The 46,483-nt window shown below is 62.5% G+C and carries 38 protein-coding genes and 5 pseudogenes; 17 read left to right on the forward strand and 26 right to left on the reverse strand.

The window, feature by feature from the left end:
* Positions 1-532: 532 nt before the first annotated feature.
* The 3 genes from WKW82_RS36750 to WKW82_RS36760 form a co-directional block, all read right to left on the reverse strand.
* Positions 533-871, reverse strand: a complete 339-nt coding sequence (locus WKW82_RS36750) for a phage protein NinX family protein (RefSeq protein WP_340348138.1) — start codon at positions 869-871, stop codon at positions 533-535.
* 77 nt (positions 872-948) lie between these two features.
* Complete coding sequence (locus tag WKW82_RS36755; protein WP_340348139.1) at positions 949-1,143, reverse strand: hypothetical protein; 195 nt, start codon at positions 1,141-1,143, stop codon at positions 949-951.
* Between the two features lie 508 nt (positions 1,144-1,651).
* The gene (locus WKW82_RS36760) at positions 1,652-2,473 is read right to left on the reverse strand and encodes a transglutaminase-like domain-containing protein (RefSeq protein WP_340348140.1); all 822 of its coding nucleotides are present in this window, start codon (positions 2,471-2,473) and stop codon (positions 1,652-1,654) included.
* A 1,009-nt stretch (positions 2,474-3,482) separates the two neighbouring features.
* Between WKW82_RS36760 and WKW82_RS36765 the strand changes: the two genes are divergently transcribed.
* The 3 genes from WKW82_RS36765 (at position 3,483) to WKW82_RS36775 (ending at position 8,238) form a co-directional block, all read left to right on the forward strand.
* Positions 3,483-4,229: a patatin-like phospholipase family protein gene (locus tag WKW82_RS36765; protein WP_340348141.1), complete on the forward strand. Its 747-nt coding sequence runs from the start codon at positions 3,483-3,485 to the stop codon at positions 4,227-4,229.
* Positions 4,230-4,922, forward strand: coding sequence for a hypothetical protein (locus WKW82_RS36770; protein WP_340348142.1), 693 nt, complete (start codon positions 4,230-4,232; stop codon positions 4,920-4,922).
* A 376-nt stretch (positions 4,923-5,298) separates the two neighbouring features.
* Positions 5,299-8,238: a Tn3 family transposase gene (locus tag WKW82_RS36775; RefSeq protein ID WP_340348143.1), complete on the forward strand. Its 2,940-nt coding sequence runs from the start codon at positions 5,299-5,301 to the stop codon at positions 8,236-8,238.
* Between the two features lie 435 nt (positions 8,239-8,673).
* On the opposite strand, the gene WKW82_RS36780 is transcribed toward WKW82_RS36775, so the two are convergent.
* Positions 8,674-9,795: an ATP-binding protein gene (locus WKW82_RS36780; RefSeq protein ID WP_340348144.1), complete on the reverse strand. Its 1,122-nt coding sequence runs from the start codon at positions 9,793-9,795 to the stop codon at positions 8,674-8,676.
* Positions 9,796-10,110: 315 nt separating this feature from the next.
* Here WKW82_RS36780 and WKW82_RS36785 point away from each other — a divergent pair, with 315 nt between their 5' ends.
* Positions 10,111-10,491: a response regulator transcription factor gene (locus WKW82_RS36785; protein WP_340348145.1), complete on the forward strand. Its 381-nt coding sequence runs from the start codon at positions 10,111-10,113 to the stop codon at positions 10,489-10,491.
* A 144-nt stretch (positions 10,492-10,635) separates the two neighbouring features.
* Entirely contained in the window at positions 10,636-11,070 is a 435-nt protein-coding gene (locus WKW82_RS36790) for a hypothetical protein (protein ID WP_340348146.1), read from the forward strand.
* 160 nt (positions 11,071-11,230) lie between these two features.
* Here the strand turns inward: WKW82_RS36790 and WKW82_RS36795 are convergent, their stop codons facing one another.
* Together WKW82_RS36795 and WKW82_RS36800 are read right to left on the reverse strand one after the other, a co-directional pair.
* On the reverse strand, positions 11,231-11,497 hold the full coding sequence (locus WKW82_RS36795) for a hypothetical protein (RefSeq protein ID WP_340348147.1): 267 nt from the start codon (positions 11,495-11,497) through the stop codon (positions 11,231-11,233).
* Between the two features lie 35 nt (positions 11,498-11,532).
* Positions 11,533-12,042: a hypothetical protein gene (locus tag WKW82_RS36800; RefSeq protein WP_340348149.1), complete on the reverse strand. Its 510-nt coding sequence runs from the start codon at positions 12,040-12,042 to the stop codon at positions 11,533-11,535.
* 320 nt (positions 12,043-12,362) lie between these two features.
* Between WKW82_RS36800 and WKW82_RS36805 the strand changes: the two genes are divergently transcribed.
* Both WKW82_RS36805 and WKW82_RS36810 read left to right on the forward strand, forming a co-directional pair.
* The gene (locus tag WKW82_RS36805; RefSeq protein WP_340348150.1) at positions 12,363-13,340 is read left to right on the forward strand and encodes an ABC transporter substrate-binding protein; all 978 of its coding nucleotides are present in this window, start codon (positions 12,363-12,365) and stop codon (positions 13,338-13,340) included.
* A 346-nt stretch (positions 13,341-13,686) separates the two neighbouring features.
* Positions 13,687-14,244: an ABC transporter substrate binding protein gene (locus WKW82_RS36810; protein WP_340348151.1), complete on the forward strand. Its 558-nt coding sequence runs from the start codon at positions 13,687-13,689 to the stop codon at positions 14,242-14,244.
* Here the strand turns inward: WKW82_RS36810 and WKW82_RS36815 are convergent.
* The 3 genes from WKW82_RS36815 to WKW82_RS36825 all read right to left on the reverse strand — a co-directional run bounded on the left by WKW82_RS36815 (position 14,233) and on the right by WKW82_RS36825 (position 17,633).
* The gene (locus WKW82_RS36815; RefSeq protein ID WP_340348152.1) at positions 14,233-15,198 is read right to left on the reverse strand and encodes an IS30 family transposase; all 966 of its coding nucleotides are present in this window, start codon (positions 15,196-15,198) and stop codon (positions 14,233-14,235) included. The two genes, WKW82_RS36810 and WKW82_RS36815, sit on opposite strands and share 12 nt — an antisense overlap.
* A 123-nt stretch (positions 15,199-15,321) precedes the next feature.
* Positions 15,322-16,386: a hypothetical protein gene (locus WKW82_RS36820; protein ID WP_340348153.1), complete on the reverse strand. Its 1,065-nt coding sequence runs from the start codon at positions 16,384-16,386 to the stop codon at positions 15,322-15,324.
* 560 nt (positions 16,387-16,946) lie between these two features.
* The gene (locus WKW82_RS36825) at positions 16,947-17,633 is read right to left on the reverse strand and encodes a hypothetical protein (protein WP_340348155.1); all 687 of its coding nucleotides are present in this window, start codon (positions 17,631-17,633) and stop codon (positions 16,947-16,949) included.
* Between the two features lie 171 nt (positions 17,634-17,804).
* Here WKW82_RS36825 and WKW82_RS36830 point away from each other — a divergent pair, with 171 nt between their 5' ends.
* Positions 17,805-18,326, forward strand: a complete 522-nt coding sequence (locus tag WKW82_RS36830; RefSeq protein WP_340348180.1) for an ABC transporter substrate binding protein — start codon at positions 17,805-17,807, stop codon at positions 18,324-18,326.
* Positions 18,327-18,962: 636 nt separating this feature from the next.
* Here the strand turns inward: WKW82_RS36830 and WKW82_RS36835 are convergent.
* Positions 18,963-19,403 (reverse strand): hypothetical protein, encoded by a 441-nt coding sequence (locus tag WKW82_RS36835; protein WP_340348156.1) that lies wholly within the window; start codon positions 19,401-19,403, stop codon positions 18,963-18,965.
* Positions 19,404-19,709: 306 nt separating this feature from the next.
* Here WKW82_RS36835 and WKW82_RS36840 point away from each other — a divergent pair, with 306 nt between their 5' ends.
* Complete coding sequence (locus WKW82_RS36840; RefSeq protein ID WP_340348157.1) at positions 19,710-22,676, forward strand: CHAT domain-containing protein; 2,967 nt, start codon at positions 19,710-19,712, stop codon at positions 22,674-22,676.
* A 315-nt stretch (positions 22,677-22,991) separates the two neighbouring features.
* On the opposite strand, the gene WKW82_RS36845 is transcribed toward WKW82_RS36840, so the two are convergent.
* Complete coding sequence (locus WKW82_RS36845; RefSeq protein ID WP_340348158.1) at positions 22,992-23,291, reverse strand: hypothetical protein; 300 nt, start codon at positions 23,289-23,291, stop codon at positions 22,992-22,994.
* A 366-nt stretch (positions 23,292-23,657) separates the two neighbouring features.
* Positions 23,658-24,236, reverse strand: a complete 579-nt coding sequence (locus WKW82_RS36850) for an NADPH-dependent FMN reductase (protein WP_340348160.1) — start codon at positions 24,234-24,236, stop codon at positions 23,658-23,660.
* A 267-nt stretch (positions 24,237-24,503) separates the two neighbouring features.
* On the opposite strand from WKW82_RS36850, the gene WKW82_RS36855 reads away from it, so the two are divergent.
* A complete protein-coding gene (locus WKW82_RS36855) occupies positions 24,504-25,058 on the forward strand; it encodes a thioredoxin family protein (protein ID WP_340348161.1) in 555 nt (184 codons plus the stop codon).
* Between the two features lie 139 nt (positions 25,059-25,197).
* Here the strand turns inward: WKW82_RS36855 and WKW82_RS36860 are convergent, their stop codons facing one another.
* The 5 genes and pseudogenes from WKW82_RS36860 to WKW82_RS36880 all read right to left on the reverse strand — a co-directional run bounded on the left by WKW82_RS36860 (position 25,198) and on the right by WKW82_RS36880 (position 28,739).
* On the reverse strand, positions 25,198-25,875 hold the full coding sequence (locus tag WKW82_RS36860; RefSeq protein ID WP_340348162.1) for a winged helix-turn-helix domain-containing protein: 678 nt from the start codon (positions 25,873-25,875) through the stop codon (positions 25,198-25,200).
* Between the two features lie 29 nt (positions 25,876-25,904).
* On the reverse strand, positions 25,905-26,339 hold the full coding sequence (locus WKW82_RS36865) for a hypothetical protein (protein WP_340348163.1): 435 nt from the start codon (positions 26,337-26,339) through the stop codon (positions 25,905-25,907).
* A gap of 20 nt (positions 26,340-26,359) precedes the next feature.
* A complete protein-coding gene (locus WKW82_RS36870; RefSeq protein WP_340348164.1) occupies positions 26,360-27,052 on the reverse strand; it encodes an IS6 family transposase in 693 nt (230 codons plus the stop codon).
* A gap of 496 nt (positions 27,053-27,548) precedes the next feature.
* Positions 27,549-27,785, reverse strand: a pseudogene (locus tag WKW82_RS36875) (IS21 family transposase); the annotation flags it as partial.
* 204 nt (positions 27,786-27,989) lie between these two features.
* Positions 27,990-28,739 carry a hypothetical protein gene (locus WKW82_RS36880; protein WP_340348165.1) on the reverse strand — a complete coding sequence of 250 codons (750 nt, stop codon included), beginning with the start codon at positions 28,737-28,739 and terminating at the stop codon, positions 27,990-27,992.
* A 363-nt stretch (positions 28,740-29,102) separates the two neighbouring features.
* Between WKW82_RS36880 and WKW82_RS36885 the strand changes: the two genes are divergently transcribed.
* On the forward strand, positions 29,103-30,071 hold the full coding sequence (locus WKW82_RS36885; protein WP_422823675.1) for a Bug family tripartite tricarboxylate transporter substrate binding protein: 969 nt from the start codon (positions 29,103-29,105) through the stop codon (positions 30,069-30,071).
* Positions 30,072-30,121: 50 nt separating this feature from the next.
* Here WKW82_RS36885 and WKW82_RS36890 read toward each other — a convergent pair whose 3' ends face one another.
* Together WKW82_RS36890 and WKW82_RS36895 are read right to left on the reverse strand one after the other, a co-directional pair.
* The gene (locus tag WKW82_RS36890; RefSeq protein ID WP_340348166.1) at positions 30,122-31,165 is read right to left on the reverse strand and encodes a Cj0069 family protein; all 1,044 of its coding nucleotides are present in this window, start codon (positions 31,163-31,165) and stop codon (positions 30,122-30,124) included.
* A gap of 12 nt (positions 31,166-31,177) precedes the next feature.
* Positions 31,178-31,444: a Fe-Mn family superoxide dismutase gene (locus tag WKW82_RS36895; RefSeq protein WP_340348183.1), complete on the reverse strand. Its 267-nt coding sequence runs from the start codon at positions 31,442-31,444 to the stop codon at positions 31,178-31,180.
* Positions 31,445-32,017: 573 nt separating this feature from the next.
* Between WKW82_RS36895 and WKW82_RS36900 the strand changes: the two genes are divergently transcribed.
* Complete coding sequence (locus tag WKW82_RS36900; RefSeq protein ID WP_340348167.1) at positions 32,018-33,046, forward strand: ABC transporter substrate-binding protein; 1,029 nt, start codon at positions 32,018-32,020, stop codon at positions 33,044-33,046.
* Between the two features lie 298 nt (positions 33,047-33,344).
* Here WKW82_RS36900 and istB read toward each other — a convergent pair whose 3' ends face one another.
* The 4 genes from istB to WKW82_RS36920 all read right to left on the reverse strand — a co-directional run bounded on the left by istB (position 33,345) and on the right by WKW82_RS36920 (position 37,800).
* Entirely contained in the window at positions 33,345-34,175 is an 831-nt protein-coding gene (gene istB, locus WKW82_RS36905; protein WP_340348168.1) for an IS21-like element helper ATPase IstB, read from the reverse strand.
* A complete protein-coding gene (locus WKW82_RS36910) occupies positions 34,165-35,247 on the reverse strand; it encodes a Mu transposase domain-containing protein (protein ID WP_340348169.1) in 1,083 nt (360 codons plus the stop codon). The genes istB and WKW82_RS36910 overlap by 11 nt, the downstream gene beginning before the upstream one ends.
* Before the next feature lie 54 nt (positions 35,248-35,301).
* Complete coding sequence (locus WKW82_RS36915; protein ID WP_340348170.1) at positions 35,302-35,670, reverse strand: transposase; 369 nt, start codon at positions 35,668-35,670, stop codon at positions 35,302-35,304.
* 1,281 nt (positions 35,671-36,951) lie between these two features.
* On the reverse strand, positions 36,952-37,800 hold the full coding sequence (locus tag WKW82_RS36920) for a reverse transcriptase domain-containing protein (RefSeq protein WP_479694187.1): 849 nt from the start codon (positions 37,798-37,800) through the stop codon (positions 36,952-36,954).
* A 321-nt stretch (positions 37,801-38,121) separates the two neighbouring features.
* Between WKW82_RS36920 and WKW82_RS36925 the strand changes: the two genes are divergently transcribed.
* Positions 38,122-38,283, forward strand: coding sequence for a hypothetical protein (locus tag WKW82_RS36925; RefSeq protein WP_340348172.1), 162 nt, complete (start codon positions 38,122-38,124; stop codon positions 38,281-38,283).
* Positions 38,276-39,379: pseudogene (locus WKW82_RS36930) on the forward strand (recombinase family protein); the annotation flags it as partial. The gene WKW82_RS36925 and the pseudogene WKW82_RS36930, both read left to right, overlap by 8 nt.
* A 1,119-nt stretch (positions 39,380-40,498) precedes the next feature.
* Here the strand turns inward: WKW82_RS36930 and WKW82_RS36935 are convergent.
* A complete protein-coding gene (locus WKW82_RS36935) occupies positions 40,499-41,506 on the reverse strand; it encodes a reverse transcriptase domain-containing protein (RefSeq protein WP_340348174.1) in 1,008 nt (335 codons plus the stop codon).
* A gap of 310 nt (positions 41,507-41,816) precedes the next feature.
* Positions 41,817-42,875, reverse strand: a complete 1,059-nt coding sequence (locus WKW82_RS36940) for an IS110 family RNA-guided transposase (protein ID WP_340348176.1) — start codon at positions 42,873-42,875, stop codon at positions 41,817-41,819.
* Positions 42,876-43,081: 206 nt separating this feature from the next.
* Here WKW82_RS36940 and WKW82_RS40870 point away from each other — a divergent pair.
* Together WKW82_RS40870 and WKW82_RS36945 are read left to right on the forward strand one after the other, a co-directional pair.
* Positions 43,082-43,573, forward strand: a pseudogene (locus WKW82_RS40870) (DUF4158 domain-containing protein); the annotation flags it as partial.
* Positions 43,574-43,705: 132 nt separating this feature from the next.
* Positions 43,706-45,175 (forward strand): annotated as a pseudogene (locus tag WKW82_RS36945) (Tn3 family transposase); the annotation flags it as partial.
* A 56-nt stretch (positions 45,176-45,231) separates the two neighbouring features.
* On the opposite strand, the gene WKW82_RS36950 reads toward WKW82_RS36945, so the two are convergent.
* Complete coding sequence (locus WKW82_RS36950) at positions 45,232-45,924, reverse strand: IS6 family transposase (RefSeq protein WP_340348164.1); 693 nt, start codon at positions 45,922-45,924, stop codon at positions 45,232-45,234.
* Positions 45,925-45,985: 61 nt separating this feature from the next.
* Between WKW82_RS36950 and WKW82_RS36955 the strand changes: the two are divergent.
* Positions 45,986-46,318 (forward strand): annotated as a pseudogene (locus WKW82_RS36955) (CoA transferase subunit A); the annotation flags it as partial.
* Between the last annotated feature and the right edge of the window lie 165 nt (positions 46,319-46,483).

Raw genomic sequence — 46,483 nt, forward strand, 5'->3', positions numbered from 1 at the left:
GGCGCGCTGGTCCGGGACTACTCGCGACTGGACGCCCGTCGGCGCTGTGACCCTCAACCCCGAACGTGACTGCATCGCTCAGACACACGCGAGGGAGCCAAACATACAGCCGCTGGCTGCATGAACGAGGCGACAACTACATTGACGCGCACCGCAGGACAGTCCGACAGTCGCTCATCTGAGACCTTAGATGTCGCACTTGTAGGCCCTGGCCGAGGCACGGACGCTGCGACGGCCCTGCGCCGTGGGGAGCCATACGACGCGATTGGCCCCAAGTGAGCGAGCCTGTTGCAGAGCGTCGGCGCGCGAGTTGCTGTAACCCAGCCCGGCGTTGCCGCCGTACAGCCCCGAAGACCCCATCACGGTACCAAGGTACCGGCAGTCGACCACGCCTGCCGCATCGGTCGACTGCACAGCAGCTTCAATCGTCTCAACTTTTACGGGCGCGGCCGGTCTCGCACAACCCATGAGCGCAAGGGCTGCAAGGCACATAAGGCGAGTCGCTTGCATATCGACAGTGATGCGGCGAACTTCAGGAATAAACGTCTTTGCCAAATCGGGATTGAACCAGCGCCCGCATGGCTGCGACAAGCGGGGTGTCGCCGAAGGACACGAACAACTCCACTCCACCCGGCCGAGGAATGTGCACCAGTTTCGCGATCCAGCAACTTTTCAGATTGTCCCATTCAATGGCAACGTGGTGGCGCTCGACAATGGGTCCTCCTTGCGACCAAGCAGTGGAGGGTTCGAAAGGCATCCAGCTGACCAGGCACACAGCCTTCCCATCCACCTTGCGTATGACAGGAGAATTTCCAATGGAACGCGCAACCCAATAGTCCAGTGGCGCCGCGGTGAGTTCGGCAGTCTTCATGGCTGCCCCTTCTCCAGATGATTGCTCACGAGTCACAGAACGATCATCCCCTGCGTAGACGCCGATCGCGCGCACGATCACAGCTTCCCGCGCGGCATCATCCAACCGCCCATCCAGAACGACAGGATCTGCTTTTGGAATTCGGTCTGCATTGCGGAAATTTGGCGCTGCATCTCAGCCTCTGCGAAGCCGCGCCCCGCGTGAATCATTTGGTTAGCAGCGCTAAGCCAAATGCTCATGAAGGGATTGCGCGCCATCCATGGATTGCTCATTTGGTAGCCTCGCTTGATAGTTGGAAAATGTGGAATCTCGGCGCATCTACGAGCGATCGCCGTAGGACGAGCGCCGCACCCGATGTCGCTACCAAGCAGGGTATTCACTAAAGCCGTTACGAGGACGCGTCCCACTTGATAGCTTCTAGCCTCCAGGCCTGCTCAGTGAGCTTCCATAGCAACATACGTTTTTGTGCGCCCTTCTCCGGGATCACATGAACGGAGATCGTTTCTCAGCGACCGGCCTCATCTGCGCCCAATGGATGGCTGCACGAGGTCGACCGTGTACTTTTGCCAGCCAAGAAGAACGTCGTCCAGACCGCACGGGCCACGCCGAGACATCACATACTCATACGCGGCAGTGGTAACGGCGGGCTTGGTGGAAACGCTGAGGCCCCGGCACTTCACCGTCTTTTGCGCCGACCAAAGACTCAGGCCAAAAAACTCCAAGACATCAAGACGGAATCGAACTGCCCGCGAGAGCACCCGTCAGCAGGACAGATGCGCGTCAGCCGTTAATTTCCTCAGTGATGACTTTGAAATGCGATAGCCTGTTGGCACCGAACACCATGGTGATCGGCACGTCGGCCGCGTCACGCCCGCGCGCAATGACAATACGTCCGATGCGTGGCACGTTGTGACGCGCATCGAATGTATGCCATCGGTCGCCCAGGTACACCTCGAACCAGGCGCTGAAATCCATGGGATAGCGCACCGGCGGAATGCCGATGTCGCCCAGATAGCCGGTGACGTAGCGCGCCGGGATGTTCATGCATCGGCAGAGGGTGATCGCCAAGTGCGTGAAGTCCCGGCACACGCCGGTTCGCTCCCGGAATGCCTCCAGGGCGCTGCGTGTGGAGCGGGCGCGCCGGTAATCGAATGTCAGGTGCGAGTGGACGAAGTCGCAAATGGCCTGCACGCGGGACCAACCCAGCGGCGTATTGCCGAACATGTTCCATGCCACCTGCAACAGCTCGCCGTCTACTTCGCAGTAGCGGCTGGGCAGCAGAAAGCGCAGCGCCTCCACGGGCAGGTCGGCTGGCGCGTATTGAAAGGCGCCGAACGCCTGTGGGTCCGGGCTGCCGTTGTCGTACACCACGCTCTCATTTCGAAGTCGCACGGATGAAACGCCAGCATCCACATGGACGCGAGCGCAATGGTTGTCGAAGTCGTCCAGGTAGAAGTCGGTCAGCAGCGGCGGACTGAGCGTGATGTTCTCCATTCCACCCTGAACATCGCGCTCGCGGGAAGGATGGACCTGGAGCAGGTAGATCAGCGTCGTCGGTGCGCTGACCTCGAGTTCAATGTCGTAGCCGATCTTGATGAGCATCCATCAACTTTATCGAGCGAGCACTGCCGACGCTCGCGTCCGCAGCGCTTCGTCGCGTAGGCCATGGCTGACTGGACCAGTGCCCCTCATCAGCGAGCTTCCAGTAGAGCGCCGCCGGAGTTCCTCCACGCTCGAAACAAGCACGGACGCGGGCACCCAGCATGCGCAAGCACCGCTTCGTCTATGGCAATGACTACCGGTGGGCCACAAGCGCAACCTGCGAGACGGCTGACGCGTGCCATGTATGGCTCGAGCGTGACGCAGACAGTTGATGGAGTTGCGTTCTGCTCGCACAATGCCGGGGCCGGCGACGTGGCTGTCTTCGAGGGCGACAGGCACTGGCAACTGCACTTCATAAGCGAAAAGCGAACTGTCCTGCGATAGCGCGGGGCAACCTTCGTTGATGCACCCGTTGCTGGCACTTCCAAGAGGTCCTGCGCAGAGTTGGCATTGCGCAAGGCCAAGGCCCGATGCCCCCTTTCAATGTTGCAGTTCGCCAGCGACCCGCTGCTCGCCAAAATCGACTCATTCACCAGTCCCTGCGCCGGGGCCAGTGCCTGCCAGCTACTGCAAGAGTGACCGCGTTACCCCTGATCGCTGCAGCCGACCAGGCAGCGCATCGCGGTACAACCCCTCGCATGTTCCCGCGCTCGGCGCACGAACCTCGGTAACGGTGGAGACGATGAAAATGCCGTTCGCGCTGCATTCGCTCGCGACATGTTGAACTCGCCACGCGGGAAGCCCGAGGCGGATGCTTGGGCAATTTGGCCGAAATGTACTGCGAGGCGGTTCGCAGCTGAAAAAGCGGGATGAGTTGGCTTGAAGTACGCTCCAAGCCGGTGCGTCCTACGATTTCGGTATGAGCGGGCGCATCCGCAGCCGCACTGTGCCTTCAGCAATCAGCGTCTCGGTTGCTCGTCGGCCACCGGGCTGAGAGCCGGCTTGATCCTTGCGACACGCCGAAGCGCGAATTGCTTGGGCCGGTGTCAGTTCTGACGAAAGAGTTTCAATGATCCAACTGTCAATTTCACGATGGTGTCTTGTGGCGTGTGCGCTGCTACTTGGCGGATGTGCAACCCGACCGGTCAACCCGCCGATCACACAGGCCGATCCGGGCAAGGGCTATCGGTTCGAGACGCGCCAAGCCCGGGTCAAGGACAAGGACACGCTCGTCATCCTGGCATTCTCTGGTGGCGGCACGCGAGCCGCGGCGTTCTCATATGGCGTGCTGGAATATCTTCGTCGCACCGAGATTGTCAACGCCAAGGGAAAAGGTCGCCTGATAGACCAGGTGGACATCATCACGGGAGTCTCGGGTGGCAGCTTCACCGCGCTGGCATACGGCCTGTATGGCGACAAGCTGTTCGACGACTATGAGCAGCGCTTTCTCAAGCGCGACATCCAGGGCGAGATCGTTTCCCGGTCTTTCAACCCACTCAACTGGGCCAAGCTGTCCTCCACCGGCTGGGGGCGTTCGGAACTCGCGTCGCAGATGTACGACGAGCACCTTTTCAATGGCGCTACCTTTGGCGACCTCGACCGTGGGACGGGGCCTCTGATCCTGGCCTCGGCGACCGACATCTCCAGTGGGGCACGTGTCGTCTTCCATCAGGGCGTCTTCGACATTCTTTGCTCGAACCTGAACGTAGTGCCGTTGTCGCGCGCCGCGGCCGCCTCTTCTGCGGTGCCGGTGGTGCTCTCGCCCGTCACGCTCAACAACTACGGTGGTACCTGCAACCTTACGCCTCCCCCATAAGTGAATCAATTCATCGACACGGACAATCCGCCGCGACCGGCCGCGCGTGCGATTCGCTCGCTCAGGTCGCTGAGCGACTTCGGCGACGGCGCCAAGCGTCCCTACCTGCACCTGGTGGATGGCGGCGTGTCGGACAACGTGGGCATGCGCGGCGTGCTCGATTCGCTGGAGGTCCTTGAAGCGATGCAGGAAGCCGGGATGCCGACGCAGCTCGATCAAGCCAAGCGCATTGTCGTGGTCATCGTCAATTCGCTTTCTTCGCCTCCCACGAATTGGGATGAATCGGAGTCGCCGCCCGGCAGCGCGGCAATACTGCTGAAGTCGAGCGGCGTTCCGATCGACCGCTACTCGTTCGAATCCGTGGAACTGCTGCGCGACATGGCTGCGCGATGGAACACCATGCGTCGCATTCGCAACTCACCAACGTTGGCCGCCAACAGGGATCCTGCGCTTGCGAAGGCCATACGCGGGCCGGACGCAGAAATCTATGCCATCGACGTGTCGTTTGCAGCGCTGAAAGACAGGGCGGAACTGGAATACCTGAACCAGCAGCCCACCTCGTTCGTGCTGCCCGACGAGGCCGTCGACCGCCTGCGCGCCGCAGCCGGCAAGATCATGGCGGATTCACCCGAGTTCAAGCGCTTGCTCAAGGATGTGGGCGGCACATTGGCTGAGCCGGCGGACACGCGATGAAGCGTCAGTCCGTGAACGGACGAAGCTGAAGGTGCGTCGCGAGCAACACCGGCTCAACCCAAGAAATGTCTATCCTGGCGTGCCGGTCGCTCTCAAAGATTGATCGGGCATCGTGGGGTACTCGGCCAAGGGGTCCACCCGTGGCCTGATTTCAGGTCTTCCGCAGGGCGGGCCCAGCGCCCGCAGTGGCGCGCTGTCCAGCCTGTGGTGAGCCCGGGCTGTCCGAGAACAGGGTAATGGTCCTTTTCGTGCAGATTGATACGGTTTGCGCCGAGGGCATTTTTTGGCGCGGATTCCACGTCGATAGCGGCCTGCTCGACGGGGCGCGCCGGCCGGCGTTGTACAGTCTCCAGCCCGCTGAATCTGCCCGCCGGTCATGTCCACCTACATGTATCGCTTCGTCGGCCTGGAAGCCCTGCCCTCCCGCCTGACGGACTTCGATCTTCAGTACTTTTTCCGGCTCGGAGATGGCGACGTCGAAGCGATCCGTCAGCGATTCCGATCCGACCGTCGAGTTGCAGGCGCACTTCAACTGCTTTTCCTGCATGCGTGCGGCCGCCCCATGGACCGCTTCTCAGTGCTGCCGCGCAATCTGCTGCAGTATGTGGCCGAAACGCTCGCGGTCCCTCCTCTCACAATCGCCAGCCTTCGGAGTCTTTACCAGCGCCGTCCTACCCTCTACGAACATCAGCAGTGGGCCAGGGACTACTTGGGCCTGCGCGAACTTGACTCGGACGCAGAAGCTGCCCTCGTGGCCATGCCCGCCCTTCATGCCGCCGACGCTCCGCACCCGGACGACTTGGCCACGTCGGCACGCCACTGGCTCTACGACCACCGCGTCCTGATCCCTGGCGAGCGCCGCGTGCAGGACTGGGCGCGCAACGCGTTTGCCGCGACGGAATCTGTCATTCGCAAGGCGATGGCGAGCGAGGTCTCGCCTGCCGTCGTGCGCCGCTGCCTCAAATCGGCCCATAGCCAGCGTGCTGACGCCGGCTGCTCCCACCTCGAGTGGCTCAAGACGCCTTCCGGCCGCCACGGCTCCTCGACGCTCGCGGTCATCTTGGAGAAGATCGCCTACCTCAAATCGCTCGGCGTTCACGAGTGGCTGCTGGCCGGCATCAGCCTGCCCAAGCAGCACGCTTATGCGCAGCAGGTGCAGGCGCGCCGGCCTGCCAAGAATCGCGAACTCAAGGAGTCCCGCCAGGCAATCGAACTGGTGTGCTTCCTGCGCTTGAGCCTGCTCGAACTCACCGACATCGCCGTGCAGCAGAGCCTGCGCCGCAGCCAGCAACTGTTTCGAGAGGCCACGCAGAAGGTAAGGACGACGCGCGAGTTTTCAGACAGCGCTGCACGCACGCAGGTGGGGCTCGCTCGGGACGTTCTGCGAGATGGCGCCATTTCGGTTCAGGCTCGGTGCATCGAAGCCGATCGGCTGCTCACCGAGATACTGGACGTGCCTCACAAGAGCTTTGCCTCGGAAGTGAGGAAGGTGCTGTCTACCGATCACCAGCGTGTCAAGGCGTTCCTGGGAGGCTTGCAGTCGCTGGACTTTGGCGGTCGCGCCAAGGATCCAGCGTTCGATCAGCTCGTCGCGTGGCGTGAATTGCAAGGGATGAAGGCGTCCGAACTTCCCGGCGACTTTGTCGTGCCCGATGTGGGCGCCACTTGGCACGACCTTGTGCGCGATGCCGATCCCCGCTCCGGCCTTCGCGCGTTTGCGGCGTGCACCATGATGTCGTTGCGCAAGAGCCTGCGAAACGGCCGCGTCTGGATCGACCATTCCCTGAGCTACCGCTCGCGCGAGCAGATGCTCATCTCCCCTATCGAATGGGCGCGTGACCGGAATGCATACCTGTCCTTGCTGGGAATGCCGGCATGCGCCGATCCATTGGTTGCTCCCCTCCTCGACAATCTCACAGCCGGCGTCGCGGCGGTAGCCGAGGTGTGTGAGCAAGGTTTGCTCAACATCGATGCCCGCGGCATGCTCCATCTGCCCGCCGTCACCGCGCTGCCCCACGAAGGCGAGCCACGCCGACTGCGTGATCTCATCTATCTCAAGATCGGCCGCGTACAGTTCCCCGATCTCCTGCTGGAGATCGATGCTCAGTGCAACTACAGCGAAGCGCTCCTGGGCCATCGTGCGGAAACCGTTGACGAGCTTCTCGCGCTGTATGCCGCCCTGCTCGCGCACGGAACCGACATCGACGCCAAGAACGTGGCGGCAATGATCCCGGGCTTGGACACGGCACGGGTGTCCGTTGCGATGCGGGCGCTGGAGACGCCCGGGCGCCTGCGCCGCGCGAACGAGCGCGTGGTCGAGTTCCAGGGCCGCGTGCCGATTGCTGCACACTGGGGCGACGGCGCCAAGGGTTCGGCCGACATGATGTCGCTGGAAGCGTCGCGCCACCTCTGGAGCGCGCGCACCGATCCGCGGCGGCGCACCTACGCAGCCGGCATCTATACCCACGTGCTCGACCGCTGGGGCATCGTCTATGACCAGCCCATCGTGCTCAATGAGCGCCAGGCCGGCGTGGCCATCGAAGGCGTTGAGCGACACAACCGCAGTGACGATCGCATCCGGCTATCTTTGCTCGCCGTCGATACCCATGGGTATTCGAGCAGTGCCATGTCAGTCGCCAAGCTGCTCGGCTTCGACCTGTGCCCTCGCCTTCAGGATCTTTCGGAGCGCAAGCTCTTCCTGCCCGCGGGCTTCGCCGTGCCGGAAGGTATTGAGCGCGCGACGGTCAAGCGGGTGTCGCGCAGGGCGATTCACGAGGGCTGGGACGATTTGATGCGCGTTGTCGCATCGATCCGGATCGGCAAGATCGGAGCCGACGTTGCGCTGCGTCTGCTTGGCACCGCCGCGCAAGGTGACCCGGCCTATCGGGCGGCAGACCATCTGGGTCGCCTGCTGCGCAGCATCTTCCTGTGCGACTACATCGCGATCCCCGACTTCCGGCGCGAGATCCACACATTGTTGAGCCGCGGCGAATCGGTGCATCAGTTGCAGCGCGCGGTCTACACCGGCAAGGTCGCGCCAGAGCGGGGGCGAAGGCGCGACGAGATGAGGGCGATCTCTGGAGCACACGCCTTGCTGACGAACATCGTGCTCGCGTGGAACACCAGCCGGATGGACGATGCGGTTCAGCGCCTGCGCAAGGACGGAATCGACATTGACGATGCATGGCTGCGCCGTATCGCGCCAGTGCACTTTGCGCACATCAACTTCCGGGGCACCTTCAGATTCCGGATCGAGATTTACGCCTCGGCGCTACTCCAACCGGGCGCCGCGCCAAGGGTCAGCGCTGACGCTTGAGGTCCCCGGCGTGAGCCAGTCGATCTGATCCGCTCGCACGCAAGGTCGAAGCGTATCAATTGGCACGGAAAGGACGTTGCCGCGCAGAAACAGAGATCACTAAGTTGTTGTCAGGGTTACGCTTTTCAAAGCTAACCGTATCAATCTGCATGAAAAGGACGATTACCCCAAATACCGGGGTCATCCGACCGCAGAACGCTCACCGCCTTCAGGCGTAGGGCAGGCATGCTCCCCCGGTCCAGCGATCAAACTTCTTGAGGCACTGCGGTCGATGACAGCAAAGTAGATACCCCTTGCGGGGGCCGAAGTTGCTGCGCCGTTCGGCCCCCGTCTAAATGTTTATGACAGGTCCTGAGCGCATTGCAGTCGCTAGTCGACTTATGCCGCAAGACGGCTGAGGGCCCGTTGCTGTCCTCTGAGCTGGCTGAGTGAACTTCAGCTAATGCAAGGCAGGCGGACAATAATAGCGGTGCCTTCGTCAGCTGAGGAAGCGACACTGATCTTGCCATTGTGGCCCTGAACGATCTCCCGCGCGATGAACAAGCCGAGCCCCAGACTGGTCGCGGGGCGCTCATGCGGCGCCGAATCCGTGAAAGGGATCTGAACCAGAGGGTTAAAGATGACCTGCATGGAGTCTTCGGGTATCGGCTCACCACGGTTCTTGACGACCACGACATCATTCTCAAATCGACTTTCCAGCACCACGGGGAATTCTGGATCGCCGTGCTGCACGGCGTTGACCAGGAGATTGGTGAGCACTTGCCGCATTCGGGGCACATCGAAGTCGAAGGCAAGGTTCGGGGCAATGTGCGCCTCGAACTTAAGGCGCGGATTAGAGGCAACGCATTCCTCAACTGCCTGCTCACATAGAGCACTGAAGTCGCCCGGTCGCGGTGTCACCTTGATGCCACGGCCTAGCCGAGTGCGGGTGTATTCCAGCAGGTCGGTGATCATTTCGCTGATGGACGCGATGCTCTGCTTGGCAACGCGCACTGCGCGATCGTTGGGTGCACCATTTGCAGGACGGGCAAGCAGCTCGACGCACGAGCTGAGGGCACCCAGGGGGCTGCGCAGGTCATGGCCCAGGACGGCCAGGAAAGTGTCCCTCGATTTCGCCATCTGCTCCGAATACGAGAAGAGTGCTTCGGCGAGCCCTTGGTCGATGCCCTCGTTGAATCGAACGATCTCTTCGAGGACCGTTGCGTCAACAGTGCCCATAGTTCGCATCCACAGCCGCAAGACTGATGCGCGGAGCGCCCGGTATTCCGCGCCCACTTGGCTGACATCGAAGCCGACGCTGTGGCGCAGCTTGCCGTGAACCGATGAAAAGGACGCCTTCGTGCTCTGCGCTGCCAGCCCCTTGCCCTTCGCCTCGCGCTGGTCCTCCGACTGGTCCGACTCCATCTCGATGGCAATGTCGAGCAGGATGTCATGGGCGTGGTCACGAAGCTCGATGACAGACATTGTCTCCGCAGGCGGAATCATCGTTCGCGCAAATGCCTCCCAGTCCTCCATGATCTTCTCGAGGTTGGCTTGGATGAACTGGCTCAGGCGCATGGCGTGAGTATGCCGCCTCAACTTGGAGCTTTGGCAAATGGTGCTCGTTGCGAATCGTTCTCGTAGGAGCGCTGGGCAGCAGCGCTCAAGCACCGCCGGCCAAGATGGCGAGTTTTCGCCTTGGCTTCGTGCCTCGTCTTGCGGACACTCTGCGGTTCGTGCTGCTCACCTCACGTAGCCGATCACTAGCTCAGCCCTCCACTGCTAGCGAAAGCCACGCCACCGCCATGGATTTCACTTCGTCGGCGAGCAAACAGCCGAAGACTGAACCAAAGCACAGTGTGCACGGGCACTGCGGCGCCGTAGAGTCTGCTGATGGTCGAGCCCGGACTTCTCATTGCAGTTGTGGACGATGATTCGCCAGTGCGAACCATGCTTGCGAGGGTGCTCCGGCTTGCGAACTTCCGGGTGGCAGACTTTTCCTCCGGAGAGCACTTCCTGGCGGCTCTTGAACTTCAAGCCGCAGCCTGCGCCATCGTAGATGTGCAAATGCCCGGACTGTCAGGGTTCGAGGTACTGGCGCGGATGCGCGCTGCCAACATTCATGTACCGGTCATCTTGATCACTGCCAGCGATGATGAAGCGCTTGACCGCGTGGCGATGGCGGCTACGGCAATGCGACTTTTGAGAAAGCCTTTCTCAAGCACTGAATTGTTGGCGGCCATCGCCGTCGCGACCTGCGTGCAGACACCATGAGTCTTAGACCAAGCCTTGTGGTCACAATCTGGGCCGCCACCACTATGCCTTCCGTCGGTAAACTGCAGCGAAGATGTGCGCCCGCCAAACAGAATGCCGTGCTCCATCGTTCGTACCAGAGCATAAGAAGCCCAGGAGCACGCTATGGATCAACGCTTCACATGCCGCTTTTTGATTGCGCTGCTTCTAGTTTGCTGCTTCAGTCCGTTTGCTCTGGCCCAAAAGGAGGCCGAGGACCTGGAGCGCGCGTTTGCCGCGACCTTTGCCTTGGTCCCGGAAGTTGCGCGGCTTCATGCCGGGCTCGCATGCAATAAACACGGGCAGCAGGCCGTCCAGGTCGTGCGCGCTCGCGACTCAGGTATGGGGCAGGCAGCGGCGCTTGCACTTCTGGCGCCGCCTCAAAGACCCGGATCGGGCGAACAGGACACGAGGGTGGATGCCGCGGTCCTCACTGCCAACACCGCAATCGTCACATTCGTCTTCGGTCCCGTGCGGCCCACGGCCGAACTAGCGGGCGCAATCGTGAACGCGTCTTGCCTGCTGGAGGCCGGCAAGACGTTTGGTCAAGTCAGGATTTAGTTCATTGCCGCCTCGCCGTGAGGCGCCACCCCTACGTGCCCGCGTGGACGTTTTCGGCTCGGTCCATGACGTCACATTGTTGCAGTCTGTCTGCGCGCCCCGACACGGTTATTTGGTGCGGATCCGGGGTGGTCGCCCCACCACGCCTCGACCCTTCAAGTCACTGGATTGCAAGCAGCCTGGCGACTTCTTCGTGATCACGCATAGCGTGGAATTCGGTGTCACTACGGCGTTCAAACGCAGCAATCGCCAACTGTTCCCCGTCGAGAAACACTACCAGGGTCCGCCCCTGCCGAACGCAGAAACGCGCCGAGTCCGGCTCTTCGCCGCTAGCCTCTCGGTACCAGCTCGCCAGCTCATGCGCAATCCGGTTGAATTGCTCCACGCTGAAAGACCACTGAGCTGGTTCTTCGACAGCAATCTTCATTTCACTCCATCCGCCACGGGTTCAAACACTTCACCTCAATCTTCGATCACCAATGACAGCTTCGCAGCCTTGGGCCTATCCGCCGGGGAGACGTCCGTGCACGTATGCAGGTCTCGAACGGCCCGAAACACCCCGTCGTCGCGGGACCGAAGTTCATGGCTCACGACCGCACAGATGAAGTCTTGAGGCAAGTCCGAGTGCCTCAAGATGCGCGAACTGATCGCAGCCGTTGCGCTTTCAACGTCTTCCTTTCCCACGCGGAGCATCTCTGACCGAACGCGCCGCAGCAGGTCCTCGGGTTCTGCGGGACCGACGTACCCTTGCTGGGCCAGGCGCTGCCGGACAATCGACATCGTGCCGCTCAACATCGAGGCGGCTATGGCGCGGCTCAAGCTCATAAATGGGTCACCCTCCAAGGAGCGCTCCGCAATGTAGGTCAGGCTGACCGCTCCAATGCGCTGTGCGATCAAAGCATCAATGCGCTGAATAAGCCGCGCTCGCGCCAAAGCCTGACGACTTGTCAACTTGATTCTTTGCTTGGACATTGCATCCACAGCCACAGCTTATCGATGACAGGAGAGGCTGCCAAGGCCGCGCCAGCCCTTCCCAAAGACTGGGGGCCTGGCTTGGCAGCAGAGCTATCTGTTGGCAAGTACCGCAATGGGGTCCGACCAATCGTCGCAGGCGACGCCACGACAGGCCGCTCGGCCACAACCTGACGTTCGTCTGCACGCGTCGAGGGGCTGGAATGGTTTCACCCTTCTTCAGAAAAATCGCTTCACGTCCATTTCGGCATTTGACTCTGGCGGGCGCCTGTTGATACTGTACGGTGCAACGTCGCGCACTACCCCGGAAAGCGGGCATCATGAATAGGCGAGACATCTCGGTGGGGCTGCTTGCACTTGCTGCGCTGCCGCAAGTGACGCGGGCACAGGCGCCGGGCAGGATCTACCGGATCGGCTGGCTGGGCGTCGACCCTCCGGAGACGACACCTCCTTATACCGCTGCATGGGCCCAAGGCATGGCCAGGCTCGGGTGGGTCATCGACAAGAACCTGGTTGTCATTTACAGGTACACGGATCGAATGGAGCGCCTGCCTGAACTGGCGGCCGAGCTTGTTCGCCTGAATGTGGATGTCATCGTGACTTTCGCGGGGCTACAGACGGAAGCGGCGAAACAGGCCACAGACACCATCCCGATCGTATTCATGGTAGATGGCGACCCCTTGGGACGGGGGCTCGTCGCGAGCTTGGCAAGACCCGGAGGGAACATCACCGGTGGCAGCCTGATGCTGCCCGAACTGTGTGTGAAGCGCGTGCAGTTGCTGAGGGAATTGCTGCCGGGTGCCTTGCGCGTCGCGGTGCTTTGGAACGTCGCCAATTCCGTAAAGCAGAGAGATTGGGAGGCAACCCGGCAAGCCGCCCGTGACCTCGCGATCAACCTCGAACCGTGCCATTTCACGGGCCCGCAAGACTTGCAAGCCGCCTTTCAAATGGCTCGAAAGGCCAAGGCAAATGCATTGATGACGCTCGAAGACCCACTCACCTGGCTGTCCCGAAGCACGATTGTCGACTTCGCGGCAAACGCGCGGCTGCCTGCGATCTACGCACACGGCGAGTACGCGCAGATCGGGGGATTGATGGGCTACTACGTCAACGGCGACGAGCTGCATCGGCTGAATGTGTACTACCTCGACAAGATCTTCAGGGGTGCGAAACCTGCCGATCTGCCGGTTGCCCAGCCGACGGTGTTCACGTTGGCGGTGAATTTGAAGACCGCAAAGGCGCTCGATTTGACGATACCGGAAACCATCCTGACGCGGGCCGAAGTCATCATCAGCTGACCAATGGCCAGATAGCTGGCGGAAAACAAGCCGGTGCTGGGCACTGCATTGCGGGCTTTCGATCCGACGCCTCGAATACCTTCTTCGGGCCCATCTGCGACGTGGAGTGAGCAACGCTGTCAGTCGGCGTCCGAATGGTGCTTGGAAAAAAGCAGCATTTTCAGGAGCGGTCGGCCGGAGGATCGGCGCTGGCGGGCGGGCGGTGGGCGGACGGATCCTTCCGGCACCTATATGAACCGAACGGTATACATCTCAGACCACGGTTGCGGCGTTACAGTGCGAGTTCGGACGACCTACCAGCGGCGCCCCGCTTGGCCCGTCTTTGGGCCAGTTGGAAGGAGTTGCGATGCTCAGAAGATTCGAAACCGTTTCTAGGTGGCCCGCGCTCTTGTTGACGCTCGCCTGGTTGCTTTGGTCGACCTCAGGACACGCCCAACAAGACGCGAAGGTCATACGTATCGGGATACTTTCAGTGTCCCCGTCGTGGGGCGAAGACGGGCCAACACGAACCATCGCAAAAAAGCTTCGGGCCCTCGGCTACGTGGAAGGAAAAAATGCGAGGTTCTACTTCGGCGACGGCAACTGGCATGACGATCGGCTGGCTGAACTGGCCGCTGAACTGGCCGCTGAACTGGTAAACCGGAAGGTTGATGTCATCATCGCACTGACCAACATCCCCGGTTTTGCGGCGAAGAAGGCGACCAACCGCATTCCCATCGTTGTGTGGGGCATCCATGGCGCCGTCGAAACGGGATTGGTCCGTAGCCTGTCGCATCCCGGAGGGAACGTAACCGGTGTCGAGAGCCTAGCCTCAGAGCTTGATGCCAAGCGCCTAGATTCCTTGACCAGATTGAATCTGGCGGTCTCAAGGCTGAAGCGCAACGGGGTTGAGTTATTGAATTGACGCGGGCGGTTGATGGGACAATGCCAGTGTCTGCGCGAACACCCCCAGCGGCGTGTGCCACGCGTGCGTGGCGCGAGGCCTGTTGTTCATGCTGTCGGCGATCCCGTCGAGTTCGTCCTGGCTGAACAGGCTCAGGTCTGTGCCCTTGGGCATGTACTGCCGCAGCAGGCCGTTCGTGTTCTCGCAAGTGCCGCGTTGCCAAGGGCTGTGCGGATCGCAGAAGTACACCTTGACGCCCGTCTGGGCAGCGAGATCCGCGTGACGCGACATCTCCTTGCCCTGGTCGTAGGTCAGGCTCTGGCGCATCGGCTCGGCAATCGAATTCAGCTTGGCAGAGAAGCCTGCAAGCGCCGAGGCAGCGGTCGCGTCGTCCATCTTGGCCAGCAGCACCAGGCGGCTCGTGCGCTCGACCAGCACGCCCACTGAGGATTTGTTGCCCGCCCCCTTGATGAAGTCGCCCTCCCAATGCCCCGGCATGACGCGGTCGTTCACCTCTGGCGGGCGCACATGGATGCTGACCATGTCGGGGATCTGGCCACGGCGATCATCGCCGCGGGTGCGCGGCATGCGCGTGTTGTGGCCGCGGCGCAGGCAGGCGACCAGTTGGCGTCGCAGCTCGCCTCGAGGCTGCGCGTAGATTGCGTTGTAGATGGTTTCGTGGGACACGTGGCGCTCGGGCTCGTTGGGGAAGACGCGCTTCAGGGTACCCGCGATCTGCTGGGGCGACCAGCGCCAGTCCAGCAGGGTGAGCACGACTTGCCAGCCCACGCCCTGCATGTCGAGCTTGCGCGGTGCACGCGCGGCCTGGCGACGCCCCTGGCTGCAGACCTGCGCCGAGTGCGAGGCGTAGGGCAACTCGCCCAGCGTGTTGCGCTCCAGCTCCCGGCTGATGGTGGAGGCGGAGCGCCCGAGCGTGCGGGCCATGGCCCGCACGCTCAAAGACTGCTGACGCATGCTCGCTATCGTGATCCGGCCTCGGGTTGAAGCTGCTGATACCTGGTTCGCTCATTCATGTGCACACCTTATGCGATGAGGTGTTGCAGTTCAGATTTGAGGCCGCCATCTGCATTGATTGAGTCAAGTTATGTAGGCGGCGATGTGGGCTTGGTCGCACCATGAATGGACGGCGTCTTCGGCAGCATGGAATTGGCGCAGGGCTTGCCGAGCGGCCGGGGCGAGGGGTACCGGCGGGGCCATGGCGGGGCGCAGGATGCGCGAGTACACGCGCGTGTAGAACAGCGCCGTTCGCAGTCCTTCATTGGTCAGTCGATAGCGGTGGGTCTTCGGTAGTCGCTCGATCAGGCCGTGCAGGCGCAGCCGTCGCAGTTCGTAGCTCATGCGCCCGGGCGAGATTTCGCCGGCACGTTTGCCGAGCAGGACTGCGAACTGCTGGCGCAGGTCCTTGTTGGTGAATCCGCGCGCGACGAACACGAACATCAGCACCGCATTGAGAACCGCTTGGGCATTGGCGTCGCCGAAGCGCAGCGCGGGCGCACGCTGGCCTTCGATCAGACGCGGTCGCTGCAGATGCTGGAAGGTATCGTCCCCCAGCGCACAGTCGTGGCTGATCTGCTCGATCTCGAGCAGCCGCCGATTGGCGGCAAATCCGATGCGGCGTAACTCAGGCAAGTTCTTCAACAGCCGCCCCACGCCGAAGTCGCGCGTGTCATTGATGGTGGTCTCGCTCCTCAAGGCCTGGCCTTCCTTGTGGTACTGCTTGATGCGTGAACGCTTGTAGTCCACATGCAGCGAGGGCGTGACACCCTCGGTGATCACCCGGGTGCGGAATCGGCCCGGGGTGCGCCGGTTGACCCGTCGATCGAAGATGAGTTGGACTTGGCCGGGGCGCCCGATGTCCAGGTTCTCGCGGATGACCTGCTCGAAGAAGATGCGCCCGGCCACCGGCCGATCAAGCACCTGGGTCAGCGCGAACTCGGCCTGCAAGATCGACAAGCCGTAGCGGTAACCGGCGCCACGGTCGCGCCGATCAAACGGATGGGGCAGCCGCGCCAGCCATTTGCGCAGTAGCCGGTCGATCTTCTTGTCGTCCAACCCATCGCAGATGCGCTGCAGCGCCCCGGGGTCGGCGCAGGACAGCACGCCGTTGTCCAGCGCCTCGAAGGCGATGCCGCGCTTGCGCAACTGGCACTTGGCATATTCGTTGCCGTTGATGCACAGCTTGGCGTTGTAGGGTGTTAGCGCTGGTGTAAATCCGCATCTATGCGCCGGTGAGGACGCGGTTTTGCGACTTTGATGGAATCGAGCGCAGAGACGATGCCTGCCTCTGTCGCGCCTTTTGAGGGCGAGCTCTGGCCGAGCGCAGGCTTGCCCTTGCGCGGCGCCGATTGACGAACCCTAGCCGCACCCACGGGTGCAGGGCGGCAGCACATTCAGGGCAGAACCAATGCGTTTGGGCTGCCTCAGTCGCGGCCGAAGGCTCAACCCGGGCCAGAAGACTGCTTGGCAGGACGGGCTCAGCGGTCGGCGCTTGTTGCGAACCCTGATGCGTCACCGAACCTGCATCCTGGGCGCCAGGCGCACGTCGCTCCTTCTGTCGCAAGCGCCACCTGCGCGTTCGCTCGACATGGTTGACTCGCCCGATGCCGCTGGACTGGTACCGCTGGCCAGCTGCCTGCTGAGCTTCAACTCGTGCCGCGCGGGAGCAAGCCTGGCCGCAGTAAATCTGGCCACGGTCACAACGGCTACAGAGCACGGTGCGTTCGCGACACCGGGCACACAAAAACATGCGACCAACCGATTCCATCACGCGCTGCTCCTTTGACTGAGGATTGTCCGCTTCGGCTCGTAGCACCTGGTACGCAGCCTCGCCCCGACAAAACCGCGTCCTCGCCGTCGCATAGACGCGGGTTCCGACCAGCATTCACATAGGGGAAGTAGGAACAGAACTTCAGGAAGAACGGGCCGAAGTCCCGGTCCACACAATAGAAATAGAAGTGGTTGACCATCGCCGAGCCGTCCACCACCCACGGGTAGCTCATGCCGGTGGCAGCATTGCGGCGACGCTCGGTGCGCACAACCCGGGCCTTCTCCTGTGCGCGACCGACGTAGAGCACGCCTTCCTCGGCGTCGAACTGCCGCAGGTATTGCTGCGTGAGGTCGTCCTTGCGTTGGTGCTTGGAGAAGCTGACCATCTCCACGCCCTGCTCAGCGACAAAGCGCTCGATACTGGCCACGAACGCGTCGGTCTTCGCTGCCACCCCAGCGGTCGATGCGAAGCGCTGTCCAAGGTGGCCGCGCAGATACCACACCACGCCACCGATGCGCTGCAACTGCGGCACGTAGACGTTGAGGTACATCCGGTCGATGCACTCGCTTTCGAGCACGACGTGCTCGCGCAAGACTTCGCAGACGCTGTGTGGTAATTTCATCGTCGGCTCCGGTCGTCCACGGGGTCTTCGGACCCCATTGAGCTTCGAGCTCCAAATACTTCTGGGCCTGGCCCAGACGGCTCGACCGGAGCCACCTTACCCCAATGCAACCGCCCGCGAGAAGGGCTCCCGTATCACTCGTCGGTCTGAGGCGGAGCCTCGTTAGAGCTTATTAGAGAGATCGTGCCCTCACTTGGTCGACTCGGCGTCGTCTACAACCCGAACGATCAAGGTGCACCAGCTCATCTGCGATCGCTTCGCCAATCGGCCAGAAGCTTGGGCATAAGCATTGAGAGCAATATCCCCGTTAAGTTGCCCGAGGACTTCGACAGGGTTCTGCCCATGACCGACTTCAGTTCGATGGATGGCGTGATGACGTTCACGAATGACTTGACGTCATCGTATTGGGGAAAAATCAGCGGATTCCCTCTTGGACATCGGTTGCCTACGGTATGCGAATTCCGATTTCTTGTTCAGATGGGGTGCTTGATTTCATACGGGCCATCGCTCGACGAGTTTACGGAGCGGGTGGTACTCCAGGTCGACAAAATTCTTAAGGGAAAGAGCCCGTCGGAAGTGCCCGTTGAGCAAGCAACTCGGTTTGAGCTTGCCGTGAACAATAGGACTGCGAAGGCGCTTGGAATCACGCTCCCGCGGGCGATTGTCATACGGGCTGACGAGGTAATCGAATGATCGGTGCGCGGCCGCCTTTGACCTTGGGCTGACGGATCACCTACGCGGCTTTATCATTTCAACTGAGCGTTTGGACGCTGTCGGATGCCGATGTGGAAACTCGGCGATAAGTAGGGGAATAGGAATGAATCTCGATAAGGCCAGCGCTAGCTCGACTTTGGAGCCTTTGGCGCCGCCAGAGTGGCGTATAGACGTGATCCGCGAAGGTAAGCAATTCACCGCTGAGGTGAAGCGGTCAGCGGTTGTCATGTGTCGCGTGTCATTCGTTAGTCCTGAGGATGACGATGAGGCCGCGGCCAGATCCATACTTGCCGACAAGGCTCGCCGTTGGATTGACGACTTTCTACATCGGACCGGCGCTCGATAGTCTGGTCAATGTTCAAGGTCTGCTTGTGGGCGCTTCGTACTGAGCTGCCCGACGGTCAGCTACTGGCCGACTGCCGAGTTCCATTCGCTACTTGCGACCGACCGCTCACGCTGCGGGTGCCAAAGTGTTCGATTCGCTATCATGAGATCGCGCCCTATCCTCCTCGTGCGGCAGTTGCGGCGTACCCGGCGGCGTTTTACATAAATCGGATTCTGTCCTCGCAGCTTGGTTGGTGGTGTGCGCGAGTCACTCCGCGGTCTGCGGCTTTGTTAGCTCCCCACTTTTTTCAGCGTCGCTTTCGACTCGAATCCTTTGGCATTGGTGTACTTGCCGCTGATAGTTCCGTTGGGATTTAGAACATAAATGACGCTGGATTGGCCCAATTTGGCTGAAAGCTTTCCATCGGCAACTGTCCCGTTGATGCGCCGCCAGCCGGCCTTCGCGTTGGCGTATTCCCCTTGCGAATCGCCCCAGGCATAGACTGCAGTGAATCCATCCGCAGCAATGCTTTCAACGACCAGTACATGGTTTAGCCGGTCGCCGCCCCCCACCCACATGCCTGACCACTTCCCGGTGTAGCCTGCCAGCGGGGCCGGCAGGTCGGCCGCTGGCGCGACCAAAGCGATGTCATCAGGCAATATTGGTTCCGGGCCGGCCACTGCCACGGATGCCATCAGTACGAGGGGACTGATCCAGAGGAGGTTTCGCATGTCTAATCTCCTTCAACTGAAATGCTGCCAGCTTATCTGTTGCGCCGCCCTTGCCATCCACCATTTGCGGGTTGACGCGAGACGCGGACAAGCTGCTCTAACCGCTAGCAAACTCGCTGGCACTGGCCGCCGGAAAACTCGCGCGGACGGCGCCTGCGAATGCTGACCCGAATCGAGGCCCTGAATTTCCACCTCCGGTTTGGTACCGGGCCTTCTCGTCGAAGGCGTAGGGCTGCGCTCGCCCTCCTACACGCTCAAGTCGCCCATTGTGGGGATGTGGCATGTCACGCGCGGCAATAAAGTCCGGTGGCACTGCGCCAATGGGCGCTCGCGAGGTTCCCGATGCTACTGCGTCCGCTTTGCTTACTGCTGGCAAGTCTCTGCCTACTGGCCGTCCCGCTCGTTGCCACAGCGCAAGCCGACGCAGCGCCACCCGACGACGCTGTGCAATCTGGCCCGCCCGAACCCTCAGCCAAGGAACGCAGTGCCGCAGCGCAGGCAGAATTCGATGCCCGCGTTCAGGACTTGCGCCAGAAGATTGCCGCCGCGAGCGATGGCGAAGAACGGTATCAACTGCTTGACCAATTGTCGGACGCCTACTTCAAGGCAAGCCGAGTTGGCGAGGCGATGAGGGTGAGCGATGAGATCGTCAACGATGCGAAGATCGGCGCCGGCCGACGGTCCTTGCGCGCCTCTCAATTGGCGCTTAGCTGGGCGATTTCAGGCGACTTCGCCAGATCGCAACGATATCTCGCTAGCGCCAAGTCGCTTGCACGCGATGCAACACCCGCAGAACTCGAATCTCTGCCACGGGAGCCCGGTTATGCCTTCCTGCGCGCCGAAGCCGAAATCGCGCGCCGCGCCCAAAACCGTCACGAGTATGCGCTGAGCAAGATACGTGAGCTGTCCAATCTGGCGCGGCGCAACCTCAACGACCCCGGCTTGAGCGGGAAGCGCCACCAGGCTGCCACCAATGAACTGCTCGACAACGTGCAAATGCAAGTGAGGCTCCTGGTCATGAACAATCGCCGCCAGGAAGCGATGAGCTATGTCTCGGAAATTCAACTGGTCATCAAGTCAGGCCGGGAACTCAAGGCGACGCCGGTGCAGGCTGCGTCAATCAACGTGGCTGAGGCGATCGCGCTGTCGTCACAGGATGACTACGATGCAGCGCTCGCAGCGATAAACACGGCGTTGGCGACTTTTCAAGGCCTGCAACTTCCGGAGTTCGACGGTCGTGTCAATGAAGCACGGCGCATGCGACTCATGGTGGCGCTGTCTCTGGGCAAGATCCGCGACTACGCCAACGACGCCGAAGCTTGGATGCGCGCGCGAGGCGTCAACCCGGTCATCGCAGGAAGCGTCTCGATGGGGGAATCGGACTCGCTGGCCTTGGCGACGCGGGGACAGTGGAGCGATGCGATCCTTCGTGTCGATGGATCGATTGCAAATCAGGTCCGACATCAGGGGACAGAAAGCCCGTTCACCAAATATCTGACGGCAATGCGGATGCTCTACAGGCTGAACGATTCGGCCAAGCCGGCGACGCAGTCAGACATAGAGCGCTATGTGGCCAACTTAGCCAACGATGACCCCGACTGGGCTGACGGCAGCTTCCGGGGCGCCTATGTCGAGGACGGTGCGCTTTCGACGTCACTGGGTACGCTGGTTCCAGCGGGTACGCCGGTCTCGGATAGTGCCGCGGCACTGGCGTTTCGCATCTCCGAACTCCTGCGCAGCAATTCGTCGCAAGGGGCGCTCGCTGACGGTGCCGCGCGCCTGGCCGCGGGCAATCCGGCGCTGCGCAGTCTCGTCGAGCAAGAGCAACTGCTTCGCTTCGAGCGCAACGCCAGCCGTCAGCAGTTCGCGCGGGAGGCCGATCGCGCCGACCGAATTGCAAAGAATCCGCCGGCCGACCCGATGGTGGCCGAGCGCAGCGCCAAAGCGCAGGCTATCGAGGTGGCAGAGAAGGCCAAGACGCTGGAGGCCAGCAACGAAAGGCTCAAGCAGTTGCGTCGCCAGATCTCCGCTCAATTCCCTGTCTACCGGGAGCTGGTCAGCCCGAACATTCCGAGCGCCGCGAAGCTGGGCTCGGTGCTGCGACCGGGCGAGGTCTATGTGAATCTGTATTCGGCGGCCAATGCAGGCTTTGCTTTCATCGTGCAGCCAGGGGGCAAGCTCGTGGCCATGCGCCTGGACATCACGCGCGAGCGCACCCGAAATCTGATCGCCGCGCTGCGCAAACCCTTCGACGCCGCTTCGCCGCCGGAGCAGGAAGGCGACGCGGGCGGCTTCGACCTTGCGGCAAGTCATGCGCTGTATGCCGCCTGGCTTGCGCCGCTGAAGGACCATTTGCAGGGCGCAAAGATCATCTACATCTCGGCGGGGGGACCCCTCAGCAGCTTGCCCTGGAACGCGCTCGTCACCGCGCCAGCCGCCTCGCTGGCCGACGCTTCTTGGTGGGTGGCCCAGGTAGCGCCGATGCAGATGCCGAGCGCATCGTCGCTCGTGCTCGCGCGCACGCTGCCACGCCGCGAGGCGACGCGACCGTTCGTGGCTTTCGCGGATCCGAGCTTCAATGGCCGTGAACGCTCTGCCGCCAAGGCCTCGAAGCGCAGTGTGCGCGAGTCGCCATTCGCCTCCGACGTCACGCCGCAGACCATCGACTACCGCAGGCTGCAACGGCTGCCCGAGACGCTGGACGAGGTCAATGCCATCGGTGCTGCGTTGAATGCGGGCGACGGCAGCATACTGACAGGCACTGCGGCATCTCGAACACGGGTGATGAAGGAAGACATATCGGATGTTCGTGTCGTCGCGTTCGCAACCCACGGGCTGCTACCAGGCGAGCTGCCGGGCATGCCGTATGCGGGGCTGGCGCTGGCCTACGAAGGGCAAGGCCTGAAGGACTCTGTGCTTACCATCGACGATGTCGTCGGCCTGCGCCTGAACGCCGATTGGGTGGTGCTCTCAGCCTGCAACACAGGCTTTGCCAATGGCTGGGGCGGCGACTCGATGTCCGCGCTGTCACGCGGCTTCTTCGCGGCCGGCACTCGCACCGTGCTGGCTACCCAATGGGCGGTCGAATCGCAATCGGCGAGCGAGCTAACCGTGGGCGTGTTCAAGGCGCTTGCCGCGGACACGAGCCTCTCGAAGGCCGATGCGTTGGTGCGAACGCAGCGCGACATGATTGAAGGCAAGTACGGCGCACTCTATCGACATCCGTATTTTTGGGCACCCTACTCCGCTGCCGGAGACGCTGCACGTCCTTGACCCTGCCAGCGAACTCACGTTGTAAGGCTGACTTCGGTCGTCCCAGTACGAACGAGTTAGGTATCAACGACCAGTCCACGGGTTCTGCAGATTGAAGACACGTGCATGTGCGCATCGCAGCGGAGCCGGTGCCGCTTTTCTAGGACCTGGTGAATCGGCTAGACGCTGCCGCTAGGCTGCGCAGTGCCGTCGTGCATTCGACTGGAATCACATCGACTCCGCAGTCAACACCTACTCCAGCCTGAACGTCAGACGCGGCGACCTGAAGCAGGAGTTTGTGCACTTGAATCTTGAGTCTTCGGATCAGGTCGCGCATCAGCGCCGCTGATCTACGCCTTCAGACGCTGCAAGATGGCCGGCCCGCCGCGGGCTTATGAGGGATAGCGAAGCCTTCAGCGCCTCGCGCAGAGGGTCGTAGACTATAACGTTAGGGCGATCGCTTGGAAAGCGGAAGCCCCATTGCGTGATTTGCCGCTGCACGATGAGAAGCTTGTCGCCCTGACGCTCCAGATGCCGCACGAGCGCCACCGCCGCGGCGCTGCTGGGTGCCTGGCGGATGAGTTTGTGGTGGCCGAATTCTCGAGACCGGTACGGCACGAGCTGCAGGACGGCCACACGCCGTGAGATGTCCGCGTAGGCCTCGTCGAGCGAAATGGCGCGATGTTTGGCTAGCGCGTTGGCAATTCCCGCCAGCTTGCCGCCGCCACGCCAATAACTGGCACCCGGGTGACTGCGTAGTGAAGGATTGATGTCGTAAAAGAAGCAATCCGCCGGCGCGTGCCGCTGCGAGATGTTGGCGCGCTGTGCCGCGTCGAGCTGCTTGGCCTCCTCGGGGTACTGCGCGGCCCACGCATCCTGTTGCGCCTGATCGTAGTTCGGCTTGAGCGCGAGGATGACGACCTCGGCTCTCTTCAGGTTGCCATTGACCGGAATGGGCAGTTCGCGCCTTGACGTCCGATGGCGCTATGGCGGCAGCCACCTTCACACCATCGCGCGTGTTCTTGAGCGCCTGTGCCGCCTGGACCAATGCGTCCAGCATGGCGGCGCCCGTCGAATCCAGATGCGGAAAGTCCTCGAAGGTCTTTCCTGCTGCCAGATGCCGACGACTTCACGCCTGCCGAGATGGACCGCCTGGGTCACGGGCGCCATCCGCAACGCGAGCGCCATTGACCGCAACGGATCGACGCCGCAAGTACCCGCGGGCTTGCCGTAGCCGACAAAGGCCACAGGCTTGCCGGCGAGATCGGCGTGCACGCAGCCTGCGTCGGTGATGGCACCCGCACCGCGCTTGGGGCCTTCCTCGGACGCCACGACGATGAAGCCGTCGAGACGGTCGAGCGCGGCCGCCCAGCACCGGCCGACAGGACTCTCATCTGGACACGACGCAGCAAGCACCGACGCACCGAAAAACGGCAACGGATAGCCGCCGAGGTCGATCAGCTCGATTCGCATGTCGGACCGCTGCTCGGCCATGCGGTAGATCCAGTGCGCCGGCACTTCGCCGAAGCGCCCACCCTGGCAAGAGGAGCTCACGATGACGCCGATCAGGGGATTGTTCATGAGGGTCTTTCAACAGATCACTGTGCAGTCAGCGCGCATCGACGCGTCGCCATGCACCGATCAAACCAGAGCCTTCGCGGCGTATCCATTGGACGTTGGTGTCGGCCACACCTTCGTATCACGCGTCCGGGATCGAGCCAGCGTGAAAAGTAGTGTGTGGCCTTCGTCGAGCAGATACACGCGCGTACAAACGGAACGCCTGCTGCATGGCCAGCGCCTGAAGATGCGGTCGTTTCAGAACCGTTCGCATCCGACCAGGAACTCACCATGACAATTCGCGCCAACGCCCTCTTCGTCGCCGTGGCCCTCGCCGCCTCGCTGGCCGCCCTCTCCCTGGCGGCCCTGCCGCGCGGTGGCAACACGCCCGTGGCCGAGCAACAGCAAGCCCCCGCACTGGAGGGCATCGGCACCTGGCTCAACTCGCCGCCGCTCAAGCTCGACGAACTGCGCGGCAAGGTGGTGCTCGTCGACTTCTGGACCTACACCTGCATCAACTGCCTGAACCACCTGCCTTCCATCAAGGACTGGCATGCCAAGTACAAGGACCAGGGGCTTGTCGTGATCGGCGTCCACACGCCGGAGTTCGCCTACGAGAAGTCGACGAAGAACGTGAAGGCCGCCATCGAGAAGCTCGAGATCAAGCATGCCGTGGCGCAAGACAACGACTACGCCACCTGGAAGGCTTTCGGCAACCAGTACTGGCCCGCGGTATACCTGATCGACAAGCAGGGTCGCATCGTCTATTCGCACTTCGGCGAAGGCAGCTATGGGACCACCGAGAAGAAGATCCAGGCGCTGCTGGCAGAACCCGCCCTGGCCTGATCCTGAGCGCGCTGAGAAGCCTCTGGTTCGCGCTGCTGTTCCTGGCCGGGGGACTCTCGCACGAGCTGCGGAGACCCGCCGGCTGCCACTGCATCTCATCGAGCCCCGCAGCAGTCGTGAAGCGACGCCGCGGCCCCGCTCAGTCGCGGGCTTCGACCGTGGAGGCGAAGACATAGCCTTCGCTGCGCACCGTCTTGATGTAGCGAGGCTCGCGCGCATCGTCGCGCAGGCGTTGCCGCAGGCGGCTCACGAGCAGGTCGATCGACCGCTCGAACAGTTCCGCCTCGCGGCCCTGCGTGAGGTTGAGTAACTGGTCGCGGCTGAGCACCACATTGGGATGATCGAGGAAGGTGCGCAGCAGCCTGTACTCCGCGCCGCTGAGCGCGACCATCGTCCCGGTGTCGTCGAGCAGGTGGCGCGCGGAGGTGTCCACCCGCCAGGGTCCGAAGCCCAGCACCTGTGCCGACTCGGTCGATTGCATGTTGGGCGGCAACATGCGCGTGCGGCGCATCACGGCCCGGATGCGTGCGAGCAGTTCCCTTGCCGAGAAGGGCTTGGCCAGGTAGTCGTCGGCGCCCATTTCCAGGCCCAGGATGCGGTCGGCCTCCTCGCTGCGCGCCGTCAGCATCAGGATAGGGGTCGACTTGTACTTGCCGGTGCGCAGGTCGCGGCACAGGGTGAGCCCATCTTCGCCAGGCAGCATCAGGTCCAGGATGATGAGGTCGAACGGGCCCGACGACTCGAGCGCCGCGCGCATGTGCCGGCCGGTCGGCACCGAGAGTGTGCAAAAGTGTGGGAGGCTGATTCCGAAGGTCAAGCACTGAACTCCCCTGGAAACCGCCGCCGTTACGGCGGATGGCACGACAGTCGAATGCCCGTCCTCGACGCCTTGGCCAACTTCGCCAGTCGACCTGGCGACAGCTCGCCGTTGAGAACAGCGACGCGTACCTGCGCCAGGCAATGGGCCCCTTCGTCGGTCCATCGCATTTGCTGCTTCTTCGCCATCCGATTGCTCACCACCAGGTTCACTGCCGACTCTGCGATGCTGCTGCTGATAGCCAAGCCCCTTCTGTGACGCGCCGCGTAATTCACCAGCGTGCCGGCGTTGTTCTTGATGTAGCCAGACACACGCTGGAGATTCCACCAGAGCGTCGAGTATTCATAGCCCGCCCTGGCCAGCAACGCGTCATCGAGCGCCTTGATGCGCGCCACGGACTTGCCGCCCTTGCCGTGCCAGACGAACCATGGTTTTGTCGCAATAGCGGCGTCGGCTTGAGTCAAGGTCGAGGTCTGGAGAGCGATCAAATGGCCAGCGAGTAGAACTGATCAGCGGCGGACGCAGCTCGGTCTGCGGGGCAGCTGAGCTGCCCCTTCTTGATCATGTGCATGATCTCGATGCCCGCAATGAGGATGCTCGCGCAGCGGAAGGACTTGAATCCCAGCATGGGGCGCACGATGCGCTTGATCGCCCGGTGATCTTGCTCAACGATGTTGTTGAGATACTTCGATTGGCGCAGCTCGATGTCGGCGCCCGAGTCGGCACGCATGCTTTCGATAGCCGAGGTGTTGGCGCCGCTCCTGTCGATCGTGATCTTCTCGGGGACACCGTGCAGTTCGATGGCGCGTTCAAAAAATCGTCGCGCTGCAGCATGGTCCCGATGAGCACGAAGCAGGAAGTCGATGGTGTCGCCGTCTCTGTCGACCGCGCGGTACAGGTACTTCCACTGGCCAGCGACCTTGATGTAGGTCTCATCCATTCGCCAACTTGAGCCCACTGCGCGCTTGCGCCGGCGAAATACTGCGGCCAGGATCGGCAGGATCTTGATTGACCACCGGTGCACAGTGGCGTGATCGACGAAGACGCCGCGCTCGGCCATCATCTCTTCGATGTGCCGCAGGCTCAGCGGGTAGGCCGCGTACCAGCGCACGCAGATCAGCATCACCTCCAATGGGTAGTGCATCCGCTTGAGCACCTTGCCCAGCGCATTGATCATCAATTTCTTCTCAGCCTGCATCGCCTCAGGGTAACAGCGCGGGTCTATTGCGACAGAACCAACTTATGCACAGCCGACCAACGAAAAGTCGGCTTCCACCCCCTGGTCAAAATTCGATCGGCGCGGGTGGTCAATATCGAATCGGCGCCGACATCACGGGTTCAGCTGGATACGCGAATGGCAGTTTTGGAGGCTTCATCCGACTCATCCGTCGTTTCGATTTGAATAAGTGAAAAGGCCGGGTGTGCGAGCTACCTTCGCTGAAGAACCCCACTGCGCCAAGAGGCGGACTGTCGCAATAGGAAAGATGTGGCGAACGAAGATCAACTTCCCGCAAGTATGGTGAGTGGCTTTTGTCTGACACCATCTGAATACGAAACAATACAAAGGGTTTCTTTGAGTAGCTCGCAGCCAAGCCCGCAAGGTCGCAATGCAATGGGACCTTGCTGCATGCCGTTGGTGTCCACGTGACACCTTGCTCGATCAGATCCCCTTGGCGTTTGCGCGCCAGTGCCACCACGTTGGACACGAGTGCAGGCTTCCCATCGAAAGATTTGGGTATCGGCATCAGGTGAAGCCATTCGTGCTGCATCATCTGGGCCCCGCTGAACTGGCCTTGGTCGGGATTGCGCACCTCGTCCCACACCGCACGACACCGGTCGTCAAGGCACGCGCTGAGTTCGGCGAACGAACCAAAGCGCGGCTTGCCAGCCTCGCTCCATTCGCGACGCCGGTCATATGAGATGGCTTCGAAGGTCGCAAGATCGCTCACGCGGGTAGAGGATTGAATGCTCAAGCTGCCTCAAACTCTCGCGGGCTCGCCGCACCAGATTGACCGCGCTTGCAATCGATCACCAGCCGTCGTGCCAGGCGTTTACATGAACTCGTTGCTATACGAACCGACATGGAACGCACTTGACGAAGACAGGCTGAAATGCTATTGGATCTCTTTATCGTTGCATCCCGCCCAGAGAGGCCAGCACTGACTCAAGACAGGGCTATTGTTGGTTTTGAATTTCGTCGACATTTCCAATCTAAATGCATTGCATTGCGAAAGCGCCTCTTTAGTCGCGTCGTCAATCACAGTTTCAGCGAGGCCTCGGAAATAGTTGTTCCATTCCGTTCCATTGCTTCGCGTAACATAGCTTGCGACTGCGAGGCAGATTTTTTTATCGTTCGCAATGGTCCAGCGCTTGTTACATTTGCGAGCCTCACAAGCTTCCTTGGCACGACTTTCAGCATTTGAAACAGAGTTTCCACTTCTAACCGCAAAAGTATTGTCCGCGGTAAAGACACTCAAATAAGCGAGGGGTGCGGCAAGAGCCCCCGTAGCGCTCGCCGCATGATCTCTTTTTTCCGCGCTCCTACGGTCGCTGGCACTGGTGCTTGCGGCCTTCCCTGGCGAACCAGTGCGCTCCCGCTCTTTGAGACGCGTTCGAGTCGTCTCGCCTGCCGGCGGACTCTCATCGGTGACACGTTCCTTTGTCGATCGTTCAGCATGCGAGCCACGCGGTTTGACGTTCTTGCGCTGAACTTCTTCTTGAGGTTCGGCCGGCGCAAGCACAAACCCTACCGGAACAAGCGGGCCGGGCTGATGACCGGCTACTGCAGGAACATTCGAGTAAACGAACGGCCAAATCACAATTAGCGGCCACCATTGACGCGGACGATGTTCACGCATGATCATCTCTTACTCCCGATACGGACTACCGATAATGCCTCAACCCAGACCGGAGTCGGCTCTTAGCCTTCATGGAAAGACGACCTTTGCGGGCGAACGCCAATTTGCCGGCATGTCAAGACAACCTTCTTAACTGCACTCAGTTTTTTCGCCGGAATCGAGCGTTTACCCAAGACGCGCGTACTTATTGCGGAATTCGTATGCATCCGTAGTTTGCATCGCGCGAGCGTCAGAATGCATCTCCAAGGCCAGAGTACTTTCGACCAGGGAGCGCAGGGGATTCGCGCCCAAGCCTAGAGGCAAGTGCTAAGTAACGGGTGCTTTCACGGTTCTGCCGGTCTTCGTCAACCTACCAGTCAGGAGACATCTATGACGCGTTCCCTTCGCTTAAACCTCATAGCCGGCTTGGGCGCCATGCTTGTCGCCGGTGGTGCAGCCGCCCAAGCTTGGCCGAACCAGCCCATCCGCCTGATCGTGCCCTTCTCGGCCGGCGGCGCCAACGACCTAATGGCGCGCTCCGCAGCTGCGGGCGCCTCCAAAACGCTGGGGCAACCGATCATCGTCGAGAACAAGCCCGGGGATGGCACCTTATTGGGTTCCGACATCGTGGCCAAAGCGCAGTCCGATGGCTACACCTTCCTCGTCAGCACTCCTGGCGTAATCTCCAACAGCATGATCAAAAAGAGCATGCCTTACAAAGACGCTGACCTCATGCCGGTCGTCATGCTAGGCCTTGCGCCCTCTGTCATCCTTGTGCCAGCCGATGCGCCTTACAAGGACCTGAAGGAGTTCGTCGCAGCCTCAAAGCGAAGCCATGATGCCTTCCAGTGGGCTACTGCGGGAACCGGGAGTACCTCACACTTCGTCGCCGGCATGCTGCAGACCAAGTACGGCGCCAAACTCGACATGGTTCCCTATAAGAGCGGTTCCGAGTCGATCACCGCGGTTCTCGGCAAGCAGGTCGAGGCCACATCGGAGGCGAGCGTCGGGGCACTGACCTACCTCAAAAGCGGTCGGCTTAAGGCTCTGGCCGACACCTGGACCGCTCGGATGGCGGTGTACCCCGAACTGTCCACCGCCTCCGAGCAGGGCTTCCCGGAAGTACGCATCGCGCATTGGGCAGGCTTGCACGCCCCCAAGGACACACCGCCCGTCATCCTCGACAAGATGGCCGCCGCCGTGGACGGCGCAATGAGGATGCCGGCCATGGCCGACCGCCTGAGAGGATTGGGCATTGAACCTATCGGAGGCACACGCGAGTCATTCGCAAAATTTCTCGAGGACGAGCGCGGTCGCCTCGGCGCCGTCGTGAAGGCCACCGGCATGAAGGACGAATGAGACGACATACCTTGCATAGCCGAAGATCGGCGAAGTTCAAGTTTCCGTGGTCAGTCGGTCCTCAATACAAGGCGCGCCTTTGCCGCCGCGACCAGCGGCTCGATTGACGAGGGCGGGAACGGCGAGACGCTGCTGACGTTGATCTCGCAAAGCACGAAGCGTTCGGGTTGATCTGCGGTCGGCTCACCAAGAATGAAATCGCAGTCCCACAGCATCGGCAATTGCGCGCGCGTCAACCCAAGGCGTTGTTGTAGTTGCGCGATCCACTGCGTTTCCAGCAGGCGCTTCAACGCCTGGAATTGCGGAGGATCGACGCCGTGATAGAGCCGTGGCCCGGGCATGGGTGCCGCTTCGCCCGTACGTGCCGGGTACAGGGCATTGATGGCTTGGTGGCCGAAGCCGGTCACGCGGTCCTCGACCAGGTAGGCACGCACCATGCCGTCGACCAGACGCGGTTGCCAGGCCTGGTCGATCATGTGCCCGCCCTCCGTAGGTTCGAAATACGGCGCCATGCGCTGGAGCAATGCTGGAAGGTCGATGCGCTCCTCGCCGCTACCGCGTTGCGCATGCCGCACATTCAGCAGCGGCGAGTCTTCGATGCGCTCGACCCGCCACACGCCTAGGCCGCTATGTCCCCGATATTGCTTGAGCACACGCGCTCCGTGGCGCAGGCGATCAGGCAGAAAGGCCGCGAGTTCGTCGAGGCCGTCGACGCGCACCGCATCGCTGCCGAAGGGCAGGTCGCGCGTTTCGACCAGCACGTCCTTGGTCCCAAGGCGCAGGATGGTGTCCGGGTGCGCGCTGACGAAGACGCCGGCCTGCGCGATTTCGCGCAAGACTTCATCGAGGCGGTCGCGGCGGCGACCGGCCTCGACCGGATTGCACCAGACGAGCACGGCGTCGACGCCCCGCAACTGCGCAGCGACCTCGTCCGCGAAATCATCGTGATAGACGGCGGGTTCGGCGGCCACGCCGGCGGCCGCGAACGCCGTGAACAGCGGCGCAAAGCGGCTCTCGGCAGGGTCGCTGCGATTGCGTGCAGCGCGATCCCCAGGGTAGAGCAAGGCTACTGAAACGGGGCGTGCGGTGGTCATGGAGCGGCCCCGTCAGCGCGTGGTGGCTCCTGCAGCGGCAAGCGCGCGGCCACTTGTTCCCAGTGCAAGTTTTTGGAGAAAGACATCGATGTACTTCGCTTCAACATCGCCGCAATCCATCTGATAGGAGTGCTCGTACATGTACATGACAAGCACTGGCGCGTTCGGGGCCGGCCCGTGGGCGTGGGCATGGTGAGCGATCCAACTCTCAAGCTGTCGGGTATGGAGGTTAAACCCTGGTACGACCCAACCCGATCCAACGTCGGGGGCGAAATGAATTCAGAGAAGCTGAGGCGAGGACGTGCATTTTGGACGCTCGGAGTTGCGCTGTTGGCGGCGTTCTGCCTCTGCATGATGGCCAGTGCCGGGCCGGAAGAAGCCACCGGCGCGTTCGATGCCAAATTAACCCGCCAGAACGAGTTTCCGCTGGACCCTTGGGCCAGAAGGTGGACGGAACCAAGCCCCGTGCAACGAAGCCCGCTTGTCCCCCTGGGATGGCCGAGCGGCTACGAGCAGTGGACGATGAAAGGTCGGTCACCTTGGACTGCAGCCTGCAACTCGAGTCGGGCGCGCCCATTGGCAAGAGAATCATTTGGCGGGTGAAGGGTCTTTCATCCATAAGGATCGGGTGTCCGCGAAATCGGGTCAACTTCAAGTCCACAGGGCCCAAAGCCGAAGTAGACGGGAACGTCTCAGTTCGGTGCAGTCGTTTAAGGTGTAGAGTAGCCTTGCAACGCGTGCAGCAGTGGAAATGAGCCAGGTCGGACGCACACAGGTTCCCTTCATTGCCCCCAGGGTCCGCTGCATCACGATTCCGTAATCGCTGCTGCTGCGCGCCGATGAGGTGATCGAGTGAGCACACGCCGAACGCTGATCTGCTCCATCGCAGTCGCGCTGCTCGCCGCAGGGCGCGCCAGCCGCGGCCAGGCGCCCGGAAAGGTCTATCGAATCGGCTGGCTCAGCAGCGGTTCATGGGCCGGCACGCAGCCGTTGGAAGTTTTCAACCAAGGCATGCTCGAACTGGGCTGGGTCGAAGGCCGGCACTACACTGTCGACAACCGCTATACCGGGGGCTACAGCGAGCGGGTGCTCGCGCTTGCCGCCGATCTGGTAAAGAGCAAATGCGATCTGCTCGTCGGTTCAGGATCGCCGCATACGGCTGCGCTAAAGAACGCGACGGCGACAATCCCCATCCTCTTCTACTATGTCGGCGACCCGGTCGGCTCGGGGTTCGTCGCGAGCTTGGCCCGGCCCGGCGGCAACGTCACTGGCCGCGGCGGACTGAGCCCCGGGGTTCATGCGAAGCAATTGGAACTGCTCAAAGAGGTAGTCCCCAAAGCGTCGCGCATCGCGAACCTGTTCAATCCAACGCTCCCGCTCCATGCGGCAATCGCTGCAGAAGTCGAACCAGCGGCGCGTGGTCTGGGCGTCACGCTGCGACCGATCGAGTTGCGTTCACCCGACGATATCGACGTCGCATTCGCGACGCTCGCACGTGAGCCAGTCGATGCGTTGCTGATCTTCGGTCAGGGATTCCTGTACCCGCACGGCGCGCGGGTTGCAAGGCTGACCGTCGAGCAGCGGCTGCCGGCGATCAATCCGTCTGTCGAGCTTGCGCGCGAAGGGGTCCTGATGTCCTACGCCTCGAACCTACTCGACGACGTGCGCCGGATGCCGTACTTCGCCGATCGCGTCCTGAAAGGCACTAAGCCTGCGGAGCTGCCGGTCGAGCAGCCGAGCAAGTTCTACCTGACGATCAACCAGAAGACGGCGAAGGCTATCGGGCTCACGATGCCGCAAGGTTGGCGCCGGTATAGATCCGCGTCTATTCGCTGGCGAGGACGCGGTTTTGTATCGGCCCTGATGGTCTTGGGTGGATGAATGGCAGATGGCCCCGCGAGGGGCCATCTGTTCGTGGGTCGGCGTGCGACGTGTTTAGAACGGTGCGTCGAGATCGAAGTGGGGTGGGACCCGATCGTGGACGAGTTGATGGCGCCACGCTCGCTGGATTTCGGAGCCGTAGGCCCGCCAGAGTTGTTCGCGCAGCAACTCAAGGCACTCAAAGACGGCGAGCGCCTGATCGGGTGACCAGTGCGACGGCAGCGCGAACGCGGCGCTCGGTCGCTTGGTGCGACTGCGCCGCGATGACGGTTTCGTCGGCGCGGGCCTGGGCATGACCTCACGCACGCGGCGTGCGTGTTGAAGCGGCTCTCGTGCCAGCCGCGGTGCGTCGAGCAGCCGCGCGTTGCGCGGCGTGTTCCTCGGCCTCCTTCTGGCGGTATGAGTCGCCCTCGATGCGCACGACCTCGGCGCGGTGCATCAGTCGGTCGACCAGAGAGACCACGCAGGCGGCGTTGGGGAAGACCTCGCCCCAGTCGGCGAATCGTCTGTTCGTCGTCACGATAGTGCTTTTGTGAAGGTAGCGACGGCTGATCAGTTCGAACAGCATGTCGGCATGACGATTGGAGTACGAGAGGTAGCCGACCTCGTCAATCAAGAGCAGATCCGGCGCGGCGTAATGTTGCAGTCGCCGGCGCAGGGCCGAGTCGCTGTCCAGCGCGGCGAGTTCGCCCAGCATCTGGCCTGCGGTGGTGAACAACGCCGTATGGCCTTGGAGCACCGCCTGGTGTGCGATGTTGAGTGCGATCATCGTCTTGCCCACCCCGTTCGTGCCGAACAGCACGACGCTGCTGGCGTCGGCCAGGAATTGCAGACTCATCAACTCCTCTATGGCGCTGCGGTCGCATTCCTTGGGCCAGCTCCAGTCGAAGTCCGCCAGCGGCTTGAAGCGGCCCAGATGTGCCTCGCGCAGACGCCGCTCCAGGCTGCGGTGAGCGCGCTCGGCGCTCTCCCAGCCCAGCCACAGGCGCACGCGCTGTTCGCTCTCGGGCTGACTCATCAACTCGTCCCAGTGGGCCAGCAGGCCGTGCAGGCGCAGTTCGGTGGCCTGCACGCGCAATTGGGCGTGGGATGCCTGCGGGGGGCCAGGATTGGTTCGTTCAGTCGACATCGGTGTCCTTGGGTCGGTCGTAGCGGCGGTCGTAGGAAGCGAGCGAACGCGTGGCCATCGGCGCGTCGCGTCGCGCCACGTGCTCGGGCAGCGCGAGCGCCAGCGCAGGAGGCCGCCCGGTGCGCTCGCGCGCGCGCTCCAGCGCCAGGCGCACGGCGTTGGGATGAGGCACCTTGCGCTGGATGGCCTCCAGGATGGCCGCCTGCAGCGACGGCGCGCCGTACTGGTCCAGCAGTCGCAGCAGCGCGGCAGTGATGCTGCCCAGGTTGTGACCACGCTCGGCGGCCATTTGCAGCAACTCGGTGCTGCCCGGGGCGACCTGGGCCAGCACGTCGCAGCCGCGGTGCGAGCGCGCATTGCGCTTGTGCTGCACCAGGGCCTCCAAGTGGGCCGGCTCCTCGATCACCCGATGTCGATCGAAGCTGCGGGGATGGTTGGCCAGTTCGATGATGCCGTCGAAGATGCGCACGCGCTGTTCATCGGCCATGACCGACAGCGTGCGTCGCACGTGGGTATGCGGCACCGTGTAGTCGTTCCAATCGAAGCGCACGTAGGGCGTCTTGGCCACCGGGACGTCCAGTCGCTGGCCCAGGGGATAGCCGGCGGCGGGCAGCCCGAGCAGGCGGGGTTGCTCGACGGCGAAGGCCTGACGCACGCTCAACGCGTCATCCTGGGGCCAGGGCCGATCAAACGCGCGGCCCTCGCACCACTGGCGCGCCTGGGCGTTCAGGTCGGCCACATCGGTGAACTCGCGCCCGGCGAAGAAGGATTTACGAATGAAATCGATTTGCCTTTCAACCCGTCCCTTCTGATTTCCTCGTGCGACCGCCACGGGACGCGGCTCGAAGCGACAGTGTTTGGCGAAGGCCAGAAATTCCGGATTGAAGCGGATCGCATCGCCCACGCGCTCGAGCACGACGCTCTTAAGATTGTCATAGAGGATCGTTCTGACGGTCCCGCCAAACGCGTCAAACGCCTCGACGTGGCCACGCAGGAAGCTGTCCATCTGGGCATTGAGGCAGAAGCGCAGGAAGACGCGCCGCGAGTAGCTCAGCACCATCACGAAGCCCATGAGCGGGCGCCGCGCACGGCCGATCTGCAGGTGATCGAAGTGGGCCCAGTCACATTACATTTGTTCGCCTGGCAACGTGCGAAGGCGCAGGTAGGCCTCGGCCGGTGGCCGGGGCCTCATCGTGCTCACCAAGTAGCGGAAGTGGCTGGCTTGCCCCGCATAGCCGCGCTCGCACACCATGTCATGCAACCGGCTGGCCGTCAGCGTCGGGTACTTCTCCAGCGTCTCGAGGATGAACGCTCGGTAGGTATCGATCAGGCTTGGGCGCAGCGGCACGCCCGGCGGGACCACGGCGCGTTCACGCAGCACACGGCGCACCGTGTCGCGGTGCACGTGCAACTGGCGCGCGATGGTCCCCACGCGCCAGTGCTCGACCGTGAACAGACGCTCGATTCGTGCGGCCAGATCAAGAGGGATGGTCATGACCGCCGCGATCTCGAACGCTGTGGGTGCGCAGGTAGCCCAGGCGCACATGGGGCCGCAACTCGTGACCGCAACGCCGGCATCCGAGGGCAGCGAATGGAACCGTGCCAGCGCTCTCCCGCGCGACAGCGTCGTGGGTCGATGGCGAATCGGTGAGGACGGTGGACTCGCAGGCACTGGGTGGGTCGCATGCCAGCAGTGAAGCATCTGCTCTCGCGTCCGGGCAACCCTGGTGCGTCACTTCTTTATCGATCGCGTCGCCCGCGCAGGCCTGACGCAGCGAGCGTTGCCGTTGTCGCCAGCACGCAGTGCGCGCGGCATGCTTGAGGCGACCGCCACGACTGCTCTGGTAGCGCTCGGCAGTCTCGCGTCGCCGCTCACGCCGACTCAGGCTCGAGCATGCTCGGCTGCAATACTGCTGACCGCGGTCGCAGTAAGAACACAACAGCACCTGGTCGCGGCAACGCGCGCACAGGAACAGGCGGGCCGTACGGTCCATGTCCATCCTCGGCGATCAGCCAAAGGTGCTGGACGGACTCGTCCCGGGGTGCAACACTGCTGCAGCACCACCTTCATCGGCACGGTGTAGGGCGCGGCGCGGTCTCCACGCTGCCAGGCATTAGTGACCGCTGCCGCACCCGCCTACTTCGGCATCGTCGACGTTGTACCGCGCAGTCCCCGCGTGTGTCACGGACGACGTGTGCAGCCAAGCCGCCTGCCCCACGGGCTGGCATTGGCGCCCGCCATCAAGACCTCAAAAGAAAAGTCGCGTTCACCTGCATGGCCGCCCTCGGGCGGCCATGCAGGTGAACACCTCATGCGCTCTCGATCAAACGTCAACGAGTCAAAGCTCGGACCACCGCCAAACTCAAAAACGGCAGCTCACCGTCAAATACAAGCGGATCTCGACCAGCATTCACAACTGAGCGACGAACCGGGCGCCCCCCCAAATTTCGATCAGGGAGGATTAACCCCCAGCACTGGTTTGCGAAGCTTTCGGAAGTGATGACAGAACTGGTTGGACCAACACCCTCAATCCTGTTTTTTGTGCCGGCTGCTCCTTCAGGCTCAAGCCGTCAATCTGCTAAGGACGGGGTGTGCGGATCTCATCGAGGCTGCGGGCATGTTTCGACGCGCCCACCGGCAAGCCGTATACATGCATGCAGACCGTTTGAAGTCACCGAAAAGAGCTTGCAAAAGGCGCGGGGATCGCGGTAGGGATGCCCGTTTCCGGGCACCCCCCGCACAGATCCGGACGTGCCCAATTCGGGCATCCGGCTCCTACCTCGGGTGCATGACGGCAAAGCGCTCGCTCGGCCAGGGATGAAGTACGCGGGGTGCGGGCAACCAGTAAGCAGCAATCTTCGCCATGCGCTCCCACGTCAGTCTGTCCTTCTGACTTCGGCGCCGAAGCGTACGCAGCCATAGGTTGGTGACGTGATAGCGGAAGGCCCCGAGCGCCCGGGTATTTGTGGGCACCGCGTGGTAAGCGAAGAGTCCCGTAACCACCGCCTTCAGCCAGCGCCCCTGTACAGGAATGGCGTCGTGCATGCGGCTACGCAACTGCCTCTTGATGTCCTGAAGCTTCGCCCTCATGCGGTCGCCCCGTGTTTTACGGTGGAGCAGGAACGCTCCACGCCGGGACTTGCCGCAGATGAACGTGAACCCCAGAAACGTGAAGGTTTCCGGTCTGCCCAGCCCGCGCTGCTGGCGCCCGATCGCCGCGCGGCGTCCGAACTCCAGCAGTCGGGTCTTATCCCCGTGTAGCTCGAGCCCAAACTGCTCGAACCGCGTTCGCATCGCATCCCAGAAGCGCCTCGCATCGGCTTCATGCTCGAAACCGGCCACGATATCGTCGGCATAGCGCACGACGATCACGTTGCCGGTGGCTTCTCGCCTCCGCCATTGGTGGGCCCAGAGGTCGAAGACGTAGTGCAGGTAGACGTTTGCGAGCAGTGGCGAGACCACTGCTCCTTGCGGAGTCCCCGTTTCACTGACGCTCCAGTTCCCCTCTTCCAGGACGCCTGCCTTGAGCCACTTGCGCACAAGGCGAATGACGCGCTCGTCGCCGATCCGGTGCTCCAAGAACCGGACGAGCCATTCCTGGCTGACCGAATCGAAGGAACACACGACACACTACCCATCTCGAAGACCTTCCGCCAGCCGTGCGCATCGTGCGCAGGGGTCATGCCTTCGAAGGGCAAGAGCTCACGGTACTCGGGCGCTGCAAGCGTGCAGGCCAGTTGCATCTGCTGCTGATCCTGCCATGCAAGTCGCGCTCACTCATTCCGGCCAGTTGGACTGACCTGCAGCTGCGCATGGGAGCTGCTGCAGCCGACCAGTCGTCCTCTGCGACGCCCGCGCTGCTGGCAACGATCAAGGACTTGTTCAACGCACGCATTGTCATCGACGCTCTGCTCGGCCGCATGGCCGGCGCACAGGAGATCGACGATGCAACTCGAACTGGTCTTGGAGACTCCACCCGAAGCCGCACAGGCGCCGTGGGAGCAATTCGACCCCGCTCAACAGGAGGCGCTCATCCAGCGCCTGGCCCTTCTCATCGCCAAGACCGCCGTCGCGGCACCGCGCGCTCAGGAGCAAGGCGATGAGTGAACACACCAAGATCAAGCCGTCGCACCTGAGCCGCATTGCGATCGTCTACGTGCGGCAATCGTCGGCCGCGCAGGTCCAGCACAACCGCGAGTCCACCGCCCGCCAGTACGCGTTGACGCAACGCGCCGCGGCGCTGGGCTGGAGCGCCGATCAGGTCACCGTGATCGATGAAGATCTCGGCCTGTCTGGCGCCACGACGCATCAGCGCAGCGGCTTTGCGCGAATGACGGCCGAAGTGGCGTTGTCGCACGTGGGGATCATTCTCGGGCTGGAAGTGTCGCGCATGGCGCGCAACAACTCCGACTGGTATCGTCTGCTGGACCTGTGCTCGATGACCGACACCCTCATCGGCGACGCGGATGGCGTGTACCACCCGTCGCTGTTCAACGATCGTTTGCTGCTTGGCCTGAAGGGCACGATGAGCGAAGCCGAGCTGCACGTGCTGCGGGCGCGACTGGACGGCGGCATCCGCAACAAGGCCGCGCGCGGTGAATTGCGTCGCGGCCTGCCGGTGGGCTTTGTATGGGGTGAGGCCGACGGCGAGACCCTGATCCATCCGGACGCCGCCGTCAGCGGCGCAGTGCGCGCGGTGTTCGATCGGTTCGCTGAATTCGGCTCCGCCCGTCGTGTGTGGCTGTGGTTCCGCAGCGAAGGGCTGTCGTTTCCGCTGCAAACGCAAGCGCGTGCGTCGATACGCTGGGTCGCCCCCACCTACACGGCGATCCACGCCGTGCTGAGCAATCCCGTCTATGCTGGCGCCTATGCCTATGGCAAGTCGCGCACCGAGCAATTCGTTGATGAACAAGGCATCGTTCGCAAGCGCATCCGAATGCTGCCGCGCAGCCAGTGGGCCGTGCTCATCCCTGGGCATCACGAGGGCTACACCGATTGGCCCACGTTCGAAGCCAACCAGCAGCGGCTGGGCACCAACACGCGACCGCAACCGCACAAGCCGGGAGGCGCTTTGAGAGAAGGCGCTGCGCTGCTGCAAGGCCTGGCCACCTGCGGTCATTGCGGGCGCAAGCTGCGCACGCATTACCGCGGCCAGCAGCAGGCACCGGGCTACCACTGCGCCGACAAGAGCGTCGTCGACGGGCGCGGCGTGTACTGCCTGAACGTCGGCGGCGTGCAGATCGACGAGGCTGTGGCCAACGCGTTCCTCGCCGCCATCGCCCCGGCGGGCCTCAGCGCCGCCGTGCGTGCGGCCGAGCAGTTGCAGGCCGATCACGATGGGGCCCTGGCCCAGTGGCGCCTGGCGGTGCAGCGTGCACAGTACGAGGCCGACAAGGCCGAGCGACGCTATCGCGCGGTGGACCCGGACAACCGTCTGGTCGCGCGCGGGCTCGAGGCGCACTGGGAGCAGTGTCTGCGTGCCCTCGAGCAGGCGCAGGCCGAGCTAGCGCAACGCCAGCAGCACCGCCCGCATCCGTTGACCGATGATGAACGCCGCCGTCTTCTCGGCTTGGGCGAGGACTTGTCACGCGTGTGGCACGCCGCCTCGACAACGTGGCGCGACAAGAAGGAGCTGCTGCGCACGCTGCTCGAGGAGGTCGGCATCAGCGTGTACCGCGAGCAGTACCGCGCGCTGGTGAAGCTGCGCTGGCGTGGCGGCGCACTCAGCGAGTTCGACGTGAGCCTGCCGCGCTCTCGCCCGGCCACGGTGCGCACCGACGAAGACACAATCGGTCTGGTGCGGCGCCTGGCCCAACACCACGACGACGCCACCATCGCGGGCATCCTCAACAGGCAGGAGCGCACCACGGCGCGCGGCCTGCGCTTCACGCAGAACCTCGTTGGCAATCTGCGCCGTCACTGGAACATTCCCCGGTACGCAGCCTCCGCCGAGCCCATCGCTGGTGAACTGGTGAGCGTGCGCCAGGCCGCCCGCGAACTCGGGCTCGCCGCTTCGACCATCCACCGTTGGCTCAATGACGGCTTCATCGCAGGCGAGCAGCTCACACCCGGCGCGCCATGGCGCATCCGCGTCAACGACGCACTGAGGCGCCGTCTCGTGCAAGAGGTCCCCGAGGGCTATGTGGTGATGCAGGAAGCCACCAAGCGCCTGGGCGTCACCCCGGCAGACGGTGTTGCATCGTGTCCAACGCGGCGAGCTCGATGCCGTGCTCGTCTGCCGCGGACGGCAAAAAGGCTTGCGCATCAAGGTGTTGGACGATCAACCGACCTTATTCGACGAGGCATCATGAACCAAGGGGCATTATGGAGACCGATCCAAGAATGCCTTGATGTCAGCGTCGAGCACCCAGTTCACGCGCTTCGTGTGCATGCCCACCACCACGGCGTCCAGCGCTTGATGCTGGTTGCGCCCTGGCCGGAAGCCATACGAGAAGCCGAGGAAGTTCGCCTCGTAGATCGGCGTGAGCACCGTCACCACAGCTTGCTGGATGATCTTGTCCTCCAGCGCCGCGATGCCCAGCGGGCGCTGCTTGCCGTCCGCCTTGGGGATGTATACCCTGCGTGAGGGCAACGCCCGGTAGCGGCCAGAGTGCACCGCATCCCACAATTTGCCGATCCGCTCGTCGAGTCCTTCCTCGTACTCGCGCCACCTCACCCCATCGACGCCGGCGGCCGCATCGCGCTTCAATTGCATGAAGCTGTCGCGCAGCAGTTGGGGCGTGACGTGGTGAAGCAGCGCCGTGAACCGTACCTCCTTGCCCGCGACCTTGGCGGCCCGGGCTGCTTCACGTACACCGTCGAGCCCCATCGATGCGCGGGTCCGGCTCTGCGTCCGGGGCGCAGGGAGCGCTTCGGTGTTCCTCTTGGCTGCTCGCCTTCCCTCCGGACCCTCCGCCTGCGCCGGTTTGGAGGCGGCGCCGTTGTTCGGGTCGTTCATCGGTACTACGCAAGCATCCGACTTCTCGCCAGCGTGGATGTCGGGCGTGCGGCCAAGGGCCTTCCCCGACCCGCCCGCCACCAACTTCTCGGCGGGCGCTGACGAGATCTCACAGTTCCTGTTCGGAGAGCTTCTGCGCATGCTCAGGGTCTTCGACCGCGTGGGGCTCGTCGAGGGCTCGCGTGTAACGCCCTCGCCGATGTGGCCTTCCGCTTCGCTCAACGGCGTCGGCGCCCCAGACTGCTTGATTTCGCGGCTCAATGGCTGGCCTGCGCTCTCCCCTGTCAACGCTTCGACGACGCCCTCGCGGGCGCCACCGCATGACTCGGGGTCAGGGCGGTTCGCTATTCCTTTCCTGTATTGAACTTTCATCGACTACTCTCTACCAGTCTCCTGGCGCACTGATCGTCCTTTCCGTGTATGTATGGACCCCGCGCCATTTGCAAGCTCTTTTCGGTGACTGTCAAACGGTTTGCATGCATGTATACGGCTTGCCGATGGGCGCGTCGAAACATGCCCGCAGCCTCGATGAGATCCGCACGCCCTGTCCTCAGTAATTTGACGGCTTGAGCCCGAAGGCGCAGCCGACACGAAAAGCAGGCTTGTGGGCGTTGGTCCAACCAGTTCTGTCATCACTTCCGAAAGCTTCGCAAACCAGTGCTGGCGGGTATTTCCTCCTTGATCAATATGGAGTGGTTTCCGCAGGTGCGTCGCTCAGTGAGCCGCAGCGCTGGGGGCGGTAAGGGGTGTCGCTGCTCAGCAGTGCCTGGATCACCCGCGCGTTCTTGTTGGCCAGCGCCACCGCCGCGCGGTTGTAGCCACGCCGGGCGATCAAGTCCTGCAGCCATCGACTCTGCATGTCTGTTTTGCCGACCACGTACCGAAGCACCGTGCGCGCTCCGTGAATCAGCAGGGTTCGAAGGTAGGTGTCGCCGCGCTTGCTGATGCCCTTGAGCTGCGATTTGCCGCCCGACGAGTACTGTCGTGGCACCAGTCCCATCCAGGCCGACAGATGGCGACCGTTGCGGAACTCCTTGGCGTCGCCAATCGCAGCAACCACCGCGGTTGCTGTGATTGGCCCAACGCCGCCGATGACGGCGATTCTCTTGCACAGCGGCGATTGCTTCATAAACGACTTGATCCAGGTCTCGGCACGATCGATGCCGTCTTCGAGTACCTTGATCTGCTCGATGAGTTCTAGGACCATTGCCTGGCAGATGCTGGTGACCTCGCCATCGCAAGAGCTCAGCACCTGCGGAACCGCGCGCTTGAATGCTTCAGGCGACTGGGCCATCGTCACGCCTCGCTCACCCAGCAACCCTCTGGCCTGGTTGATCAACGCGGTGCGCTGCCGGGTCAAGAGGTCGCGCACGCGATGGACGGCTTGCATGTCCTGCTGTTCCACCGACTTCACGGTCACGAAGTTCATCGCCGGGCGACTGGCGGCCTCTGCGATGGCCTGTGCATCGTTGCGATCGTTCTTGTTGGTCTTCACGAACGGCGAGACGTACTGCGGGCTGATCAACCGCACCTCCACGCCCATGGCCCGAAAGCACCGGCCCCAATGGTGGGCCGAACTGCATGCCTCCATCGCTACGATGCGTGGTCGCAACGAGCGCACCGCCTCCACGAAGCCGTCGCGTGTGACCTTGGAGCGATTCGGGGCGTGACCACTGCGATCTGCACCGTGAAGCTGCAACACGCGCTTCGCCAAATCGATGCCCAGAATGTCGATGTCCATCGCACACCTCCAATCCAGAAACGGTTGATGAGTCGCTCAGTTTGCTATCGGGGTGGCGCGGGGTCCATCTCAGTAATTTGATACGGTTTGCCCAGAGAGCCTTATTTGGCGCGGGTTTCGGCGCGCCGGCGCAGGATCCAGAACGCTGCGCCTCGGTGACCGCCGGCCCCGATGTACAGTGCGCCGACAGCTTGAATTGGTTGGTCATGTCCACCTATGTCTATCGATTCGTCGGTCTGGAAGCGCTGCCCGGTCGCCTGACGGACTTCGACCTCCAGCAGTTCTTCCAGCTTGGCAGTCATGACGTCGAGGCGATTCGCTTGCGGTTCAGATCCGACCGGCAAGTCGCAGCCATGGTGCAACTCCTGTTCCTGCGTGCGTGCGGTCGCCCGATGGATCGCTTTTCGGTGCTGCCGCGCAGTCTTTTGCGGTACGTGGCCGAAACGCTGGAGGCATCGCCACTGACGATCGCAAGCCTGCGCAGCCTCTACGCGCGCCGCCGCCCGACTCTGTACGAGCACCAGCAGTGGGCCCGGGACTATCTCGGACTGAGAGAACTTGATCCGGCCGCTGAAGCTGACCTCGTGGCCTTGCTGGCGCTTCAGGCTGCCGATGCCGCGCATCCTGACGAACTGGTCACGTCGGCATGCCGCTGGCTTTATGACCACCGTATCCTGATTCCCGGCCAACGCCGGGTTCAGGACTGGGCCCGAGATGCGTTTGCCGCAATCGAAGCCGGCGTGCGCAGCGCGATAGCCAGCGAGGTCTCCCCTGCCACGATGCGTCGCTGCCGCGAATCGGCCCATAGCCAGCACCCCACCGCTGGCTGCTCCCATCTCGAGTGGATCAAGACCCCCTCAGGGCACCATGGCCCCACCACGCTCACTGAGATCCTGGAGAAGATCAGCTACCTCAAATCGCTCGGCGTGCACGAGTGGTCGCTGGCTGGGGTGAGCTTGCCCAAGCAGCACGCGTATGCCCAACAGGTGCAGGCGCGACGTCCGGCGAAGAACCGCGAACTTGAAGAGAATCGCCAGGCGATCGAGCTAGTGTGTTTCCTGCGCGTGAGCCTTCTGGATCTCACCGACATCGCCGTGCAGCAGAATCTGCGCCGCAGCCAGGATCTGTTCCGCGAGGCCACGCAAAAGGTGAGGACGACACGGGCGCGTACGGACAGCGTCGCACGCGATCAGGCGCGCCTTGCGCGGGAGGTGTTGCGCGATGCGGCCAGACCGTTCAAGGCTCGATGTCTCGAAGCCGATCGACTGCTGACCACCCTGCTGGACGCGCCGCACAAGACCTTTGTCTCCGAGGTGAGAAAGACGCTGTCGACCGATCACCGGCGCGTCAGGGCGTTTCTGGGCGCTCTGCAGTCGTTGGAGTTCGGTGGGCACGCCACGGATCCAGCCTTCGAGCAGTTGGCCGCGTGGCGCCAGCTGCGGGCGACGAACGCAACCGAGCTGCCTGGCGACCTTGAACTGCCTGATGTCGGCGCCGCTTGGCACGATCTCGTGCACGATGTCGATCTGCGGGCGGGCCTGCACGCGTTCGCTGCGTGCACCATGATGTCGTTGCGCAAGAGCCTGAGGAATGGTCGCGTCTGGGTTGATCATTCGATGAGCTTCCGCTCGCAAGAGCAGATGCTCATCTCCCCAGCGGAATGGGCGCAGGACCGGAACGCCTACCTCGCCTTGTTGGGCATGCCTGCAACGGCCGAGGGACTCCTCGACCCCCTCCTCCACAACTTGAGTGCCGGTGTCGCCGCCGTCGGCGAAGCGTGCGAGAAGGGTTCGGTCGAAATCGGTGCCGACGGCATGCTGCATCTGCCTCCCGTCACGGCCCTGCCCGATGACGGCGAACCGCGGCGCGTGCGCGAACTCATCTACAAGAAGATCGGGAACGTGCAGTTGCCCGATGTCTTGCTGGAGATCGATGCCCTGTGCAACTACAGCGAGACGCTTCTCGGCCACCGGGCGGGATCCGTTGCCGAACTGCTCGCACTGTATGCCGCCATGCTCGCTCACGGCACCGACATCGATGCCAAGGGCATCGCGGCGATGGTCCCCGGCCTCGACACGGCGTGGGTGTCCGTCGCCATGCGCGCGCTGGAGACCCACGGGCGCTTGCGGCGAGCAAACGAGCGCGTGGTCGAGTTCCAGGGCCGAGTTCCGCTCGCCGCGCACTGGGGTGACGGTGCAAAGGGTTCGGCCGTCATGATGTCGCTGGAAGCCACGCGTCATCTCTGGAGCGCGCGCACCGACCCGCGCCGACGCACCTACGCAGCCGGCATCTACACGCACGGGTTTTGTCGCAATAGCGGCGTCGGCTTGAGTCAAGGTCGAGGTCTGGAGAGCGATCAAATGGCCAGCGAGTAGAACTGATCAGCGGCGGACGCAGCTCGGTCTGCGGGGCAGCTGAGCTGCCCCTTCTTGATCATGTGCATGATCTCGATGCCCGCAATGAGGATGCTCGCGCAGCGGAAGGACTTGAATCCCAGCATGGGGCGCACGATGCGCTTGATCGCCCGGTGATCTTGCTCAACGATGTTGTTGAGATACTTCGATTGGCGCAGCTCGATGTCGGCGCCCGAGTCGGCACGCATGCTTTCGATAGCCGAGGTGTTGGCGCCGCTCCTGTCGATCGTGATCTTCTCGGGGACACCGTGCAGTTCGATGGCGCGTTCAAAGAATCGTCGCGCTGCAGCATGGTCCCGGTGAGCACGAAGCAGGAAGTCGATGGTGTCGCCGTCTCTGTCGACCGCGCGGTACAGGTACTTCCACTGGCCAGCGACCTTGATGTAGGTCTCATCCATTCGCCAACTTGAGCCCACTGCGCGCTTGCGCCGGCGAAATACTGCGGCCAGGATCGGCAGGATCTTGATTGACCACCGGTGCACAGTGGCGTGATCGACGAAGACGCCGCGCTCGGCCATCATCTCTTCGATGTGCCGCAGGCTCAGCGGGTAGGCCGCGTACCAGCGCACGCAGATCAGCATCACCTCCAATGGGTAGTGCATCCGCTTGAGCACCTTGCCCAGCGCATTGATCATCAATTTCTTCTCAGCCTGCATCGCCTCAGGGTAACAGCGCGGGTCTATTGCGACAGAACCCTTCGGCCTCGGCAAGCTGCTGGAGACGCGGCAGATCAAGAAGATGGTCGCGAGCTACGTCGGTGAGAACAAGGAGTTCGAACGCCAGTACCTGGCCGGCGAACTGGAACTGGAATTCACGCCGCAGGGCACGCTGGCCGAGAAGCTGCGCGCGGGGGGCGCCGGCATCCCGGCCTTTTTCACCAAGACCGGCGTCGGTACGAAGGTCGCCGAAGGCAAGGAACTGCGTGAGTTCGACGGCGAGACCTACGTCATGGAACGCTCGCTGGTGCCCGACGTGGCGCTGGTCAAGGCCGACGTGGCCGACAAGTCCGGCAACCTGCGCTTTAGTCTCTAGACCGATGAGTTTTGATCTTTCTTGCAAAGACTTCAATGCGCAGCAGCCATTGCCGGAACGATGTTGAATCGCGTGAGCGAGCACGCTGCGGCGATGGCGGCACGGCCCAGTCGCGTCAAGTAGTAGCGATAGGTATGCGTGACCTTCTTGATCAAGCCGAGT

The organism is Variovorax rhizosphaerae, assembly GCF_037889975.1.
Taxonomy (GTDB): domain Bacteria; phylum Pseudomonadota; class Gammaproteobacteria; order Burkholderiales; family Burkholderiaceae_C; genus Variovorax; species Variovorax rhizosphaerae.

Bases quoted from the DNA above. Each gene is read 5' to 3' on its own strand.
- WKW82_RS36755 (WP_340348139.1), bottom strand. From the start codon at position 1,143: ATGAGCAATCCATGGATGGCGCGCAATCCCTTCATGAGCATTTGGCTT.
- WKW82_RS36940 (WP_340348176.1), bottom strand. From the start codon at position 42,875: ATGGACATCGACATTCTGGGCATCGATTTGGCGAAGCGCGTGTTGCAG.
- WKW82_RS36810 (WP_340348151.1), top strand. From the start codon at position 13,687: ATGCTCAGAAGATTCGAAACCGTTTCTAGGTGGCCCGCGCTCTTGTTG.
- WKW82_RS36880 (WP_340348165.1), bottom strand. From the start codon at position 28,739: ATGATCATGCGTGAACATCGTCCGCGTCAATGGTGGCCGCTAATTGTG.
- WKW82_RS36780 (WP_340348144.1), bottom strand. From the start codon at position 9,795: ATGCGCCTGAGCCAGTTCATCCAAGCCAACCTCGAGAAGATCATGGAG.
- WKW82_RS36825 (WP_340348155.1), bottom strand. From the start codon at position 17,633: ATGAAATTACCACACAGCGTCTGCGAAGTCTTGCGCGAGCACGTCGTG.
- WKW82_RS36885 (WP_422823675.1), top strand. From the start codon at position 29,103: ATGACGCGTTCCCTTCGCTTAAACCTCATAGCCGGCTTGGGCGCCATG.
- WKW82_RS36850 (WP_340348160.1), bottom strand. From the start codon at position 24,236: ATGAACAATCCCCTGATCGGCGTCATCGTGAGCTCCTCTTGCCAGGGT.
- WKW82_RS36910 (WP_340348169.1), bottom strand. From the start codon at position 35,247: ATGGGCTTCGTGATGGTGCTGAGCTACTCGCGGCGCGTCTTCCTGCGC.
- WKW82_RS36800 (WP_340348149.1), bottom strand. From the start codon at position 12,042: ATGTCCAAGCAAAGAATCAAGTTGACAAGTCGTCAGGCTTTGGCGCGA.
- WKW82_RS36915 (WP_340348170.1), bottom strand. From the start codon at position 35,670: ATGACCATCCCTCTTGATCTGGCCGCACGAATCGAGCGTCTGTTCACG.
- WKW82_RS36805 (WP_340348150.1), top strand. From the start codon at position 12,363: ATGAATAGGCGAGACATCTCGGTGGGGCTGCTTGCACTTGCTGCGCTG.
- istB (WP_340348168.1), bottom strand. From the start codon at position 34,175: ATGTCGACTGAACGAACCAATCCTGGCCCCCCGCAGGCATCCCACGCC.
- WKW82_RS36925 (WP_340348172.1), top strand. From the start codon at position 38,122: ATGCAACTCGAACTGGTCTTGGAGACTCCACCCGAAGCCGCACAGGCG.
- WKW82_RS36790 (WP_340348146.1), top strand. From the start codon at position 10,636: ATGGATCAACGCTTCACATGCCGCTTTTTGATTGCGCTGCTTCTAGTT.
- WKW82_RS36890 (WP_340348166.1), bottom strand. From the start codon at position 31,165: ATGACCACCGCACGCCCCGTTTCAGTAGCCTTGCTCTACCCTGGGGAT.
- WKW82_RS36750 (WP_340348138.1), bottom strand. From the start codon at position 871: ATGAAGACTGCCGAACTCACCGCGGCGCCACTGGACTATTGGGTTGCG.
- WKW82_RS36815 (WP_340348152.1), bottom strand. From the start codon at position 15,198: ATGCGTCAGCAGTCTTTGAGCGTGCGGGCCATGGCCCGCACGCTCGGG.
- WKW82_RS36935 (WP_340348174.1), bottom strand. From the start codon at position 41,506: ATGAAAGTTCAATACAGGAAAGGAATAGCGAACCGCCCTGACCCCGAG.
- WKW82_RS36775 (WP_340348143.1), top strand. From the start codon at position 5,299: ATGTCCACCTACATGTATCGCTTCGTCGGCCTGGAAGCCCTGCCCTCC.
- WKW82_RS36785 (WP_340348145.1), top strand. From the start codon at position 10,111: ATGGTCGAGCCCGGACTTCTCATTGCAGTTGTGGACGATGATTCGCCA.
- WKW82_RS36765 (WP_340348141.1), top strand. From the start codon at position 3,483: ATGATCCAACTGTCAATTTCACGATGGTGTCTTGTGGCGTGTGCGCTG.
- WKW82_RS36950 (WP_340348164.1), bottom strand. From the start codon at position 45,924: ATGATCAATGCGCTGGGCAAGGTGCTCAAGCGGATGCACTACCCATTG.
- WKW82_RS36760 (WP_340348140.1), bottom strand. From the start codon at position 2,473: ATGCTCATCAAGATCGGCTACGACATTGAACTCGAGGTCAGCGCACCG.
- WKW82_RS36870 (WP_340348164.1), bottom strand. From the start codon at position 27,052: ATGATCAATGCGCTGGGCAAGGTGCTCAAGCGGATGCACTACCCATTG.
- WKW82_RS36855 (WP_340348161.1), top strand. From the start codon at position 24,504: ATGACAATTCGCGCCAACGCCCTCTTCGTCGCCGTGGCCCTCGCCGCC.
- WKW82_RS36835 (WP_340348156.1), bottom strand. From the start codon at position 19,403: ATGCGAAACCTCCTCTGGATCAGTCCCCTCGTACTGATGGCATCCGTG.
- WKW82_RS36795 (WP_340348147.1), bottom strand. From the start codon at position 11,497: ATGAAGATTGCTGTCGAAGAACCAGCTCAGTGGTCTTTCAGCGTGGAG.